This is a genomic window from Hymenobacter plasmatis (genome assembly GCF_020711255.1).
In the GTDB taxonomy this organism is placed as follows: domain Bacteria; phylum Bacteroidota; class Bacteroidia; order Cytophagales; family Hymenobacteraceae; genus Hymenobacter.
Genome location: NZ_JAJFAW010000030.1, coordinates 1 through 57671 on the forward strand (window position 1 = coordinate 1; position 57671 = coordinate 57671).

Here is a 57671-nt window from a genome sequence, read left to right on the forward strand (position 1 = left end):
AACTTGGTTGCTGATTGCCAACTCAACCATGTGCCTCAATAGGTTACACCCCAACTAATTCCCCAACACGCTCTAAGAGAGTAATTTGCAATTTAATAAGTAAGTATGAGCAAGAAGCCGCATCGTACCGTCAGCTCGGGCAAAAATCAAACAGTCCTCCGCAGTAGGCGTTAGCGCATGCGGCCAGCTTATAAGTCAGTTTTTTGTGCTGGCTTGGCAGCTAACGGGTTTCCAAGGTATACACAGCGGAACGTTGGTCTGTCCTTATCTTTACGGCCCAATCTCGCTTGTTTCCTATGGCTGATATTTCAGTGACACCTTTAAGAGCAAAAGCCATGCTGCCACCTGGTGGAAGCTTTATTCCGCTTTTCACCACTTTTGTACACCCCTCGGCCCAGCAACGGGTGGCGGCAGTGCTGCAAAGTACTTTTTTGAGCGAGGGCAAACTGGTGAAAGAGTTTGAAACCCGTCTGGCAGCCGAACTGGGAATGGTGAATCCCGCAGCTCTAAACAGCGGTACCAGTGCTCTGCACCTGGCCCTAGAAGTTGCTGGCGTGGGTGTCGGCAACGAAGTTATTCTGGCCCCGCAGACGTTCATAGCCTCGGCCCTGACGGTAGTACAGGTAGGAGCCAAGCCGGTTTTTGCCGACATCCAGTATAACACCGGCAACATCGACCCGACCGACATTGAGCACCGCATCACCCCGCGTACCAAGGCCATTATGGCCGTGCATTGGGGCGGTTACCCCTGCGACATGGTCGAAATCAAGGCCATTGCCAAAAAGCACAACCTGTTGGTAATTGAAGACGCGGCTCACTCACCCGGTGCCACCTACCAGGGCCAGCACATTGGCTCAATCTCCGACTTTACCTGCTTCTCCTTCCAAGCCATCAAGCACTTGACTACCGGCGACGGCGGCGCTCTCTGCGCCCTCGATCCGGAGAAAGCCCGCGAGGTGTTTCGTCGCCGCTGGTTCGGCATCGACCGCGCCAATTCACCGACGAATGAGGTAGGGGAGCGTGAGTATGACCTGTTCGACGTGGGCTACAAATACCACCTCAACGACTACTCCGCCGCCTTGGGCCTTGCCAATCTCGACGGCTTCCAGGAGCGGATGACGCGCCGCCGTACTTTGGTGGAGCAATATAAAGAGGGCCTGCAAAAAGTGCCTGGCATCACGCACTTCGAGCGTAAAACCGACCGTGAAAGCGCCCACTGGCTGTTCGGCTTCCATGTGGAGAACCGGCTTCAGTTTATCCGCGCCCTCAAAGGCAACGGTATTGCTGCCTCTGTGGTACACGATGGCATTGACAACAACACGCTTTTCGGTGGCAAGCGCTCGGAGCTGAGTAACCAGCGCCGATTCGACGAGACCCAGATTCACATTCCCTTGCACGATGACCTGACTTCTGAGCAGGTAGCATACATCATCGACGTCATAAAGCAGGGTTGGTAAGTTATCCTATGAAAATTGTATTGTTTGGAGCCTCCGGCTTCGCTGGCCGCAACGTGGCCGACATGTTACGCTCGCACGAGGTGGAGTTTGTGGGCGCCTCGCTCACCACCGGCCTCGACCTGCGCGACACGGTGGCCACCGCCGCTTTTTTGCGCGAGCACCAACCCACGCACATCATCAACTGTGCCGCCCACGTAGGCAGCCTCAACTACGTGACCGAGAAGGCCGCCACCGTGGTATCCGATAACTCGCGCATGGTGCTAGGGATGTACGAAGCTGTTGCTCAGGAGTGCCCCAAGGCACTGGTTGTCAACCCTATCGCTAACTGCGCTTATCCTGCCACTGCCGATATTTTCAAGGAAGACGAGTGGTGGAACGGCCATCTACATCGCTCGGTGCTAAGCTATGGCACTAGCCGCCGCCTGCTGTGGGCTGTAGCCGAGTGCTTTCAGCTGCAGTACGGCATTCGGAGCATTCACCTACTCACGCCCAACATGTATGGGCCCTACGACTCGACCGACCCCAACAAGGCCCACGCCCTGAATGCGCTGATTTCGAAGTTTGTGAAAGCGGGCAAAACCAATCAGCCCGAACTGCCTATCTGGGGTACCGGCGTGGCCATCCGCGAGTGGCTTTATGCCCCCGATTTTGCTCGTCTCATGTGGGATGTGCTACAGAACCCTGACCGCGAAGGGTTGGGACAGCCCACCAACCTGGCCCAGAACGACGGCCTGAGCGTGAAAGAGCTGGTCGACATTATCCAGCATAAGTTTAACTACCCAGGCAAGCTGAAATGGGATGCGACTAAGCCCGACGGCGCGCCCAAGAAGGTGATGGATGACAAGAAGTTTCGTGAGATATTCCCGGAATTCAAGTTCACCGGTTTTGAGAATGGCATTGCCGAGACGGTGAAATACTACGAATCGGTTTACCCTTATTAATTCTTTTATGGCCGGTAATACCCAACTGCTACAAAGCGACCAATACGACACCTCCCTGCTTCAAAGCTGTGGGGAAGATGTCTTCATTAGTGCTAAGGTCGAGATTCGTCGGCCACATCTGGTACGCGTAGGCAGCCACGTCGCCATCGACTCAGGTGTGTACTTGACCACAGCGGCCGAAATCGGCGACTATATTCATCTCTCGCCCTATATCACCATAATTGGGGGGGCACAAAGTAAATTTATTGTAGAAGATTTTGTGACTATTGCTGCTGGCAGTCGCATCATTTGCGGCTCTGACCAGTTTATGGGCGATGGCTTTACAAGCGTAACAGTTCCCGAAGAATTTCGTGATACTGTGGTTTTTGGTACTGTTCGTTGCTCGCGTTTTGCCGGAATCGGCACCAACGTCGTAATAATGCCAAACGTGACAATAGGGGAAGGTAGCGTAATTGGAGCCTGCTCATTAGTAACGAAGGATACTGAGCCATGGACTGTGTACGTAGGTGTGCCCGCACGGCCAATAAGAGTGCGGCCACGTGAGAAAATGCTAGCGTATGCCAGACGTATGGGTTACTAATGGACCAATAGCGCGGCAAGCGAAAAGAATCTCACCATCATGTTTATATGATTGATTATAAAATATCGTATGTGGTCACCACCTACAATAAACTGCCTTACTTAAAGCAGGTGATGGAACGTTTGGTGGCTGCCCGGCAGCCCGACGAGGAAATTGTCGTGGCCGATGGGGGAAGCAAGGATGGGACTCCAGCGTATTTAAGAGGGCTGTTCGACGCGGGCTTGATTCAGCAATACGTTTCGGAGCGTGACAAAGGCGAAGCGCACGGTTTCAACAAGTGCATGCTAATGGCCAGGGGGGAATTGATTAAGATCATCACAGACGATGACGCCTTTTGTTACCCGGCCATCCGCGAAGCAGCCGACTTCATGCTTTCTCGTCCCGAAGTAGACGTGTTATGCGCAAATTCAGGACAGTTGTATATAAATGATTTAAGTATTATAAATTTATATGCGTACAGCCGGAATAACTATTTAAAATGGTACAAAGATTCTACAGTTACAATTATGCTTGGACTGCCACTTATTATTCGCCGTTCATCTTTATCGTTGACTGGATTATTTAATACGAATGCAGTACTGGTAGACACAGAGTTTACTGCTCGTATTACTGCCTTAGATGTAAATATCGGATGGAGTTCGGCAATGCTTAGCGTAAGGATAGACAACCCTGATAGCAATTTCAATAAATACGATGCAGCACTACGTGACGAAGAAGCGGCTCGTGTAATGTATTATTATGACAAAAGTTTTCGTAATGATCCTGCAAGCATTCTGTGGCAACGGATTCCCCTCAAAGAATGGCTTAATAAACCGGTTGAATGGCTCAAAAAACCCATAAGGCCAGCAAAAGATGCGATTTTTCGGTTACTAGATATTCCGCTCTGGAAGCCTGAAGTTATTCCGGCCTTCCCAACTGATTACAATAAGGACACGGTAGACGACCCAATAATTACTGCATTCCAATTGGCAGATAACTGCATGGCTAATTTTAACGCTGCACATGCAACCGAATTTGTATTCAAAACCAGTACCTCTGACATCGTCAAAGTTTTGCCAATTAGTCAATAGTCCGTAAAGAACATAAGCGTATGCCAGACGTATGGGTTACTAATGGACCAATAGCGCGGCAAGCGAAAAGAATCTCACCATCATGTTTATATGATTGATTATAAAATATCGTATGTGGTCACCACCTACAATAAACTGCCTTACTTAAAGCAGGTGATGGAACGTTTGGTGGCTGCCCGGCAGCCCGACGAGGAAATTGTCGTGGCCGATGGGGGAAGCAAGGATGGGACTCCAGCGTATTTAAGAGGGCTGTTCGACGCGGGCTTGATTCAGCAATACGTTTCGGAGCGTGACAAAGGCGAAGCGCACGGTTTCAACAAGTGCATGCTAATGGCCAGGGGGGAATTGATTAAGATCATCACAGACGATGACGCCTTTTGTTACCCGGCCATCCGCGAAGCAGCCGACTTCATGCTTTCTCGTCCCGAAGTAGACGTGTTATGCGCAAATTCAGGATTTATAGTATTAGAGGATTTGTCAAACATCTTCTTCTATGAATATAATAGAATAAATTTTCTACGTTGGTATAATGAAGGTGCAGTTACCCACTTAATCGGTCTTTCCCTCATCATCCGCCGTTCATCACTTGCACTGACCGGTTTGTTTCATACAGGGTCAGTACTTGTTGATTCTGAATTTACTTTCCGCATTACCGCTTTAAATGTTAACATTGCTTGGAGTTCGGCTTGGCTGAGCATGCGCTTAGATAATCCGCAGAGCAATTTTCGCAATTTCAATGCACCATTACGTGATGACGAAGTCATACGTATGATGTATTACTATGATAAGCAGTTTCGAAATGATACTGCAAGTATTCTCAAGCAGCGCATCCCTTACAAAGAATGGCTTAAAAAGCCAATTCGCCCAGCTAAAAATGCGGTTTTCCGGATGCTTAATATTCCTGTATGGGAAGCGCCTACTATTCCTTCTTTTCCTACTCATTACCAACACAAAGCTGGTGATGACGTGCTTGACGCTGCTTTTAGAATAGCAGATGAGTATATGAAGGAGTATAATGGACAGCACTCTACTGAGTTTGTTTTCCGAGCGAATGAATCATCAATTGCCAAAACATTGCCATCTATCAACCAGAGTTAGGTTAATCTTATTTTCACCGTGTGATCTACGAGAGCCGTGCTATTTCCAAATAAATAGCTTCTCAAGCACGACAGAGAGAGTGCAAACCTAATTACTATTCTCGACTGTTTAATTTAATAATGCAGCAGTAATAATAGTGGGTACAAATAAATACATTTCTTTAAGTTTTTAATATGAAAGTTGCTCTGATTACTGGCATTACTGGCCAGGATGGCGCTTACCTTACCGAGTTTCTGCTCGAAAAGGGATACGATGTCCATGGAATTAAGCGCCGTTCGTCGCTATTCAATACCGACCGCATCGACCACCTGATGGCCGACAGCCATGGCCGTAAAAATCCGCGCTTGACCAACCATTATGGCGACTTAACGGATTCCACAAACCTGATTCGTATCATTCAGGAAGTACAGCCCGATGAAATTTATAACCTGGGTGCCATGTCGCACGTGAAGGTATCATTCGATGCACCTGAGTACGTCGCTGATGTTGACGGGGTGGGAACACTACGTATTTTAGAAGCTGTACGCTTACTTGGGCTTACTAAAAAAACTAAAATATACCAAGCTAGTACGTCCGAACTATACGGTCTGGTGCAGCAAGTTCCCCAAAGTGAGACTACGCCATTTTATCCGCGTTCTCCCTATGCCGTTGCCAAGCTTTATGGCTATTGGATTACGGTAAATTACCGTGAAGCCTACGGCATGTTTGCCTGCAATGGTATTTTGTTTAATCACGAAAGTCCGCTGCGTGGCGAAACGTTCGTAACCCGCAAAATTACCCGTGGGGTGGCGCAGATTGTATTAGGTATGCGCGATGACATTGCGCTGGGTAATTTGGATGCAAAGCGCGACTGGGGGCATGCCAAAGACTATGTAGAAGCCATGTGGCGCATCTTGCAGCAAGACGAACCAGAAGACTTTGTCATCGCTACGGGCGTAACCACAACGGTACGTGATTTTGTCGCCCTTGCGTTTGGGGAAGTAGGGTTAAAAATTGACTTCGAAGGAACCGGTAAAGATGAGATTGGACGCGTAGCGGCTTGCCTCAATCCGGAGTACCAAGTACCAATCGGCACCGTGGTGTGCCGCGTAGACCCTGCCTACTTCCGCCCCACTGAAGTGGAACTGCTTATTGGCGACCCGTCCAAGTGCAAGGCCAAATTGGGTTGGGAACCCAAGTACGATCTGCCGGCCCTAGTCAAGGATATGATGAATAGTGATATTGATTTATTTAAACGAGATGCCTACTTGTTGGAAGGGGGACACAAAGTATCGTGGCAACATGAACAGCATCAATAGCAAGTATTTGATCGATTATACCATGGTCCTAATAAAAGAGGATTCGTGTAATAGAATAAAGGGAGAAGGGCAGGAACGGGTAATATTTATACTCGGTAATAAAATACATTCCGAAAGCTTACTCCACCACGGTTGTTATGTGTTCATATGAAAGTTTATGTCGTAAGCCTGCGTCGCGATACTGAGCGGCGTCGCTATATAGAAGGCCACCTTAAATCCCGAGGCTTAGAATATGAAATCGTGGATGCAATTGATTATCAGGAAATGACATCTGATGATTTTGCTGCCTCAACGGATGAAGCAGCCGTGCTTTCAAATCCTTTTTTCACAAAGGGAGTACAGGCGTGTGCGTTATCGCACGCAAAAATATACAGCCTCATAGCTGCTTCTAGCGATAAGGCGGCTCTTTTGATTGAGGATGACATCGTTCTAGCACCAAACATTAAGTCTTTACTGGCTATAATTGAGAAAGAAATTGCAACTGAGGAAATTATTTCACTTTCCTATTATAGCCATGGTCAAAATCCCATTAAATTTAGCTTATTAGACCCGAGAATAATAACCGAACAAAGCACACTATTTTATCCAACTAATCTCGATGATATAGCTGCGGCGATGGCTTATGTCATGACCCCCGCTGTTGCAACGAAAATGTTGGCTGCCACATTACCCGTGCGCGTTCCGGCTGATGCCTGGGGTTCACACTATCGTAATGGGGCCTTCACATCTTTCCGCTGCTTATATCCTAAACCTGTTGAACCAGCCATTTTCCCTAGCACTCTTGATTACGCTGCGACGATACAATCGCCTGCCCGGCAGCAATTGACATTATTAGTTAATAAGGTTTCCGCAATTGTGCGAAGAAAGAGGATTCCTTTTTTACTACAGTATTTAGATAAGAGGAATAAAAAGAGGATGGATAACAAGTCGGCTATTCGGTTCGTTACTACTAGTCCCTTCAATACTTTTTAACTTTGTGGTGGTCTAATTCAGGATGAGGTTGTAACTGATGTTACGCGGTGAATTGGGCTAATTCCTGGTACATGGCTTTGATTCCGGTCAAATAGAGTTGCGCTTTCAAACGGAAATGCCCCATTTCGCATTTGAGTACCTTTAACTTGGTGTAAGCCAGAATAGCGGCAAAGAAATGGTTGGCCTGGGTGTTGGGCGTTTTCGTGGGTGATTTGCCCATCGACGTGTTATGTTTGAGTTACTTGTGGTATTCTTCGACTTTCCACCGTCTTTGGTAAATCGGCGGTGGTCTAAAGCAGGGTGATACCTTGAGGTCTGGTCAATTAATTAACGTTCTCAAAATGCAGCCAGCGTATCGAAAACAAAGCTTTTCTGCTTGATAGAATTAGCCCAAATAGCCGCACCACCTCATTTTAGACCACCGCCGGTAAATCATCGTCAAGTGGGCGTGGTCCAGGCTCGTATCGCTGCTGACCAGGTATAGCATGCCCTGCGAGCCGTCCTTGTTTGTAAAGACTTGCCTGGTTACAAGCACCGCCGGCTGGACGGACCGCAAGATGGTGTGGTCCAGTAAAAACGGACAGTGAGCTAAGTGGGGTAGTCCAGCAAAAACAGACAGTGAGCTAAGGTAGGTTGGATTTCAGGTCGTGTTCGAATTGGTGGTGCGAGCGGTAGTCCAGGGCGGAGTGTCGGCGGTCTAGGTTGAAGTACGTGTCGAGGTAGTGGGTCACTTCCAGCTGGGCTTCTTCCAGTGAGGCAAAGGGGCTGCCACCGGGCAGTAATTTGGTTTTGAGCGTGCTCCAGCCGGCTTCGGCCTACGCGTTGTCGTAGGGGTTGCCGGGCCGGCTAAAGCTGGGCACGGCGGCGGCGGCGATGCGGGCGCGGCAGGCCTTACTCGTGTACTGGCTGCCCCGGCCGGCGTGGACGATGAGTCCCGGCTCGGGTTGGCGCAGCCGTCAGGGCTTGCTGCAAGGCGTGGAGCACGAGTTCGGTGGGCATCTGCGCGGCCAGGTGCCACCCCACGACCCGGCGGGAGCAGGCATCGCGCCAGGTGGACAGGTAGCACCAGCGCCCGCCCACTAAAGGCAAATATGTGATGTAGCCGACCCACACCTGGTTCGGGGCGGTGGGGGCCGGCTGGCCGCGCAGGCAGTTTTCGGCCACCACCGCGGCCGGGTCGGCGACGGTCGTGCGGGGGCGTTGCGGGCGGGTACTTAGCGCCCGCAGGTCGTGGCGGTGCAGCCACGAGCGCAGGGCGTAGCGCCCCACGGCATGGCCTTCCGCGCGTAATTCGACCCGCAGCCGACGGGTGCCGTAGCGACGGGCATGGCGCGTAAACGCCGCCTGCGCGGCTTCCTGCCACTGCGCGGTGGAGCGTGCGGGCCGTTGCTGCCACTGGTAGTAGCCGGCCGGGCTCACGGCCAGCGCCCAGCACAGCAGCTGCACGGGCCAGCGCTCGGTGCAGGCGCGAATGAACTGGTAGCGGCTCATGACTAAGGGGGCTGGAAGAAGATGGTCACGACTTTTTTTAAATGTCGTGCTCCATTTCCACGCGCTTAAGCTCGGCACGCAGGCGTTTGATTTCGTCGCGCTCGGCGCTGCTGGGCACGGCTTGCTCCAGCGCCTGGCGCTGCCAGCGGCCCAGCAAGGCCGGCGAAATGCCCTGGGCGCGAGCCACGGCGGTTTGCCGGGCCCCGGCCACCACTTGGCGCACGCACTCGGCTTTGAAGGCGGGCGTATATTGCTTGCGGGTGGCGGGCAGGCCGCCAGGATTCAATTTCTCGGTCATGGGCAGTGGAAGTTAAGACTTCTCACTATCCGTTTTAGCCGGACCACCTCAATTCAGGTTTTCAGTCATGAGCAGCGGAAGTTAAGACTTCTCGCTGTCCGTTTTAGCTAGACCACCCCAGGCGCACCGCCCGCCTAACTGAGCCGTGACTATCATAACACTACTATACTAATCACACCCAGTTAGACCACCATCCAGAATATAACGCCCGATGAAGTAGCAGCTGCCGCGTCTATGGTCGAGCTTCAGAACGCCTGATGCTCTACTTCCAAACGGACTAGTAAATGGGAGAAGGTCAACGTCTGGTTGCAATCTGAGGTTACCTCAGCTTGTCGTACTTATCTTTGCTGATGAAAGCAAGCAAAAGGGCGTGGCATTTATTATCTGAGTCCTTCCAAATAGCCCCTAATGCTGGGCTTATCGAAGAATCCTAACGATAGGAGGCTTCAATGCAAAAAGGCTTCAGCACTAAAAAACAAATATTTTTTTTAAGATACGCATGAGTAAAGGAATTATAAGGCACTCGCTTGAAAGCGTAAATTTCTACCTTTCGGGTTCACAGAAGAGAAAAGCCGCTTGGATGTTCATTTTATTGTTGTTCACTTCCTTTCTTGATGTGATAGGTCTTGCGTCGCTTGTGCCTATAATGATGGTAGCTGCTGAACCGAACGGAGTACAAAAAAATAGATTTTTCGCAGCAATTTATCAAGGTTTGCACTTTCAATCCGAGCAAAAATTTCTCTTAGCCTTAATTATATCAGTATTTTTTTTCTTTCTATTTAAAAATGCATTTGCTACTTGGGTGACCTATTTGCAGGCAAGGTTTACTGCCGACATAGGCTTAGGTATCATTAAGTCACAGATTGATAAATATCTGCACTTTCCATATTGGAACTTTAATAACTTAGGCTCCTCTAATTTAATTAACAGTGCTTTGTCGGTTCCACAAAGTTACGTTAGCATGGTAATCCAGCAACTTTTCAGTCTGTTCTCAGAAATGGCTGTAATGCTAGTTATCGTGATTAGTATTATTCTTTATAAGCCGTTGCTGCTGATGTTGCTGGCAACTGTACTAGTTCCTTCAGCTGTGTTGACTTATCGCTTTTTGAGGTCTCGTTCACAACGTATCGGACTTCAGGTAAACAAACTGCGGCCCAAATCCTATGGTCTTATTAGTGATTTATTTTCTGGCTTTATTGAATTAAAGCTTGCCCATAAGCAATACCGCTTTCGTGACAGGCTTTTGGAAAATGAGCGAGAATTACAACTTTTAGGTGCTGAAGGCTTTCTATATTCGTTGTTGCCTCTGAAAGTTATAGAAATGGTTGCCATTTTAGGAGTACTGACCATTTTTTTTTATGCAATATTTGTCCCTGGTACATCCACCAATTTAATTACGCTAATAGGTTTATTTGCTGCTGCTGCATACAGAATGATGCCATCAGTAAACCGAATGCTTACATCGCTGATGTACATTAAGCAGAGCCAGTCCAGCATCGAAAATCTGGAAGAATACCGGGAGCCACATTATAATGAGATGCCCCCTCCGCACCAACTACCACTGCGCTTTAACCATACTTTGGCATTCGACCACTTGTGCTTCAGTTTCCCAGGTGAAGAGAGTCACCCAACATTAAAGAATATAAGCTTAACCATCAAAAAGGGTGAGAAGATTGGCTTTATTGGTAGTTCAGGCTCCGGTAAAACCACTCTTATGAATGTGCTATTGCGTTTCTACATCGAGCAAACCGGCAGCATTTTAATAGACGGACAGCCTTTAACGGCTCAGCACCTCGTGGATTGGCACCGCATCGTTGGATATGTGAAGCAGGATACCTTTCTAATGGAAGCGTCCATTCAAGATAATATAACACTAGGAGATTCGAAGATAGACAGAGCGCGACTGGACTATGCAATAGAACAAGCATCGTTGCAAACCTTTGTCAATGGGTTGCCTCAAGGAGTCCACACTTATATTGGGGAGCGCGGCTCTAAATTATCGGGGGGGCAACGTCAGCGCATCGGCATCGCTCGAGCCTTGTATAAACGTACAGAAGTATTGGTGTTGGATGAGGCGACAAGTGCTTTGGATAACGAAACTGAACGCGAGGTGAACGAAGCTATTAATAAATTGTCGGGCACAGAAATAACTATTCTTATTATTGCCCACCGAATCACTACACTGCGTGGGTGCGATAGAATCTACGAGCTGGGTCTTGGCGAAGTAATTGCTGAACATCAATATGATAGTTTGATACAGAGTATCATTTAGTTTATTATATATAAGGAGTTTTGTATAAAATTTCTTGTCAAGTGCTTACTGACTACTCATTGACACGAACTAATAACGCGATTTTTTTATCAAATTATCTTGTAATTAGCTCATATTATCACTGCTCAATTTCGAGTTAATGTCTATCTCCATTGTAATCCCATCAACTGGTACTCGTACCACAATTTTGCTTGAGTCAATTCAAGCAGCTTTAACTGCTTTAGATAATATACCAGGTGAGGTTATAGTTATAAAGCAAAAAATCAAAAGGGTCAATATTCAACATTCAAAATTACGTATTATAGATGTTGAATTTAATAATGTCTCATCAAGCCGTAATTTGGGCGCAAGAGTAGCTAAATACGATGTATTGTTTTTTATTGATGATGATATAGTCCTAGATACTGATAATGTTGCAAGGCTCGTTGAGGTTTCGCGAATTCTGTCAGGTCCATATTTGGTTTCTGCAATTTGGGTGCATTCAAAACAAGTAATTGATTTGAAAAAGCATACATTCCTTGGCCAAATGTTGGGTATGTATTTTCCACAAGATTCTTATGAAACGAGGTATAAAAAATTAAATAAGGCAAATGACTGGCAGGATGGTACATTGTTCAAAAGTGCGATGAAGAATGTATTTTGGGAGTTATGCTTTTCGATGAGACGGGATGATTATTTGCGCGTTGGTGGGATGAATGAAGCATTCGACTTTGGTTATGAAGGAGTTGATTTCTTAAAGCGAGTTCTTGACAAAGGCATTTGCTATTATGTTGATGCTGCAAATGTTGTGGTACACAACGAGTGGGATAAATTCGATGATTGGAGTATTCCAGAAAGACGATGGAAGACTGAGGCCCAGTTGTTTAATGATGGTAAAGGCATGATGGGGTATTCAAGGCGCAATTATGTCTATAAACTGATTTATGGAGTCATTATTCATGCTTTTGCGATGCCTTTGCGAGCCTTTTTACATGCGGCTTCTGTGAAAACAAGGTTCCTGTCTAGTTATTTTAAATTATTTGATATTTATCTTACTTCTATCTTCTGGCACCAAATTAAGTGGAGCACTATTCGTAGTATCCCCCAGCCCTGATGCCGTTCTGAATTTCATTAAAAACTGTGTTTGGTCTTCTCAATTAAGATTTGCGACTAAAAGTTGCGAGGTATGCGCGTATGAAAATTCTTATTGCTCTTGAAGACTTACGCATTGGTGGCGCGCAGACGTTTGCACTTCGGCTAGCGCAGGCCTTGCGGATTGCCGGACATGAAGTTCATCTCTACAGTCATTATGCACACTTGTTGAACAAGGAATTGGTGCGCCAACTTGCACCTGATGTACCAGTTATATCGCATGGCGACTATTCGGCTAGATGGGAATGGGTTCTACGCAAGGCCGATGGGTTATGTCGGCGATTAGGAATTAATAGTTCCTTGCATGAAAGAAGCGTTGTTAACCATTTGCAAGAACTAATCAGGCGCTTGCGTCCGGATGTAGTCAACAGCCATACAATAAAGGCAGACTATGCTGCTGCGCTGGCATTAAAAGGGACAACTATTCCGCTAGTGATTACTATGCACGGCTGCTACGAGTTGTTTCTACATAAAGCTAATGCGAGGATTGTTGTAGATAAAGGAGTATATGCTCTTAAGCATGCAAAGGCTATCGTATATCTCACAAGTAAAAACCTGGAAATATTCCAGCAGGTGGGAATTCGGCCGCTTGAGACCATTTTAAATCGTAAGATTTATAACGGATTTGATGGCCAAGTAACAAAGGGGCTTCAACACACACGCTCTGCCCTGGGTATTCCTTTCGATGCTAAGGTATTTGGAATGGTAGCTCGTGGAATTCCCGAAAAAGGGTGGGCACATGCGGTGAATTCATTTCTGGGCTTGGAAAGTGCATATCCAGAATTACACTTAGTGCTTGTCGGAGAAAGTGATTTCCTTATGAAACTAAAAGCAATGCATCCGCATCCGCGATTGCACTTTACAGGCTTTGCTTCAAATCCAATTGATTGGATCGATACCTTTGACGTAGGACTACTGCCTAGCTATTTCCATGGTGAGAGCTTACCTAATTCTATTGCGGAGTACCTCTCATGTGGAAAGCCTGTAATAGCCAGTCGTATTGGGGAAGTGCCAGCAATGCTCACATCTACTGAAGGTTTAGCTGGAGTATTGCTTGAACAAGCCAATTGGCGACTTACGGATCCTAATCAGCTTACCGAGGCAATGCATGCTTATATTATCCAGCCTGAATTGTTAGCTGAACATAAGCACCGGGCCTCATTAGCTTTCGAAAAATTTCGCATGAAATATTGCTTGATAGCTTATGAAGAATTGTTTCAGTCTGCTATTCAATCCAGAATAGCATGACAGCATCTGATGCTAGTATAGGAAGCCGCCGTATCATCTTGCTCATTCCCAACCTTGGCCTTGGTGGTGCGCAACGTGTATTTCACGACCACAGCATAGAGTTGGCCAAGTCATACACCGTGACAGAAGCTGTGTTCAATCTTAAAGGCGGCGATTTATACCCGAGCGGCAATTCTGTGGTCAGCCTGGAAGTGGACGGGGGAGGCGGGGCTTTGGCTAAGCTTTTTAATTTCCGGCGACGCATCAACGGGCTGCGCCGGATGCGGGAGCAGTTGCGTCCAGTGGCATGTATCAGCCACCTAGAAGGGGCTGACTATGTAAACCTGCTTAGCGGCGGCCCGGGGAAAATCATTCTATGCGTGCATGGTTCTAAGCTGCACGATGCCAATATACAAGGCCCTGTTGGCTGGCTACGAAAAAAAGTGCTAATACCGGCGCTTTATAATCGAGCTGACCGTATTGTGACGGTTAGCCGCGACATCATTCCTGAACTCGTTGCCGGTTTCGGCGTGAAGCCTGAGAAGCTTCAAACCATCAATAATTTTTTTGAGGTTGCGCAAATCCAGGCCAAAAGTAAAGAGTTGTTATCAGTAGCTGAGGCAGCAGTATATGCCGCTGCGCCAGTGCTGGTAACATCGGGACGGCTAACTCGGCAAAAGAATCAAGCCCCGTTGCTGGATATCTTTGCGGATCTGCTAAAGCGACATGCGTCCAAATTGGTATTTGTGGGCGATGGCGAATTGCGGGCAGACCTCACTGCTCACGCCCGAGCGTTGGGCTTGCGCGTATTTGCTGCGTGGGAAGAGCAGGGAAGTATTACGCCGGACTATGACGTGTATTTTTTAGGGCTTCAGCAAAATCCATTCAAGTACTTGCGTCCAGCGGCAGCTTTTGTGTTCCCTTCGGCCTGGGAAGGCTTTCCCATGGCTTTGGGAGAAGCTATGGCGTGCGGCCTGCCCGTACTGAGCACGGATTGTCCCACGGGCCCACGCGAGATGTTGGCTCCCGATTCTGCCGCTCCCACTATTGCATTGCGGCAGGTGGAGCGCGGCGCCTTTGGAGTGCTATTGCCCATGCTTAACCAGCCTCTCACATTGGCCGCCGACCAAATGGCTTGGACCGGTGCAATAGACAGCTTGCTGGCCGATTCAGTAGAGCGTAAACGGCTGGGCCAATTAGCACGTGAGCGAATGCAGGACTTCACTCGGGAGCGCATTTTTGGCCAATGGATACAGATGCTGAAGGAGGTGTGCGGTGATTAACCGGCCCCTTACGGTATTGGTGGTGGATAATTCGCGTGCCATTACGGGGGCACTAAATGCTATGCGGCATGCATCCGGACCATTGCACGCGAGTATTACTTTTGAGTACGTGCTGCCTACCGGTAGCACTGGACGCGCCGTGCTGGAAGCAGACGGATATGCCGTGCACGAATTGCCCTTTGTTGAAATCAGCCGACGAAAGGTGGACTTGGTGATGTACGTGCCTATGCTATTACTCAATGGTTGGAGACTGTACCGATTAGCAAAGCAACGGGGAGCGACCCTCATTCACCTCAATGATTTTTATAATCTAACGGGTTATGCGGCCCGTTTTTTTAGTCTGGGCCGGTTGCAGCTATTCGTTCACGTGCGCTTTTTGCCTCAGGTGTTGCCTCAGGTATTTGCACGGCCGTGGCGGTGGTTAGCCGAGCACGCTGCCCAGCAAGTGATTTGTGTTTCGGAAGCCGTGCGAAGCTATTTCACTACCAATCTTAATCGGGTCAAGACTGTGTATGACCCCTTGCCGACGCTTGGGGAGGTGTTGCCTCAATACTCCGTTTACGAACGGGCTGGGGGGCTGGTTCACTTGTTGTACCTCAGTAATTACATTCGGGGCAAAGGACAAGACTTTGCGCTAGAAGCGTTTCGCGCTGCTTACGCCCACAACTCCAACCTGCGTCTGCATTTTGTGGGTGGTGATATGGGCATGACCAAGAACCAAGAGTTCCGGTGCGAGTTGGAAGCCGCTGCCAGTGCCGCAGAACTAAACGAAGTAGTACGTTTTGATGGATTCGCCGCCGATACCGAAGCGGTGATGAAAGCACACGACATCGTTCTTAACTTCTCCGAGTCTGAATCATTTTCGCTGACCTGCCTAGATGCTTTGTATTATGGCGTGCCGCTGATTGCCTCCGATTGTGGCGGCCCCGCTGAGCTATTCGAGGTTGGTCGGTCGGGGCTGCTCGTGCCCAACCGCGACGTGCCGGCCATGGCCAATGCCATTAATGAACTAGCTGCTAATGTGGCTTTGCGGCAACAATTCTCGGCGGCTAGTCGCGTTTTTGTACGCCGGAAGTTTGCGCCGGCCCATACGTATCTCCTGTTGGCCGATTGCTACAACCGTGCCTTAGCCCGTGAGTAGAATTACGGGTAGCTTAGACTAAACGTGCCCGTTGCTAGGGATAAAGCTGCAAAAGGTCACCCCGCTGAATCTACAAACAAGCCGCCCCGCCCGTATTTTTAGCAATACCAGCTTCCCGGACTACATGCCGATTTCGATGCACCCAACTACCTCCGTTTTACTTTCCGTGGTTAGCCCGGTTTACTGGGCTGATGCAACGGTGGGCGAACTAGTTAAGCGTCTCATAGCCGCGCTGGAGCCCATCTCACCTCAATTTGAAATCGTTTTGGTTGACGACCGCAGCCCTGATGACTCTTGGGTCCGCATTCAGGAGCAAACTACCCGTGACCCGCGCGTACGAGGCCTGCGCCTAAGCCGCAATTTCGGCCAGCACTGTGCCATCACGGCTGGACTCGACCACTGCCGGGGCGAGTGGGTGGTGGTGATGGATTGCGACTTACAGGACCGGCCGGAGGAAATTCCGGCACTGTTTGCAGCTGCGCAAAGAGGCTATGACCTGGTGCTGGCCCGGCGTACCAATCGGCAGGATTCATGGGGGCAAAAGTTGTTGTCAAAACTCTTTTACCGGGTACTGTCATACCTCACCGATACTCCGCAAGACTCAGCAGTGGCTAATTTCGGCATATATCACCGCAAGGTGATTGCATCTGTGCTGACCATGCGAGAGAGCTTCCGGTACTTTCCCACGATGGTGCGTTGGGTGGGGTTTCGTGCTGGCTACCTCGACGTGATGCACGTCGGGCGAGCTGTGGGGTCCAGCAGCTACGGCCTCAGTCAGCGGCTGCATTTGGGATTCGATATTTTACTGGCCAACTCCGACAAGCCTCTGCGTTTGACCGTAAAATTGGGCCTTGCGCTATCGGGCGGGGCTTTCCTGTTTGTGCCTGTTACTCTGATGCGCTATTGGGTCGGCCAGATTTCTCAGCCTGGCTATACCAGCCTCATTATTTCCATTTGGTTTTTCTCGGGCTTATTGTTGTCGGTGCTTGGCATGGTGGGATTATACATTGGCAAAACATTTGAGCAGGTGAAACAACGACCTATTTATATTGTGGATGAATCGGTTGCTGTCACATCCAACCGATCACCCAGCCGGTAGTACAACCCCTGGTGTTGCTGGCCGTGAAAAGGTAGTATGCAGGCACGCTGTGCGCGATGCTTTGGCGGAAACAGCCGGGCGGATTGCGGCCCCACCTGATAACCCACTGACCTGCCGTTTCCTGCTATGTCCGGGGGAGCATCGAGCTGATGAAAGCCCAACACATCTACCACCTGTGGCTTTGAAATACACGCAGGGTAGTGATGCAGCTGCATAATTTGTGTACGTGTCGTATTCCGGCCTAGCAAGTCGGTTCCTTGATGGCGGAGAAGTTAGATGTGAGCACAGCTCTTAATACTGCATCCGTACCTTTGCCGGCCCTGCTGTTGCCCATGTATCCCGCCATTCCCTTTAATAAACCATATTTCTCAGGTAACGAAACTCGTTACATCGAGCAAGCGGTGCGTTCGGGTAAAATCTCGGGCGATGGACTGTTTACGCATAGGGTGCATCGGTTCTTTGAGCAGCAGCTTGGCTTCCAGAAAGTGATGCTTACCACTTCTTGCACCGATGCACTGGAAATGGCGGCCTTGCTGCTTAATATTCAACCTGGCGATGAGGTGCTAGTGCCGTCCTTCACCTTCGTTAGCACGGCTAATGCCTTCGTGCTGCGGGGCGCCAAGATAGTATTTGCCGACAGCACCTCCCTTAACCCCAATATTGATGCAGCTGCGCTTGAGAGTCTCATTACGCCGCGCACGCGTGTCGTTGTGCCAGTGCATTATGCTGGTATTGCCTGCGATATGGATGCGATTCAGGCCGTGGCTGAGCGGCAGGGGTTGGTAGTGGTCGAGGACGCAGCGCATGCCATCGATAGCTACCATCGGGGACGGGCATTGGGCAGCCTGGGGACTCTCGCCGCTTTCTCTTTTCACGAAACCAAGAACATTATCTCGGGTGAGGGCGGCATGCTGGCCATTAACGATGTGGACTATGGCCCTCGGGCTGAGGTCATCCGGGAGAAAGGCACGACCCGTGCTGCCTTTTTTCGGGGCGAAGTAGATAAATACGGATGGGTAGACGTGGGCTCGTCGTTTTTGCCATCGGATATTATTGCGGCCTACCTATGGGCCCAACTCGAGAACTTGGCTGATATTCAGCGGCAGCGAAAGACCATCTGGCAACGGTATTATACGGCCTTAACACCATTACGTGCGCAAGGCATTGGGTTGCCTGTCCTGCCTGACTACGCTACCAACAACGGCCACCTATTTTACCTCGTATGCCGCAGCTTGACAGAGCGAACGGCCCTTATCACTTATCTCAAGCAACGGGGTGTCTGGATAGTATTTCATTATCTCTCGTTGCATAAAAGCGCTTATTACAAGGCCCAGCATGATTCTCGTGCGCTGCCTTGGGCCGACCTTTACTCCGAGCGCCTGGTGCGACTGCCGCTTTTCTATGAACTTTCAGAAACCGACCAGGACCGTATTATCAACGAAGTGCTAGGTTTCTATCAGACGTATTAATATTTTCGAATGCGCATCTTATTTCTTGTGCCCTATCCGCCCGGTCGGGCCCCGTCGCAGCGCTTCCGTTTTGAGCAGTATCTGGCTGAATTAACGGCGGTGGGCCATACCTACCACCTGGCCCCATTCATTTCGGTGGCTACCTGGAATATCCTCTACCAGCCGGGCCAGGCAGTCGCCAAGGCCCTGGGTATTTTGGGCGGTTTTGCACGGCGGGCGGCGCTACTGTTCCGCGTGCCTGGCTACAACTTTGTGTTCATTCACCGTGAGGCTGCACCGGTAGGGCCTCCGGTATTCGAGTGGATTATCAGCAAAGTGCTGGGCAAAAAGATTATCTACGATTTCGACGACGCTATTTGGCTGGCCAATACGTCCGAAGCCAACAAGATTGCCGCAGGCGTAAAGTGGCACCATAAAGTGGCTGACATTTGCCGGTGGGCCTACAAGAACAGCTGCGGTAATACCTACTTGGCCGATTATGCCCGGCGGTTCAACCAGCGTGCCGTGGTGAACCCGACAACCATTGATACCGTGCACTTGCACAACCAAGTCCGCGACCAAGCCGCGCCGGGCCGCTTGGTCATTGGCTGGACTGGTACGCATTCCACCCTCAAGTACCTCGACCAAGTGGTGCCCGTACTGTCGAAACTAGAAGCCGAGGGGCTAGATTTTGAATTTCGGGTTATCTCGAATCAGCCACCGATGCTACCACTGCGTTCCCTCGTGTATTTACCCTGGCGCAAAGAAACTGAGATTGCCGACCTGCTGGGTTTCCATGTGGGTTTGATGCCATTGGAAGACGACCTGTGGGCAAAAGGCAAGTGTGCCTTCAAAGCGTTGCAGTATATGGCACTGGGCATCCCGGCGCTGGTGTCGCCGGTTGGCATGAACTCTGAAGTGGTAGAGCACGGCTACAACGGCTTTGTGTGCGCTACGCCTGCAGATTGGGAATTTAGCCTTCGGAAGCTATTGTCCGACGCGGGCCTGCGGCAACAACTAGGCCACGCAGCGCGCGCTACCATTGAGCAACGTTATTCTGTGCGCACCAATACCGCTAATTTTCTACGTCTGTTTTCCTAAGCCCGTGCCAGTTGCGGGGCCGCGCCTACGTTGCGGCGTTGCCTCAAACGTGGATTAGCCGTGGTTACGGTAATGCTTTGGAGGATATACAAGCCGCTGAGATAGAACGGCATAAGCGGTATTTTGTATCGTACGAGTGTGCCAAAGTTTCCGCTTGAAATTCCCACTGAAATGGCGAAAATCAGGCTGAATACAAAGCAAAGGGTTAATATAGGAGTGACGCTAATAGCAGTAAACGTTTTTACCAATCCTACTCGCCACAAAATGCGAAGTGTAAGCACCAGGAAATAAGTGGCTTCCAATGCAGACAGAAGCATGGTTGGGTTGCGAGCCTCCCATAGGAACGGGCGAAATAAAGCTACAACCAGCGCCTGTGGAGCCAATTTAGCCATACCTCCAATGGTGCCGTCCTGCGCGCCGATATTGTATCCCGAACCTTGTTCAGTCTTGCTGACTCCTTGCAAGTAATCGGCGGTTAGCTTGCTTTGAGCACCAATGTTCTCAATGTCAAATCGGGCATCTGCCGCTGAAATCTTGACAAATGCATAGCCGGCCACGAGGAGGCCTACTCCAAGAAATAAGGGCTTCGCTACCCAGCGCACAGCCGTGCTGCGAATATTGCGTGTGCTTTCGTTGAATACCCATAGTAGCGCCGGGGGCATGAATGCTAGAAGGATATAAACTTTCATTGAGAGGATTACCCCAATAGCTACTGCTCCAACTATTGAGCAGCGCAAGATATTGCGACGTTGAATGGCTCCTCGGTAAAACGCATAGAATAACCAACCTAAGGCACCTATGCAAAGAGAGTCCTTAAGTAAGCCTGAACCCCAGAAAAATACCGAAGGCAAGAAAAAAACGGCCGTTGCCAGTTCCTTATATACCTGCGGCCTAATCTTCGCGAAGGTCATGTACATGACCCACATGCCACTAAAAGTTATAACAGCAAATAGTACCGCAATAACAGTATAGGTATTGAAGGACAGGATAGCAAATATCGCTGCCACGCGTATGACGAAGTACTCGTTGCTGCCATGGCCGAACCACGTTAACTGGTCGGTATACTTGCTGATGGCTGGGGTGATGTCACCAGATGTGGTTACCAACTCCCAGCCCGCGGCAAAAGAGTCACCAAAGGCATGATATACAATTCCAGCTTGCCTATAATAATTATTGGTGTCGCCGCCGTAAAGCGTATGGTACAGAATGCCCAGAGCAATGGCACCAACTATCTTAACTGTTAGGGCTGGAATAAAATATTTTTTAGTATAAGCATTGGTTACAGAGGAGCGCAAATTATAAGCAATTATGTAAACAATCGCTAAATAAATAGGGGTTATATATAAATCTTTTAATTCCATCCTGTCTAACTCTGCTTGTTCTTTTTCAACCAAGCCTTTGCTTCCTTATACTGTTCAGACTTTCGTTCGGCCTTGTCAACCACTACAGCATAGTAGCGTTTTGCCGCCGCTGCATCTTTCTCTTTAACTGCCAAGCGCGCTAGGTTCATGTTGGAGAATAAGTAGAAGCCTCCAGAAGTGTCGCCGGTACTTTCAGAAAAGACGATGCATCGCTGGTAATAGTCTTTTGCTTTAGCAATATCGCGGTAGCGATTTTGCATTAGGTATCCTAGGAAGTAGCTGGCGTAACGGCCGCTGATGCCCTCGTAGCCTGGCATGCCTTTGTTTATCTTATCAAGGATTTCTCGGCTCACACGCTCGCAGTCGGAAAATTCGCCCTGGTCGTAAGCAAGCAGGGCGTAAAAGCGCTGGAAGTAGCCGTTGTCGGGGAAGGTAGTGGCGAGGCTACGTGCTACTGGTAGGGCCTCTTCAGCATTGTTCTCCTCGTTTTTGAGGATACGCATTAAGTATACACGAGCCTCAGTGCCAGTATAAAAGCCATTGGCGGCTACGCTGCGCAATTGCTGCATACCCAGTCTCTTGTCACCTTTAGGGAAGAACAGGAGCACTGGTTTCAGCAGTGGGTAGTTTTCGCCAATCCACACCGCGTAGTAATTGAATAGGGCCTGGCCGAACTGAAATTCTGGGCTCAGGCCGTTGGCTTCCTGGCTCTTTTTGAGATAGTTTAGTGAGCGCCGGGAATTTACTGTAGCCTTACGCCAGTCGTGCCGTTCACCGTGCAAACGGGCACTAAAACCGTAGGAAGCGGAAAGAAAGAAGCTGGCTTCGTAATTATTGTTATCGGCATCAAAGAGCTTCTGGGCCTTGGTAGCGGCAGTGTCCATATAGGCAAAGAAAGCCTTGTCGTACTGCGTCGACTGGAAGGTGGTGGGCATAATTTTCCACCACGTGTTCAGCCCCAGTAGGAAATACGGCATGGGGTGGTTAGGGTAGCGCCGTCGCAACGAACGGAATTGCTTCTCCGCCCGGTCGTACTTGAAATTGTAGATATTGTTAACGGCACCATCCAACTCAAGCTGGATGTCCTTATCCAAAAGCAGCCAGCCTTTGGTATCGATGGCCGATGGCAGTACCCCTACGGTGTCGAGCGCCACCGTTTTCATGGCAGCAGGGGTACGCATTGTATCGGGCTTCTGGGCATGGCCTAGCAGCGGCATCAGTAGCAGCCCCAAGCAGATACAAAACAGCGAACGCAGCATAGGTAGAAATTCGATAGCGGACCCGAACCATATGCCAGCCAAAATTTGGGCAGGGTAAACGGGCCTGCTAAAGTACGGACTTTGACCTAGCTTTGGGCGTAATCCTCTTTGCTTATGCAACTCTTGCACTCCCTTTGTCGTGTTCTGGCACCTGCCGGCAACGAGGCAGCTATGACGCGTTTCGTACTCGACTACGTGCGACAAACACAGGCTACCTGGCAACACCAGCCCACTATCATTGCTGACGACCGGTTTCAAGACTGCATTCTGCTGGTATTTGGCCAGCCGCGCACGGCCGTATTTGCCCACCTTGATAGCATTGGTTTCACGGTACGCTACGGGCGGCAATTGGTGCGCATTGGTGGCCCTCAGGCCGAAGCCGGCTACCGTTTGGTGGGGCACGACTCGCAAGGGGAGATAGATTGCACACTGACCATAGACGACCAAACGGGTGAATTGGGCTACGCGTTCCACCGCGATATTGACCGTGGCACGGAACTCACCTTCTACTGCGATTTTCGCGAAACCGAAACCACCATTCAAAGCTGCTATCTTGATAACCGCTTGGGTGTCTGGAATGCCCTGCGCCTATGTGAGACTTTAGAACATGGCATTGTGGCGTTTTCTTGCTGGGAAGAACATGGCGGAGGTTCGGTGGCCTACTTAGCCAAATTTATCAACGAAACATATGGCGTGCGCCAGGCGCTCATCTCTGATATTACTTGGGTGACGGAGGGAGTGTACGCCGGCCAAGGCTGCGCCATCTCGTTGCGCGACTCGCTGATTCCCCGCCGCGCTTATGTTGACCGCATCCGTGCCATTGCCGCCCAGTCGGGCATACCGCACCAATTGGAGGTGGAAGGCAGCGGCGGCTCCGATGCCAAGGAACTACAGCACGCCGCCGCGCCCTGGGATTGGTGCTTCGTGGGCGCCCCTGAGGACCACGTGCACTCGCCCGATGAGCTGGTCGACAAGCGCGACATTGCCAGTATGCTAGCGCTTTACCAAGTTTTGATGCGGGAATTGTAGCCATAGGCAATAGGTGCTTAGAGCCTGTTAAAATTTACAAGTAACTGTTAGACAAAAAGAAACCAGCCAGGTTACCGTATTTTTTCATCCGACCAAAGATGTACGAAACGGACCTGACTGATTTCCAGTGGCAAGTTATTCAAGAAATAGTGCCCGATACGCGCCGCCGCAAGTATTCGCTGCGCCTGATAGTCAATGCCTTGCTTTACCTCACCAAGAGTGGTTGCCAGTGGCGGCTGCTGCCGCACGAGTTCCCGCCGTTTCCGTTGGTCTACTACTATTTCCGCCGCTGGCAGGCCGACGGGCGCTGGGCGGCGCTCAACCAGGCCCTGGTGCGCCGCCAGCGCCAGCGGGCCGCCCCCTTCCGGCAACCGAGCCCGAGTGTGGCCATCCTCGATGCCCAATCCCTCAAATGCAGCGAGCGGGGCATACTGGACAAGGGCTTTGACGGCCACAAAAAAATCTAGGGCCGCAAGCGCCAGCTGGCCGTCGATACCGGCGGACTCCTGTTGGCGGCCCACGTCGGTCCTGCTCACGAAAACGACCGGGTCGGGGGACAAGCCGTGTTGGAAAAGCTGCGCCAACAGGCCTTTGAGCGCCTGCAGCTCGTGCTGGCGGATGCGGGTTACGGCGGTCAGCCCCTGGCGAAGTGGACCCAAGCCCACTGCGGCTGGCAACTGGAAACGGCACCTGGGCTAACCGGAAGCGGGGGCTTTACCCCCGTGCCTACCCGCTGGGTCGTCGAGCGCTCCATCAGCTGGTTGCAGTGGGACCGCCGGCTAAGCCGCGACTACGAATGCGAAACCAGCAGCGCCGAAGCAACGCTCTACTTATCCAGCATTCGACACCTCATCCGTAAATTTTAACAGGCTCTTAGATTTAAATTCCTAACAGTTGCTGTTGTACTACGGCAACGGGTGAACGCTCAGGTGTGAAAGAGTACGCACTTGAATTTATGAGCATACGCTTGCGCCTGTAGTCGAGTAGTTGTTTGAACGGGAATATCCTGTACTTCTTGACGAAAGAAAAGACTTTGCCAACTAAGCTCTGGCTGGATACATAGTCAATGTTACTATCGAACCCAGCAGGCTTTACCACGAATGGCGTGATGCACCGAATGTTTCCTATTGCTTTTTCCCGATAAAACGCAATCCATGCATCGGCAGGCTCCCGCACAGGGAATACGTACTGCATCAAGCCTCTAGCAGCTTCATTCGTGACAATGTAACCAGCTGCCGAGCCTAGCGCCCAGGGTTCCATTGGGTATACAATCCTACGGTCGTTGGGCAGTCGCTCGGTGTCCTGGTCGGAAAAAACGATAGGCATGAAGTTGTTCTGCGCAAAAAGCAGAACAACTTCATTTGCTACTAACTTAGATGCAACAGTATCAATAACGCTTTTAAAACCCTTCTCTATAACGACATCATCTTCTAAAACAAGAGCGTAGGGTATGTTTTCAGCTACCATCTTCAAATAAATAGAGTAATGGCTTAAGGCACATCCATAAGCGCCTCTCCGCTTTAAATAGGGGCGTTTTTCTACCTCCTCATGGTTGAGGGCGATTTGGATGTATTCATCTGTCAGAGTCGCTCCATCAACAGCCTTGATGATTTCATAATCAACATCTTGCGCAACAAGCTGCCGTTTAATAGACTCTCTACGTTCACTTGAACGCTCTAAATTGATAACAAATACCCTCATGGAGCGATGCGTATATTGTAAGTGTAGAAAAAATCAAAAAATTACTCTTCTGTCAAAGTTATAACCCAGCAATGGAAGTTCAAGGCGAAGTATAACTATTGGCAGGTTGCGGCTTGGTATTGTCGCGTTAGATACAGCATAGCTTAATATCAACCATATGAACTACTTTGCGTGCCGAAAATTCACACATGTCTTCCCACCCTTTTGTGCCCTTTATGACCCCATACCTTTACGCTGTGCCCGTCCTGGGCATTTTTGCGCTGCTGTACACCTGGCTCCGTGCGGGTTGGGTGGCCAAGCAAGATGCTGGCGATGCGCGCATGACTACCATCGCTGGCTACATTGCCGATGGGGCCATTGCCTTTTTGAAAGCGGAGTACAAAGTGTTGGCCCTGTTTGGGTTGATTGCTGGGGCCTTCCTTTTTTACTTGGGTACAACCAGCGGCAACTCCAGTCCCGTTATCGTCATCGCCTTCCTTATTGGGGGCGTATTCTCGGCCTTGGCAGGCTTCATAGGGATGAAAATTGCCACCAAGGCCAATGTGCGAACCGCTCAGGCAGCTAAGACTAGCCTAAGCACCGCGCTGAACGTGTCGTTTTCCGGCGGCTCTGTGATGGGCATGGGCGTGGCCGGCTTGGCCGTATTGGGATTGGGCTCCTTGTTTATTGTGTTCTACAAGATGTTTGTGCCCAGCGGCCTAGCCAACGGCCAGGAGATGGAAAAGGCGCTGGAGGTGCTCACGGGCTTCTCGCTGGGAGCCGAAAGCATTGCCCTGTTTGCCCGCGTAGGCGGCGGCATCTACACCAAAGCGGCCGACGTGGGTGCTGACCTCGTGGGCAAGGTAGAAGCCGGCATTCCGGAGGATGACCCGCGCAACCCGGCCACTATCGCCGATAACGTGGGCGACAACGTGGGCGACGTGGCTGGTATGGGCGCCGACTTGTTTGGCTCCTATGTAGCTACCATTCTGGCTACCATGGTACTGGGCCGTGAGGTAACCGTAACCGGTGACCAGTTCGGGGGGCTTTCCCCGATTTTCCTACCGATGGCTATTGCGGGCATGGGCATTATTGCCTCGCTCATCGGTATCCTTTGTGTACGAGTGAAGGAGGGCGGCAACGTACAAAGCGCCCTCAATACCGGTAACTATATTTCTGTTATCGTTTCGGCAGTTGCTTCTTACTTCTTGATTATGTGGATTCTGCCCCAGGGAAGCTTCACCATTCGCAATGTGTCGTTTGATGCCAAGGGCGTGTTCTACGCGGTGGTAGTTGGCTTGGTGGTAGGTACTCTGATGAGCATCATTACGGAGTACTACACTGCCATGGGAAAGCGCCCCGTAAACAGCATTGTGCAGCAAAGCAGCACTGGCCACGCGACTACCGTTATCGGCGGTTTGGCCGTGGGTATGGAGAGCACGGTGCTTCCCATTTTGGTACTGGCTGCGGGCATCGTGTTGAGCTACGAAGCGGCTGGCCTCTACGGGGTAGCTATTGCTGCGGCTGGCATGATGGCAACCACGGCCATGCAGCTGGCGATTGATGCCTTTGGCCCTATTGCTGACAACGCCGGTGGTATTGCCGAAATGTGCGAGCTGCCCAAGGAAGTACGCGAGCGCACTGACATTCTCGATGCGGTAGGCAACACGACGGCTGCCACGGGCAAGGGCTTTGCCATTGCTTCGGCAGCACTCACCTCGCTGGCGTTGTTCGCGGCCTTTATGGGCACGGCCAATATCACGTCCATTGATATCAGCAAGGCTCCCATTTTGGCCGGAGTGTTCATTGGGGCTATGATTCCGTTCATTTTCTCTTCGCTGGCCATTGCGGCGGTGGGGCGTGCGGCCATGGCCATGGTGCAGGAAGTGCGCCGCCAGTTCCGCGAGATTCCGGGCATCATGGAAGGCACGGGCCGTCCGGAGTACGAGAAGTGCGTCGCCATCAGCACGCAGGCGGCCATTCGGGAGATGATTTTGCCGGGTGCCATTGCGCTGCTCACTCCTATAATCGTGGGCTTCGGATGCCGGGGCCTGTTTTCGAATGCTTCTTCGGCCGAGGTGCTGGGTGGGCTGCTGGCCGGCGTGACGGTGAGCGGGGTGCTGATGGCCATGTTCCAGAGCAACGCCGGTGGAGCCTGGGATAACGCCAAGAAGTCTTTCGAAAAAGGGGTGTTGGTGAACGGCGTGATGCAGTACAAAGGTTCGGACGCGCACAAAGCTTCCGTGACCGGTGATACCGTGGGCGACCCGTTTAAGGATACTTCCGGCCCGAGCATGAACATCCTCATCAAGCTGATGAGCATCGTGTCGCTGGTTATTGCCCCTCACATTGCTGAGAAAGGCGGAGAGCGGGGCATGGCCCCCATTAAACTCGAAGGGGAGCGTATCGAAACAGCCGTGCACCCGCATGTGCGCTATGCTGAAACTTTGGCCCCGGCTGCGGTTCGGATGATTTATACAGCCCTGCGCGAGGTACGATAAACAGAACAGTGCCAGCTCAATTTTTAAGTTGAGCCGGTTCTGATGGCCCAATAAAAAGGCTGCTCCCCGGAGTGGCCTTTTTATTGGGCCATTTCGTGCTCAGGCGCGTTGGCTAGCACTCTTTGCATGGATGAGTTACGGTTCGTCGGCTTTGTAAAAACGAAGGTAAAGAAGCTGATTTCGGCTTTCTACAGGCCAACAGCGCACTTCATCCAATCCGTGAAAATTGGGCTGGCTAAGCGAATCCGTGGTTCAGACAGTAGCTTTGTGGCTCATTCTCTTCGCGCCGCATGGGTCACTCCCACATCACCATCCACAACAAAGCTTTTCGGCCGTACCTGTCGGCCTCCCGTTTGGATGAGGCCGTCGCCGGCCTGGCCGCTCGCCTCAGTGCCGATTATGCCGGGCGCCAGCCCTTGTTTGTGGTGGTGCTCACGGGGGCCTTTATGTTCGCCTCCGACCTGCTCAAGCGCATTACCGAGCCCTGCGAAATCGTCTTTATCCGGGTGGCCTCGTACGAGGGCACGGGCAGCAGCGGTGTGGTGCAGGAAATCCTCGGCTTGCGCGAAGACGTACAAGGACGCCACCTCATCCTGGTTGAGGATATCGTGGACACGGGTACTACCATCCACCACTTGCTGCCCAGTTTGTTGAGCAAAGGCCCGGCTTCGGTCGAGGTAGCCACCTTGTTTTTCAAGCCGGCCAGCCTGCGCCACCCGCTCGACCTGCGCTACGTGGCCCTGGAAATCCCCAACGACTTCGTGGTGGGCTATGGCCTTGACTACGATGGCCTCGGGCGCAATCTGCCCGATGTGTATGTGGCTGTGTAACGGTCGCTTTGTTACCGATTGATTAACTTGCCTGAGTCTTCCCACCTCCCTCACTGCCTTCTTTCCTCCTTCTTTCATGTTGAATATCGTGCTGTTCGGCCCGCCCGGTGCCGGTAAAGGAACCCAGAGTCAAAAGCTCATTGCCCAATACAACCTCGTGCACCTGAGCACCGGCGACCTGCTGCGGGCCCAGATAGCCCAGGGCACCGAACTTGGGCTAACCGCCAAAAAACTGATGGACGAAGGCCTGCTGGTGCCCGATGAAGTGGTAATCGGCATGATAGGCTACGCTCTGCAGGCAAATAAGGAAACCGCCGGCGGTTTCATCTTCGACGGCTTCCCGCGCACCGTGCCCCAGGCCGAGCGGCTCGACCAACTGATGGCCCAGCACAACAGCAGCATCAACTGCATGATTGCCCTTGAGGTAGCCGAGGAGGAACTGGTGACGCGCCTGCTGGAGCGCGGCAAAACCAGCGGCCGCCCCGATGACCAGGACGAAAGCAAAATCCGCCGCCGCGTAACGGTGTACAACACCGAAACCGCCCAGGTAGCCGGCTACTATGCCGCCCAAAACAAATTCCACGCCCTCAACGGCATCGGTCCCATTGATTCCATCTTCAGCCAGATTTGCGCGATAATCGACCAACACAAAGCGCCTACCGCCGAGAGTCCCGCTCAGGCCACGCGCGAAGTGAAGGCGTAAGCACGTTTGTTACCAATTTCTAGTTGTCATCCTGAGCGGAGCGAAGGACCTTGCCTCGGCGGTACGATTTGGCATTCAGCGCAAATCGTTCGGCTGGCAAAAGGTCCCTGCCTCTGCTCAGGATGACTGTTTTTTTACTTTAATACCTCCCGCTTCGTGGCTTCCAATAACTTTATCGATTACGTTAAACTCATCTGCCGTTCGGGCAAAGGCGGGGCGGGCTCGCACCACTTTTTCCGGGCCAAGGGCCTGCCCAACGGCGGCCCCGACGGGGGCGACGGCGGCCGCGGCGGCCATATCATCCTCGAGGGCAACTCGCAACTGTGGACGCTGCTGCACCTGCAGTACCAAAAGCACGTCTTTGCCAAAGACGGCGAAGGCGGCGGCGAGAACCTGCGCAGCGGCGCGCAGGGCGAAGACATCGTGCTGCAAGTGCCCCTGGGCACCGTAGCGCGCGACCCTGATGGCACCCACCTGCTGGAAATTACGGAGCATGGCCAGCGGCTTGTTCTCGTGCCCGGCGGGCGCGGCGGCTGGGGTAATGACCATTTCAAGAATTCCATCAACCAGGCGCCGACTTATGCCCAGCCCGGGGAGCCGGCCATCGAGGCCATCATCATTCTTGAACTGAAGCTGCTGGCCGATGTGGGCCTAGTAGGTTTCCCAAACGCAGGCAAAAGCACGCTGCTCTCAGTGGTATCGGCGGCCAAGCCCAAGATTGCCGACTACGCCTTCACTACGCTGGTGCCCAACCTGGGCGTGGTGGCCTACCGCGACTACAAATCCTTTGTGATGGCCGACATTCCCGGCATCATCGAGGGGGCGGCGGAAGGAAAGGGGCTGGGCACGCGCTTCCTGCGCCACATCGAGCGCAACTCCATGCTGCTCTTTATGATAAGCTGCGACAGCCCCGACATTGCGGCGGAGTACCAGGTGTTGGTAAACGAGCTGGAGCAGTTCAATCCCGAACTGCTGGACAAGAAGCGCCTGCTGGCCGTCACGAAATCCGACATGATTGACGAGGAGCTGGAAGCGGAAATCCGCCAGACCCTCCCGACCGATATTCCTTCCATCTTCATCTCCAGCCTCACGAACAAGAACATTGTGCAGCTGAAGGACCTGATTTGGGAAGCCCTGCAGCAGACCCGTCGCGATGCGGCACCCGTGCGCCAGAGCTACCTCGAGGAAGACAGCCAAGCATGAGCTCCTGCATAGTGCCCATGTAGCTATGCTATTTGCTTGAGCATCGCGTAGCTGGTGAGTATGGGGTTGCCGCCCGTGAAGGAGGTGCCCTGTGCCACATTGGCAGCCAAGCACCCTTTGGCAAGTTCCTTGTGCCCGCAAGGTGACTAACCGGCTAACCCCGTGAAAAACCCTTTCCGACGAATATTCCCCAAAATGGCTGACGAAAATAACCTGCCCCAGGACGACAACCTGACCGTAGACCCCACTCATGCAGCTGGCGAAATGGCCGATGCCGATGGCGAAACCACGGGCGATGCCACGGCAACGGCCGCGCCACACGCCGAAGAGACGCGCACGGATGCTGAGCTGGCGGACCTGAAAGACAAGTACCTGCGCTTGGCCGCCGAGTTTGAGAACTACAAGCGCCGCACCACCAAGGAGCGGATTGAGCTGTTCAAAACCGCTAACCAGGAGCTGATGACGGCCTTGCTGCCGGTGCTTGATGATTTCGAGCGGGCCCGCAATGCTACCCAGGATACCACCGACGCCAACGCCGTTCGCGAAAGCCTCGACATTATTCAGAACAAACTGAACAAAACCCTGCAGCAAAAGGGTTTGACCGCCATGGACGCGAAAGGCGGCGACTTTGATGCCGAATTGCACGAGGCCATCACTCAGATTCCGGCGCCCAGCGAAGCGTTGCGCGGCAAAATCGTGGACGTGGTGGAGCCGGGCTATTATTTGGGCGACAAGGTTATCCGTCACGCCAAGGTTGTGTTGGGGCAGTAAGTATCTTTGTAGAGATAGGCTCCCGATAATTTTTAGAAGAAGATGGCTACCAAGCGCGATTATTACGAAATACTAGGCATTGCCAAAAACGCGGCGGGCGACGAAATCAAGTCGGCTTACCGCAAGATGGCCATCAAGTACCACCCCGATAAAAACCCGGACGACCCGACGGCCGAAGACAAGTTTAAGGAGGCTGCCGAGGCTTACGAAGTTCTCAGCGACGGCGACAAGCGTGCCCGCTACGACCGGTTTGGCCATCAGGGCATGGGCGGCAACAGCCACGCGCCGAACATGGAAGACATCTTCTCGCAGTTCGGCGATATTTTCGGAGGCGGCGGGGGCTTCGAGGGCTTCTTTGGCGGGCGCCAGGGCGGCGGGCGGCGCCAGCGCAAGGGCTCGAACCTGCGCATCAAGCTGAAGCTCGACCTGGAAGAAATTGCCAATGGCGTCGAGAAGAAAATCAAGGTGAAGCGCTACGTGGCCTGCCAGCCCTGCAGCGGCACCGGCGCCAAAAACGGCACGGAGCTGAAAACCTGCCAGACCTGCCAGGGCTCGGGCCAGACCAAGCGCGTGGTGAACACCATGCTCGGGCAGATGGTGAGCAGCAGCACCTGCCCCACCTGCAACGGCGAAGGCAAAACCGTGACCGCCACCTGCGACGTGTGCAAAGGCGAAGGCCGGCAGCTACACGAGGAAGTAATTCCCATCAACATCCCGGCGGGCGTGGCCAACGACATGCAGCTGAGCATGAGCGGCAAAGGCAACTTCCCCGAGCGCGGCGGCGTGCCCGGCGACCTGCTCATTCAGATTGAAGAGGAGCCGCACGAATTCCTGAAGCGCGACGGCAACAACATCATGTTCGAGCAGTACATCTCCTTCGTGGATGCTGCTCTGGGGGCTAACCTCGAGGTGCCGACCATTGAAGGGAAAGTGAAAATCAAGGTTGAGCCGGGCACCCAGCCGGGCAAAATCCTGCGCCTGCGCGGCAAAGGCATCAAAGACCTGAACGGCTACGGCCGCGGCGACCAACTCATTCACCTGAATGTGTGGACGCCGAAGCACGTGAGCAGCCAGGAGCGCGAGATTCTGGAGAAGCTGCGCGATTCGGATAACTTCGTGCCGCATCCCGGTAAGAACGAGAAAGGCTTCTTTGAGAAAGTAAAGGAGTATTTTGCCTAAGCACCGTTTTAGGCAGCTTGCCTAAATGGACTGTTTGTTTGATAAAAGCCCCGTCTGGCCCTTGGCCGGACGGGGCTTTTGCGTTTATCTGGGGTGTTTTGGGGCACAGTGATGGTCAGATGAGTAGGCCGTTACTTTGCCAGATAAGTTGGGCTGAAAATAAATTATTGAGCCGGTGTAATGCGTCGCTTGTTGGTGGCGATTAACTTTCTGAAACCATTGCTTCACATGCCTCCCACCGCGCCATCTGCCGATTTTGTTGCTGTGCTGCAGGAATACCAGCCGTTGGTGCGGCGCGTGGCCCGGCTCTACTGCCAGGATGCCGACGACCGGCAGGACTTGTTTCAGGAGATTGTGCTACAGCTCTGGCGGGCGTGGCCGCGCTACGTGCCGCACCCGGGCACCAAACTCAGCACCTGGCTCTACCGCATTGCCCTGAACGTGGCCATCTCCAACCTGCGCCAGCGTACCCGCCGGCCGGCGCCGGGCGAACTGGACGACGAGGCCCTGGCCGTAGCCCAAGCCCCCGACAATGGGCCCGATGCCGACGACCAGGCGGCCCTTTACCAAGCCATCAACCGCTTGTCGGAGGTCGACAAGGCCTTCATTCTGCTTTACCTCGAAGACCGGCCCTACGATGAAATGGCCGACATTCTGGGCATCACCCAAAACAATGTGCGCGTGAAAATGCACCGCGTGCAGGAAAAGCTCCGCTCATTTTTACTCCACGCCGCCTAATGGAACTCGACGACCTCCGCCGCAAGTGGCAGCAGCCCGACCCGGCCCATAGCCCAACTGTGAGCCCCGCCCAATGGGACGGCCTGCTGGCCCAGGAATCGGACAACCTGGTGGAAAAAATGCGTCGCAGCGCCCGCCGTGAGCTTTTCTTCACCAGCTGCTTTACCGTGCTGGCCGCCGTGGTGTTCTACCGCTACCGGCAGCCCATAGTGCATTTGCAGGTCTATCTGTTTGGGCCATTGCTGGCCGTGCTGTACTACTACTTTTACCGCAAGCTGAAGATATTGAAGGCGATGGGCGGAGCGGAGGGGCACGTGCGGGGCCATTTGCAGCGCTTGTGCTCGGGCTTGCGCAATTTGCTACGCTTCTACTACCGCCTCACCATGGGCACCATCCCGGTAGCGGCCCTGCTGTGTTTGGTCATTATCATCAACATGGAAATTGCCCGGCCCGGCCCGTTTCGGGTGAAGGCCATGCTGGCGATTGGGGGCTTCATCCTGTACTGCCTCGGGGTGGGGTGGGTGATGGCCAAGGCCACGCCCAAGTACCTGCAAAAGCTTTATGGCCGGCATCTAGACCATCTCGAAGCAAACTTGCGCGAGTTAGGCGACGAACACACCGGTTGATATTCGGCTCATTCTCCTACTTTTAACCCACCAACTAACTCTTTTTTCTGTGAAACCTATTCTTGAAGCCATCGACGTGCGAAAGGCTTACGCCAACCACGTTGCCCTCGACGGGGTGAGCCTCTCCATTCCGGAGGGCAGCATCTTCGGCCTGCTCGGGCCCAACGGCGCCGGCAAAACCTCGCTCATCCGCATCATCACCCAGATTACGGGGGCCGACGAGGGTGAAATCCGCTTCCGCGGCGAGCGGCTCAACCCCAGCCACATTGCCCAGATTGGCTACCTGCCCGAGGAGCGCGGCCTGTACAAAAAAATGAAAGTAGGGGAGCAACTGCTCTACCTGGCGCAGCTGCGCGGCCTGAGCCGGGCCGATGCCACCCAGCGCATCAAGCAGTGGCTCACCCGCTTCGAGATAAAAGAATGGGCCTCGAAAAACGTGGAAGACCTGAGCAAGGGCATGCAGCAGAAGGTGCAGTTCATTGCCACGGTGTTGCACCAGCCCAGCCTGATTATCCTCGACGAGCCGTTTTCGGGTTTCGACCCCATCAACGCCAACCTGATTAAGGACGAGATTCTGGAGCTGCGCAACCAGGGCGCCACCATCATTTTCTCGACTCACCGGATGGAATCGGTGGAGGAAATGTGCGACAACATTGCTCTCATTAACCGCTCGCGCAAGGTGCTGGACGGTCCCATTGGCGTGATTCGCGACCAGTTCAAGACCAATACCTACGAGGTGGAAGGCAAGGGCAAACTGATAGTGGTGCACCCCGATTTTGAAGTGGTGGAACAGAAGGAGCGCGAAAACGGCCATTTCTATGCCCGGGTGCAACTGCACGCTGGCGTGCGCCCCAACGACTTACTGCGCTACCTCATCGGGGCAGTGGAGGTAGAAGCCTTCCGGGAAAAAATTCCGAGCATCAACGAGATTTTTATTCGGCGCGTGCGCGAAACCATGCCCGAGACGCTGCTCGAAGAGGCCGTCTAAAAACGCTTGTCATGCTGACGAAGGAAGCACCTTATCACGGCTGCTTTCGTCAGAAATCTGATTTACCCGAATGGCGCGAACGTGATAAGATGCTTCGCGCTGCTCAGCATGAAACAACCATTCATTATGGCTTCTAAATTTTTACTCGTTGCTCAACGCGAATACCTAACCCGGGTTCGCAAAAGAGCCTTTATCATTCTTACCCTGGCCGTGCCGCTGCTGCTGGCGGGCTTCGGGGTGTTCATTGCTAAACTCGCACAGTCGGACGACAGCACCGAAGTGGTGGAGGTGCGCGACGACAGCGGCCTCAACCTGGCCACCCGCCTCGTGAGCACGCCCCAACTGCGCTTTGTGCCCGCCACGGGCACGCTGGCCGAGGCCAAGAAGGGGTTCGTAAAAGCCAAGCACGAGGGCCTGCTGTACCTGCCTGCCGGCCTCGACGTGGAAAAGCCCACCAACGTGCAGTTTTTCGGCAAAGGCAACATCAGCCTGAAGCGGCAGCTGGCCGTGGAAAACGCCCTGAACAAGGCATTTTCGGAATTGAAGATGCAGAAGTCGGGCCTCTCGCAGGAGCAGCTCGACCGCCTGCGCTCGAAAGTGGACCTGAAAGCCACCAGCCTCGACGACACCGGCAAAGAAGCCGACAGCAACGCCCTGGCCACCTCCGGCACGGCCTACGTGCTGGCGCTGGCCATTTACCTGTTTATTTTCATCTACGGCGTGCAGATTATGCGCGGGGTAGGGGAGGAAAAATCGAGCCGGATTATGGAGGTGATGCTGTCATCGGTGAAGCCGTTTGATTTGATGATGGGCAAGATTGTGGGCATTGCGGCCGTTGGGCTCACGCAGTTTCTGCTGTGGGGCCTGCTGTCGGTGGGTGCTTCCACGGTGCTGGTGCCGCTACTCACGGGAGCCGATAAGGACAAGCCCAAAACGGAAGTAGCCGCCACTACTACCACCGCGCCGGGCACCGCATCTACGGCCTCTGCCGATGGCGAGCCGCAATCCGCCGCCGGCCGCTTCGACCGCGGCATGAGCCAGCAAAACGCGCAAATGAACCCCAGCAAGCGCTTCGACATCTTCAGCACGCTGGGCAATCTGCCCATCGGTACCATCCTTTTCGGCTTCATCGTCTACTTCCTCGGCGGCTATCTGCTGTACGGGGCGCTGTTTGGGGCCGTGGGCGCCGCCGTCGACGACCAGACCGATACCCAGCAGTTTATGTTTCCGATTACCATGCCGCTCATACTGAGCTACATCGTGGGCCTGTCGGTGATTTTGCGCAATCCCGATGGCCCGGTGGCTTTCTGGATGTCGATGATTCCCTTTACCTCGCCCATTGCCATGGTCATCCGCCTGCCGTTTGGCGTGCCGATGTGGCAGCTGGCCTTGTCCATCTTCCTGCTCATTCTGGGCTTCATCGGCACGGTGTGGGTGGCAGCGCGCATCTACCGCGTGGGCGTGCTCATGTACGGCAAGAAGGTGACCTACCGCGAACTGGGCAAGTGGATGTTCTATAAGGGGTAAGCGCCGCGCTTCGAACTTTGAACGTCGTGCGGGGCTTGTGGAAGCAGCTCAACTTCGGGAGTAATTCATTACTTGCGCGGTAGAGTCGCTTCCACAAGCCCCGCACGACGTTCTTTTTATAATGACAGCTCCCGCAAACCGCCTAATCGTTGTTCTCTGCCTGGCCCTAACCGGCTTTGCCTTCACCGGCGACCGGCCGGCCTACCGCCTCTTCACCGCCTCGGGCCAGGCTGCTGACTACGACCAGATGCTTGGTGAGCTGGCGCAGGCCGATGTCGTGCTTTTTGGCGAGCAGCACAACGATGTAATTGCCCACTGGCTGGAGCTGCAGGTAGCCAAGGACCTGCTGCGCCTGAAAAAGCCCGGCCAGGTGGTGCTGGGAATGGAGATGTTTGAGCGCGATGTGCAGCCCTTGGTGGCCCAATACGCCGCCCACTCCCTCGCCGATACCGCCTTCGAGCGCCAGGCCCGCCCGTGGCCCAACTACGCCACCGACTACCGCCCGTTGCTGCAGTTCGCCCGGGACAACAAAATCCCCGTCGTGGGCACCAATGCGCCGCGCCCTTTTGCCCAGGCCGTCGCGCGCGGCAGCCTCAAAGCCCTCGACAAACTGCCCGCCGTTGACCGCGCCCTACTGGCCCCACTGCCCCTGAAGGTGAATTATGACCTGCCCGGCTATAAAAACATGGCCGCCATGTTTGGCGGCGATAGCAAAACCCACGGGGGCGGTGCCCAAAACATCATCCAGGCCCAGGCCCTGAAAGATGCCACCATGGCCCACTTCATTCAAGCCAGCCGCCAGGAAGGCCAAACCCTGCTCCACCTCAACGGCAGCTACCACTCCGACCACCACGATGGCATTGTGGCCTACTTGAGCCAATACGCCCCCAAGCTGCGCGTCAAAACCCTCAGCGTCGTGACGCAGGAGCAACTGCAGCAGCTGGATAAGGAGCAGGTGAATGTGGCCGATTACGTGGTGGTGGTGCCGGCCGATATGAGCAAATCTTACTGAGATGCCGTAGGCTTGGCAAAACGATTCAACCCACTTCCGCTTTTTCTGGTATGAGAAGGCGAACGGTTGCCGCTAAGTACTCATTCCTTTTGCTTCGTATGATTTCTACTCAGGATTACCACGCCTTGCCTGATGCCGCCGCTTTAAAGCGTCTTTGTAAGTCGCTGGCTGTGCTCGATGCCATCAACTCCCCGGAGCTCGAGTACCGCTACTACACCTACAACCAGGAGTGGGCCGAGGGAGAAGAAGTACTGGAGATGAGCGACGGCGAAGGCGACCAGATGCTGATTTTATTCCGCGAGGAAGGTTGCGTTATCAACGGCTATTTGCAGGAATACGACCAGCCCAACAAAGCCCAATTGACCCGCGGCTTACCCGATTATTTTGAGGAGTTCATCTTTGGTGAGCCCGTCAATTCCATCGGAACCACTTTCTGCCTCTGGTATACCGCGGAGCATGGTTGGCAAACCGGCGTAGTAGAAAACGAAGAGGACGGCTCGGAAGAACTGCTTTTTATATTGGATGGCCAGCCCGAAACCTATGCGGAGTGGGCCAACGAGTACTTTACTGAAGACACCGACCGAAAGCCCATCGGTCTTGAGGCTGTAGCCAAAATCTATCGAGGCGAAGTGCTTACCAAATCCATGGTGTCGGCCATCAATGATGAGCTGGAAGACTGGTCGCTGCTCGAAGCAGATTTGCATGCTATTGGCTACCCCTATAATTTCAGTTCAGTTAACGGAGCGAGACTTTAGCTTGTTGGGCTGGCTATTTCACTCTTAGCGGGAGGCATAATCACTGTGGATGTTTATGGCTATCCTCGCTTTTTTATGGGTGCCGACTGCTTAAGCCAAGTTAATAAACCTGAGTTGCTTCACGAACGGTAGGCCAGCAGAATGGAAATAGAAGTATGCACAACTCTAAATGGCAAAGGCAAGGCCGAAAAGTGGATTCGCTGATTCAATTTGTAATTTGCGCCCTCAAACCCTAACCTCATATAATTTCAGTTATAGCCACTGCTAATTACTATATGGCCACTAGTGACATACAAAAAATAACTTTATTTCAACAAATAGGGACTCAGCTTAATCAGCAAGGCTTTACTATTGCCAAGGAAGACCCAACGCGGCCGTGGGGTGGGTTTTTTGTCATTGACGAAGAACAAGCTCAGTTGTTCGCTGATGTGTACTTTAATGGCATGCTCATAGACCAGCTGCGTATTTCGGGCAAGCTTAGCCCCAAGGTATTGCTCGTGGCTCCTCTCCAGCGACTTTCGTGGCAGTACCACCACCGCCGCGCCGAAATCTGGCAGGTGGTGCAGGGGCCTGTTGGTGTAGCTACCAGCTTAACCGACGAGCAAGGGGAGGTGAAAAGCTACCAGGTGGGCGAGCGCATCATTTTGCAGCAGGGCGAGCGGCACCGGCTGGTAGGGCTGAAGGAATGGGGCATTCTCGCCGAAATCTGGCAGCACACCGATGCCAACAACCCGTCGGACGAAGACGATATCGTGCGTGTCCAGGACGATTTTGGACGCTAAGCCCAAAGAACCCATTGCACTGCTAAAACACAGTTAATAAAAAAGCCCGGCAGGACCGGGTTTTTTGTGCGCCTATGAAAGAGGCGGCGGATGGCAACCCCATGGCACTTATTCGCTAGGTTTCGCCTTTTTCATGGCTTCGGAAAGCGACTGCTGAAGCTTAGCGTTGGAATCAGCAGGGGCTTCCTCGGTGATTTTGTATGCTTTTTGAAGGCGTTCCCACTCTTCAATCGGGATGAAAACGCCGGTAATTTTGCCTTTGTCGTCGGAGAGATACTTGATGTCCATGGCTGGCTGCTTTAGGGTTATGGGAAGAATCAACCTGACGCTTGGCAGCTAATTACTCGCCCGGGTGGTAGGTCTTTTCGGCATGTGCCTTTACGTCCTCTGGGTAAAAACGGACCTCTTTGAAGCGGCCGGTAGTATACAACTCGGCTTGGTCGGTGAAGTGGGCAGTGCCGGGGCGACTGCTCTGGCCACCCGTCACCACGGAGCGCGCCGTAATGCGCGGCCCAAACTCCACCACGGCCACAAAGCTGTTGCCCACGGTGCCGTAGCGCTTCTTGGTGCCGGAGTACGCCTGCGCCTTGAAGGAAGCCAAAGAGCCCCAGGCCGACGATGTAAACGCCACCGGCAGGCTGGGCTTCTGGTCGTCGTACGTTTCCTCGATGCGACCGGTGAGGCGCTGGAAGCGGTTCACGTCGCCCCAGGGCATTTTCCAGGTGCCAAAGGCGCGGGCTAGGTCTTCCAGGGCCTCGCTCAGGGCTGCGGTTTTTTCCTGCGGGCTCGTATTTGTTATGGCGAACTTGGTGAAGCTGATGTAGTCCTGCTGCGGTTGGGCCGAGGGAACGCGGGCGCGGGCCTTGGCCAGCAGCCGCTCGGCCCAATAGATGGCTACGGTCTGGGCCACCGAAGTTGAGCTGTAGTTGTGGTTCCAGGTGCGCAGCAGTTCAATGGCCTCCACCATGTCGGGGGTAGCGGCTTTCTCTACCGACGTGGGCTGGTATGCCGTGAGCAGGGACGGCAGCATGTCGTCGAAGGCCGTCAGGTGCGGGTCGTTGGCGGCGGCAATTAGGGTGTCGAGGGTAAATACGCCCTTGCGGCTTAGCACGCGCACGGCATTAATGCCGCGGTAGTTTTCGGCGTCGGGGGCCATGTATTTGGGGTACTTGGCTGGAGTTGGGCTGTTGGGGCCCGCTACGGTGTAGGGAGTAGAGTTGCAATTCTGGATGAAGCCACTGGCGGGGTTGTGTACTTGCACCAGTTCATTCACCCCATGGAAGCCCTTCCATTCGGTGGCCGGAGTGCTGCCATCTACGGGCTGGCTCCAGTCGAATTTGGGGTCGCGCTTGGGCATAAAGTTGCCGTGCCAGTAGGCAATGCTGCCCTTATTATCAGCAAACACGGTGTTGTTGGTGGCGTTGCCGTTCAGCTTCATTACCTCCTGGAAACCGGTGTAGCCGGTGGCCTTGGTGCGTAGGTACGACTGTTGTAGGGCAGCCAGGGGCTCGTTCATCATGCGCACGGCCACCCACTGATTGTCGGATTTTTGGCCCACGATGGGGCCGTGGTGGGTGCGGTACATGGTGTATTCCCTGCGCAGGATTTTGCTGCCATCGCGGTACGGCAACGACACTTTTTGTACTTGCACGGGCCGCAGCTTGCCGGCGTATTTGTAGTAAAACGCGCCGTTCTTTTTCTCAACGGTTTCGAGGTATTCGTCCATCGAGTCGGCGCTGCTGGAGGTGTGCATCCAGCCGCAGTTTTGGTTAAAGCCCTGGTACACGAAAAACTGGCCCCAGGTCACGGCGCCGTAGGCGTTCAGGCCCTGCTGGCTCACCATCTGCACTTCTGAGCGAAAGTAGAAGGACGTGTGCGGGTTGATGAGCAGCAGGGCGTGGCCACTGGCGCTCTTGGCCGGGGCAATGGCAAAGCCGTTGGAGCCTATTTCGTCCCGGTCTTTCTGCCCGGCGTCAATGTTGAGCCAGGAACTGGATTTCTTCTGGCTGTAAAAGGCCTTGAGCCGCTCGATACTTACTACGCTGATGTTGCCGCCAATGCTGCCTTCGCTGAACATGAGGGGCATCCAGGGCTGGAAGCGGCGCAGCAGCTTGGGCTGCACGGTGGGGTGGGTGGCCAGGTAGTAGTTGGTGCCATCGGCGAAGGCGTCGAGCAGCTTCTTCATGTCGGCCGGAGCCTTTTTATAAATGGCAATGGCCTGGGTGCTGTCCATGAACAAGCGGGCGCGCAAGTCGTGGTACAACGACGCCTCGCCCTCTACTTCGGCCAGGCGGCCAATGGCATCGAGGTAGTTCATCTCGACGCGGTCAAAGTCGTCCTCGCACTGGGTGTAGAGCAGACCAAAGACGGCGTCGGCGTCGGTTTTGCCGTAAATGTGCGGCACGCCATACGTATCGCGGGTAATGGAAACCTGCTGGGCTCGTTGCTTCCAGCGCGCCAGTTCCTGCGAACTAAATTTCTGTGCCTGGGCCGAGGAGGCCGTCAGCAGCACAAGCAGCATAAAGAATGGACGCATTGACTCAGAAGTTGGGGTGATGGACAACGCGAAAGTAAACGAAAAAGCCCCGGCCATACGGTCGGGGCTATTCTTGGTATATCGCTATAATTAGCCCAAGCGAGCTATTGCGGGTGGGTTAGGCCGAGAACGAAGAGCCGCAGCCGCAGGTGCTTTTGGCCTGGGGGTTGTTGAAGACAAAACCACGGGCGTTCAGGCCGTCCTGGAAGTCGACTTCCATGCCCAATACGTACATGGCGTGCTTCTTATCCATGATGAGCTTCAGGCCGTCGAGGTCGTACACTTCGTCGGCGTCTTTGGCTTTGTCGAAGCCGAGCAGGTAGCTCATGCCCGAGCAGCCACCGCCCTGCACACCGATGCGCAGGCCGTAATCGGCGGGTACATTTTTTTCCTGAATGATATTCTTCACCTCGACCACAGCGCGGTCGGTGAGGCTAATGGGGGCGAGGGTGGCAACGGAAGCCATAATGAAAGACAATTTAATATAGGTGGGCAACAAAGATACAGCAACAGCCGGAGTGGCTCGCGGCACAGCCGCAAGCATGAAACAGCAGTTGGGGGGCGGTGGTTCACGGCGTATGTTTGCGCTGTGCTGCCATTGGCATCCCAACAGTGGGGCCGCAGGGCTATGCACCGGCCTGGGACGTAAATCGGGCGCCCATAATTTCCCGCTCCCACTTTCGTTCAATTACCGCAACCCGCTACGCTGAAGCTTGGCGCTACTCTACTCAATGGATACGACCACCTACGTCTTCGACCTGCTCAAAATTATCCTGCCGGCCCTCATTGTGGCCGGGGCCATTTATGTGCTATTCCGCCAGTTTCTGGAGAAAGAGCAGCAACGCCGGCTGATTGAAATGCGGATGGAAAGCAACAAGACCACCTTGCCGCTCCGCCTGCAGGCCTACGAGCGGGTGGTGCTGTTTCTGGAGCGCATCTCGCCCAACAACATCCTGGTGCGCCTGAGCAGCGCCGGCCAAACGGCCCCCGACTTTCACCGCCTGTTGCAACAGGAAATCCGGGCCGAGTACGAGCACAACCTCTCCCAGCAACTCTACATTTCCGGCGATGCCTGGACGGTGGTAAAAGAAGCCAAGGAAAACGTACTGACTATGGTAAACCGCGCCTACCACGGCCTGCCGACCCCCGGCCAGGCGCGCGGCACCGAGCTCGCCAAACGCATTCTCGAAGGCCTGATGATGGACGGCGCCGAGCCCACAGCTCAAGCGCTGGCTGTGGTGAAAAGCGAAGCCGCCGGGCTGTTTTAAAGAGCCGTCTGTCATTGCGAGGGCGCAGGCCGTGGCAATCCGTCCTCTCGGTGCGACAAACCCAAATTGTGACAAGTTCTTTTAAAGCGACAAGCCCCGACACTGCGCAGTGTCGGGGCTTTTTCACAATATTGGGCTGGTCGCTGAGAACAGGACGGATTGCTTCGCTCCGCTCGCAATGACAGGCGTTTGCTTACACCGCTACGTGTAGCGACTCAATGGCGCTTCGGTAGCATTCCTCGTACTTGGGCACAATGTTCTCCACTGCAAACTCTTGTGCGCGGGCAAGAGCTGCGGCTTTGAAGCGGGGCAGGTTCTCGTCACTCAGCACATACAGGGCATTCTTGACCATATCGGCCACGTCGCCGATTTCGCTTATCATGCCGGTTACGCCGTGCACGTTCAGCTCGGGAATGCCGCCGGCGTTGGTGCTCACCACCGGCACTTCGCAGGCCATGGCTTCGAGAGCTGCCAGGCCGAAGCTCTCGTTTTCGGAAGGCATCAAAAACAGGTCGCCTACGCTCAATACTTCCTCCACGGCTTCGAGCTTGCCCAGGAAGCGCAGGTCGCGGTGTACGTCGAGGTCGCGGGCCAGTTTTTCCATGCGCGAGCGGTCGGGACCGTCGCCTACGAGTAGAAGTTTGGCGGGTATCTGCTCCCGGACGCCCACAAAAATGCGGAGCACGTCTTCCACCCGCTTCACGGTGCGGAAGTTGCTGGTGTGCACCAGCAGCTTCTCGCCCTCCGGCGCAATGGCGGCGCGGAAATGGCTCTTGTCCTGCTTCTTAAAGCGGTGCAGGTCGATGAAGTTGGGAATGACGGTGATGTCCTTTTCAACCGCAAAGTACTCGTAGGTTTCGCGCCTCAAATCGGCCGACACCGACGTGACGCCGTCGCTCTGATTGATGCTAAACGTAACCACCGGCTCAAAGCTGGGATCTTTGCCCACAAGCGTAATATCGGTGCCGTGCAAAGTGGTGACGACTGGAATCTGGATACCGCGGGCGCGCAAAATTTGCTTGGCCATAAATGCTGCCGAAGCGTGCGGGATGGCGTAGTGCACATGCAGCACGTCGAGCTTTTCGTTCTGCACAATGTCCACCATCTTGCTGGTCAGAGCCAGCTCGTAGGGCGGAAATTGGAATAGCGGGTAGGCCGGCACGTAAACCTCGTGGTAAAAGAGGTTTTCGTTGAAAAAGTCGAGCCGCACCGGCTGGCTATAAGTGATGAAGTGCACACGGTGGCCCCGTTGGGCCAGGGCTTTGCCCAATTCCGTGGCCACCACGCCGGAGCCGCCAAACGTGGGATAACAAACGATACCGATATTCATTCGAGAATTGGGGATTATGCCTGCCTAACTACGCAAAGGCGCAGATGTTGGGTGTTGCGCCATTTTTACCGGATTTTTCTTCAGCCCAAGCTCCATAGTTAAGCTGGGTTGGGGTTTGATATTGCGCTCACAAAAGAAGAGCCTATTCAAAGCATTCGCGGCGAATCTTCCCAAAACCGTCGTGAATAGCGCCTGCCAAACTAGATATTGTTAAAAATATTAGCAAAGCGTTTGCTAATATTTTGAGCTTTCATTAGCTTTGCTGAAGTAGGTCGCCAGTGTTGTAAATGATATTAGGTAGTCGAAATTAATTGCAGCAACTGCGTGACCTAATTCTTTCACCCATTTAACCTTAGTAGCATGCCCCAACTTAATGCTTACCTGAATTTTACTGGAAATTGCCGCGACGCAATGAGCTTTTATCAGCAATGCCTTGGCGGTGAGCTGAAGATGATGACTTTTGGGGAATCCCCGATGGGAGCACAGCTTCCTGCTGAAAGCCAGCAGTCCATCATGCACGCACAGCTGGTTACCAGCGATTTTACGATGATGGCCTCGGATAGCATGCAGGGCCCCGTCATCAACGGCAATTCCGTGAACTTGTCGCTCAACTGCAACAGCGAGGCCGAAATCGACGGCTTGTTTGCTGCCATAGCCGAAGGCGGCCAGGTAACCATGCCCTTAGCCGACCAGTTTTGGGGAGCCAAGTTTGGGATGCTGACCGATAAGTTCGGCATCAATTGGATGATGAACTTTGAGCGCGCCCCCCAGGCCTAAGCGCTTGATTGGGTAGGCATAAAAAGGCCGGGGCCGCTACTTGAGTAGCGGCCCCGGCCTTTTTCTTTATGAACGAACTTATTGTTTGGCCGCGGCGGCCATTGACTTATAAATCACCTCGTGGATACGCGTCCGGATGTTGTACTGGCGCAGCTTGTTGTTGCCCGCATCTGGGTACACGCGGTTCGAAAGGAAGATGTAAAGAATCTGGTTGTCAGGGTCCATCCACACGCAAGTACCCGTGAAGCCGGTGTGGCCAAAGGTGCTGGCCGGGGCCAGGTTGCTGGTAGGGCCTTCGTGCTTGGTGGGGTCGCCGTGGTCCCAGCCCAGGCCGCGGCGGCTGCCGGCCATTTGCGGCCGGGCAAACTCCGTCACCACCGGCGACTGGAAGTAGCGGCTGCCTCCGTATTTGCCGTTTTGCAGGTTCATCTGCATCAGCACGGCCAGGTCGTTGGCGGTGGCAAAGAGGCCGGCGTGGCCACCCACGCCGCCCACGAGGGCCGCCGTTTGGTCGTGCACGGTGCCCTGCAGCTGCTCACGGCGGTAGTAGGTGTCGTTCTCGGTAGGAGCGATGCAGCTCTTGGGGAAGCGCTGCAGCGGATTATACGTCATGCTGCCCAGCCCCAGCGGGCGGTAGAAGTTGTCCTGCAAAAAGTCCTCGAGCGGCTGCTTGAGAATCTTCTCACACACCCGCTTCATCACGATAAAGCTCAGGTCCGAATACTCGGTGGGGTACTTGCCCTTGATTTTGGGCAAGAGGCTGGAGCGCATGGTCCAGGCCCAGACGGAGTCGTCGGCGGCCTTGGTGCTGTATTCGCCGGGCGCCACTTCGTTGGGGAAATTATCGGAGCGGATGCTGGCGTAGAACGTCGGTTTCAGGCCGCTGCTGTTGATGGTGCGCTCCCAAGTGGGAATGCCCGGCTTGAGGCCGGCCTGGTGCAGCAGCACGTCCCGGATGGTCATGTCGCGCTTGTTGGTGCGCGCCAGCTCCGGCAGGTAGGTGGCTACTTTCTCCTCGATGTTGAGCTTGCCTTGGTCCTTGAGGTACATCACGGCCTGCAGGGTGCCCGCCACCTTCGTGACGGAAGCCAGGTCGTAGAGCGTGCTGCTCGTCACGGGTTGGCTCTGGTCGTAGGTGCAGTAGCCGTAGCTCTGGTCGAACACCACCGTGCCGTTGCGGGCCACCAGCACCTGGCAGCCGGGAGCGGCGGCGTAGGTCTGGCTTTCCAGGGCAATGTTGTCAATCTGAGCCAGCACGCGCGAGCTCAACCCCTGGCTTTCGGGCACAGCGTAGCGCAGGCGGTGCAAGTCGGCGGTGGCAATGCCGGTGGTGGTTCTGAGCGTGGGCGAAACGGTAACGGGCAGCTTGCCCCGGGCCGGCAGCGCCCCAAACAGCACCTGCGGCACCACCAGCTGCGCCGCGTAGTGGTCTTCATAGCCGCATACCAGCGTGCGGGCATTCTCCAGGAACTTCAAGCCGTAGGCGTTGCCCATGGCCACCACAACTGTCTTGAATTTGGGGTTGGCCTCGAGCTGCTTGAGGAATTTCAACGCGCCGTCGCCCAGGCCGTAGTTGTGGCTGGGCGTGTTGTTCATGCCGTGCAGACTCACCACCACCACGTTGTAGCCGTTTAGGCGGGCAGCGATGCGGGTAAAAGTGGAGTCGTCGGCGTAGCGGTTGGGCACGGCGTACACCGGGCCCGGCTGGTATTTGTTGAAAATGGTGGCGTACGGCCCCTCGGCCTGGGTGCCGATGGTGATGGCCGCAATCCGAAGCGTGTCAAGCCGCTGAAAGGGGAGGAGCTTGTCGTCGTTCTTAACGACGGTTACGGCGTGCTCAAAAATATTCTGAGCCAACACCTTGGAGGCCGGCAGGTTCAGGCTGTCGCGCATGGTCGCCAGCTTGGTGGGGTGGTACTTGGCCAGCCCAGCCCAATATTTAACCCGCAGAATCTTTTTGATGCGCAGGTCCAAATCTTCCTGCCGCAGGTGGCCCGCGTTCACCGCCTCCCGGATACGTATCAGCGCGGCCGGCACGTCCTCGGAAAACAGCAGCACGTCGTTGCCGGCGGCCAGCGCCATGGCGTCGAGCTCCCCGTCTTTATAAAGCTTGCTCACGCTCTTCATGTTGAGCGCATCGGTGAACACCAGGCCCTTGAAGCCCATTTTGTCCTTCAGCAGGTCTGTGACTAGGGCGTGCGAGAGGGTCGTGGTCTTGGCGTTGGTCGTGTCGAACAGCGGCATGTAGAGGTGGGCCACCATCACGCCCATCACCCCGGCCTCGAACGACTGCTGAAACGGCACCAAATCCACTTTGGTGAGGCGGGCCAGGTCGGTGTTGATGACCGGCAGCGACACGTGCGAGTCGGTATCGGTGTCGCCGTGGCCGGGGAAGTGCTTGGCCACGGCCATCACGCCGTTTTCCTGCAAGCCCCTGATGTACTGAATGCCCAGCTTGGCCACCCTTTCCTGGTCTTCGCCAAACGAGCGGTTGCCAATCACGGGGTTGCCGGGGTTGGAGTTCACGTCGATGACCGGCGCGAAGCTGATGTGCACGCCCAGCGCCCGCATTTTGCGGGCAATGTCGCGGCCCATTTCGTACACGTACTTGGGGTCGTCCATGGCGCCCAGCGTCATCTGCTTGGCAAAGTGAGCCGAGGAATCGAGGCGCATGTCGAGACCCCACTCGGCGTCCATGGCAATGAGCAAGGGCACCTTGGCGGCGGCCTGCAGGCGGTTAGTCATCAGGGCCTGGCGCTTGGGACCGCCCTGCAAAAACATCACCCCGCCGATGTGCTGGTTGCGCACCAGCTGCTCGATGCGGTTGGCGTGGGCCTTGTCCTTGTTGGAGTACGCGGCCACCATAAACAGCTGCCCCAGGCGCTGCTCCGGGGTGAGCGAGTTGAACACACTGTCGACCCAGGCCGCCTCGGCCGGGGAAGCTGGCAGCGGGTCCGCTGGCAGCTTTTCTACATCGGAAAACGAAAGCAGCAGGCCCGTAGCTAGCAGCAAAGCCAGTAAGCCAAGCTGAAAGGGGATGCGCATAAGCCTCGCGGAGTTGATGGGTGGATTCAAAGGCAAACGGGCCGCGAAGGCCGTACTTTTGTCAGGGTTAGCAGCGGAACCCGCCGGTTGGGTTTGGAGGTTCCAAACGTAGCTCGTTCCGGAGCGAAATGATAGCGGCAAATGCCGCGAAATTTCATGCCGAAATTGCGCCATTTAGCCGCGAAGGTACGCACGAAACCCCGTTTTGGGTTTAAAACGTGGCCAATTTCTGGTTATTGCCGGCCGCGTTTCCGCTTGTTGACGTGCTGGTTAGCTCTTTTTGTTTTCTCTAGCGCAAGCTGAAGCGTGCGCCTTCCTCCATGCCCGATATAATTCATTTGCTTCCCGAGTACCTCGCCAACCAAATTGCGGCCGGCGAGGTGGTGCAGCGCCCGGCCTCCGTGGTAAAGGAGCTGCTGGAAAACGCCGTCGATGCCGGGGCGGCCCAAGTGCAACTCATTGTGAAAGAAGCCGGCAAGCAGCTGGTGCAGGTAGTAGACAACGGCGCGGGCATGTCGCCCACCGATGCCCGCATGAGCCTGGAGCGCCACGCCACCAGCAAAATCAGCTCAACCGAGGACTTGTTTCGGATTCGCACCCTCGGCTTTCGGGGCGAGGCGCTGGCCAGCATCGCGGCCGTGGCCCAGGTCGAAATCCGTACCAAGCAGCGCGAGCACGATACCGGCACACTGCTGCTCGTGGAAGGCTCGCAGGTAACCAGCCAGCAGCCCACCGCCTGCCCCGACGGTACCAGCATCGCCGTTAAGAACCTGTTCTTCAACGTGCCCGCCCGGCGCAATTTCCTCAAGAGCAATGCCGTGGAAATGCGGCACATTCTCGACGAGTTTCAGCACGTGGCCCTGGCCAACCCGCACATTGCCTTCTCGCTGTACCAAAACGACCTGGAGGTGTTTAGCCTGCCGGCCGGCAAGTTGAGCCAGCGCATCGTGGCGCTGCTCGGCAATGGCTACAAGGAGCAGCTGGCCGCCTGCGAAGAGGTGACGCATTCCATTTCGGTGCGCGGCTTTGTGGGCAAGCCCGAGTCGTCGAAGAAGAGCCGGGGCGACCAGTTCTTTTTTGTAAACAACCGCTTCATTCGCTCGGCTTACCTCAACCACGCCGTACTGGCGGCCTACGAGGGCCTGCTGGCGCGCGACACCCACCCGTTCTACGTGCTGTTTCTGGAGCTGGACCCCAAGTCCATCGACATCAACGTGCACCCCACCAAAACGGAAATCAAGTTTGAAGACGAAAAAACCGTGTACGCCGTGGTGCGCGCGGCCGTGAAGCAGAGCCTGGGCCTGCACAACATCGCGCCCTCGCTCGACTTCGACGGCGACGTGAACTTTGCGCCCATCCGGCCGCTGCGGACTGGCAAAGGCACCGGGCAAGTGCCCACCGAGGCCGACGACCACCTGCCCGCCGCCACACCCGCCGACCGCGCCGCCAGCAGCGACGGCTACCGCCCGGATGCCCCGGCTTCAACTGCTGCCCGCCTGCCCGCCGGGCCTTCGGGCTTCGCGAATTTCAAGCCCGATACCCGCCGCGACGGCTACGAGCGGCCGCTGCCGCCGCGCCCCACCGAGCAGGCGCGGCGCGAGCTCGAAGCCTTCTACCGCGAACTAGGCCAGCCTGTGCGCGACGAGCCCACGCTGGACGTAGCCACCATGCGCAGCTTCGAGATGGGAAGCCCAGCCCCATTTGCTGGGGCCGGCAACGCAGAGCTTTCGTTGGGCCTGGCCCCGCCCGAGGCGCCCGCGGCCGGCGCCGTGCCCCCGCGGGAGCGGGAGGGAGGGGCCGGCAGCCGGGCTGTCCAGGTGCAGCAGCGCTACGTGCTGGTGCCCGTGAAGTCGGGTGTGCTGCTCATCGACCAGGAAGCGGCCCGCGAGCGGATTCTTTACGAGCAGTTCCGGCAGGAATTGAGCCGGGCCGTGGGTACTTCCCAGACCCTGCTATTTCCGCGCACCGTCACGTTCAGCCCCGCGGACTTTGCCGTGCTGCGCGAGCTCACCGAGCCGCTGCACGCGCTGGGTTTCATCTTTGTGGAGTTTGGGCCCAATACCATTGCGGTGGAAGCCATTCCAGCCGGCATGCCTGCTCAGGACGAAAAAGAGCTATTAGAAAGCCTGATTGAGCAGTTCCGCAACACGGCGGGCCCGCTCAAGCTCGACCAGGGCGAAAGCCTGGCCCGGGCGCTGGCCCGCCGCGTAGCCGCCGGCACGGCCACCACCCGCCTGCCCGAAGCCGAGCTCAATGCCCTGGCCGACCGCCTATTTGCCTGCCAAGTGCCCGGCTACACCCCCGATGGCCGCAAAACCCTGGTGCTGCTGGACGGGCAGCAGCTGGCCGATTTTTTTCGTAAATAACTTCCTGCCCTGGCGCTGGCTTAAGTTTAAGCCCGGTTCGCGCCGCCTGTCGATTACTGACCCCTGTTCACCGATTCTCCAGCGCCCCGCCGGAGCCCCACGCCTACTATGTTCAACCTGACCCCCACGGTTCGCAATCTCCTCATTGCAAACATTGTCCTGTTTCTGGCCCAAACCAACCTGCTGCCGCTACTCACTCAAGTAGGCAGCTTGTACCCCATTGGCACGCCCTACTTCTACCCGTGGCAGTTCTTCACTTACATGTTTCTGCACGGCAGCTGGGGGCATATTATTTCCAATATGTTTGGTTTGATTTCGTTTGGGCCGCTGCTGGAGCAGCGGTGGGGCCCTTCGCGGTTTCTTACTTTCTGGCTGATATGCGGCGTGGGCGCCGGCTTGCTCTACGAAGGCGTGCGGGCCTACGAAATCCACCAGATGGAGCAGGCCCGGCTGGAGTTTCACCAGGCACCCAGCGGGGCCGACTTTGCCAACTTCTACCGCGAGTACGGCTCCAACTACACGGGCTACGAAACCCTGGCAGCGGCCCTGCAGCGCAATCCCAAGGACCCGGAGCTGGTGCAGGCTACTACCGATGCTGTTGATAACCTGGCCAAAGACATTACGGGCTCGCGGGCGGCCGGCATGCTGGGCGCTTCCGGGGCCTTGTTCGGCATACTGTTCGCCTTCGCTTATTTGTTTCCAAATACTGAATTGTTCCTACTGTTTTTCCCGTTTCCTATTAAAGCCAAGTACTTCGTGTTTCTCTATGCGGCCTATGAACTTTATGCAGGCGTGCACCGCACCCCCGGCGACAACGTGGCCCACTTTGCTCATTTGGGCGGCCTGGTCATCGGGTTTGTCGTACTAAAGTTCTGGGAGAGCGGCCGGGAAAGATTTTATTAAGTCAACACTTTTAACTATCATAAAGCCCGCTTGTTACGCTTAATCCAGGTACTCCAATGAGCATCGTTCAAGACATCCGCTCTGCTTTCAGCCGCCGCGACAACGCCCTCATGCAGCTCATCCTGCTGAACGTGCTGGTGTTTGCGGGCCTCATTGTGCTGCGCACCATCCTCACGGTGAGCAGCGCGAGTGGCTATTACCCGCCGGTGTTGCGGCAGCTGGAGCTGTCGTCGTCGCTGCCGGTGCTGCTGCGCCACCCCTGGACCGTCCTGACCTATGCCTTCACCCACGAAGGCTTCTTCCACATCTTGTTCAACTTGCTCAACCTGTACTGGTTTGGGCAACTGGTGCGCGAGTACCTCGGCGACCGCCGCCTCGTGAGCATCTACGTGCTGGGCGCGCTGGCTGGGGCGGCCATTTTCCTGCTCAGCTACAACCTGATTCCCGCCTTTCAGCCGGCCGTGGGCTCGCCCATGATTGGGGCTTCGGCCGCCGTCACGGCCATCATTGTGGCCGGCGCCACGCTGCTGCCCGACTTCACCTTCATGCTGATTCTCATTGGCCCGGTCAAGATTAAATGGATTGCGGCCGTGGTTGTCCTGATTTCGTTGGCGGGCGTGAACGGCGGCAACCCCGGCGGTGAAATTGCCCACCTGGGCGGGGCGCTACTCGGCTTTGTGTTCATCAAGCAGCTGCAGGCGGGCCGCGACCTGGGCCGCCCCATTCAGGCGGTGGGCAACTGGGTGAGCAACCTGTTCAACCGCCGGCCGACCATGCACGTGAGCACCACGCGCCGCGCCGAGCCCGTGGCGGCCGCCTCCTCCGGCAGCGGCAAAAAGCCCGCCGTGGCCAACCAACCCCTGCAGGATGAGATTGATACCATCCTGGATAAAATTTCGCGTTCGGGCTACGAGAGCTTGTCCAAGGAAGAGAAGCAGAAGCTGTTCCGGGCCAGCCAGCAGTAGCCCAGCGTTCCTACGCCTCGCGCAGCCAGGCCTTGGCCAGCTCAATGTCCTTGAAAAGGCGCATCTCCAGCTGGGTGCCCACGAGGGTAACCATTTCGGCGGCCGAGGTCTGCCCAAAAATGCCGGGCGACACCACGTGGGCAAACCGCTTCAGGCCCAGGGCCAGCACTTGCGGCACCCAGTTCTCGGCAATCCATTCGTTGGCGGCTGTCCAGGAGCCGATTACCTGCCGGTTGTCGTTGAGCATCAGCGAGCAGTGGGTTTCCCGTAGAAAATCGATGGTGGCCTGGCAGCCCAGGATAACTTTCTCGGTCGGCAGCACGCCTATCCAGTTGTTATAAACCCAGTTGTTTTCCCGGTCAAATTCGATGGTCAAGTACACCTTGTCAAACGAATTTGCGAACTCTCTTTTCATAATGGACTGGGCCGCATTACCAACGGGGGTAATACAAGGTAAGAATCTTTTGCAGCAAAGATGGGGTGCTTTTAATGAATTTTAAAGTGATGTAAATGAGTTGATAATTAAGGTGTTATTACTGGTGTAAATACGTCCGGCTGCTGCTGAGCTTTTGTTTTTTAGCGGTATAATGGAACATAAAAAAGGCCCCACCGGAAAATCCGGTGGGGCCTTTTAATAATTAGCTCAATAATTAAGCTGGCTGGCCCATTTTGTCGAGGGCATCCATTACTTCTTTTACGTGGCCGCGCGAGGTTTCCAGCAGGGCTTTCTCTTCGTCGTTGAGCTGAAGTTCGATAACCCGCTCCACGCCGTTTTTGCCGAGGATAACCGGGGCACCGAGGTACACACCGTTGATGCCGTACTCGCCTTGCAGCTCCAGGCACACGGGGAACACGCGGCGCTGGTCGCGCACAATGGCCTCCACCATCTGAGCGGCCGCCGCGCCGGGCGCGTACCAGGCCGAAGTACCCATGAGCTTCACCAACTCGCCGCCGCCCTGGGCGGTGCGCTGCACAATGGCGTCCAGCTCAGCTTTGCCGATGAGCTCAGTCACGGGGATGCCGCCCACGGTGGTGTAGCGGGGCAGGGGCACCATGGTGTCGCCGTGGCCACCCATGAGCACAGCCTGAATGTCTTTGGGGCTCACGTTCAGGGCCTCGGCCAGGAAGGCGCGGTAGCGGGCTGTGTCCAGAATGCCGGCCATGCCGAACACCTTTTCGCGGGGCAGCTTGGCGGTGAGGTGGGCCTGGTAGGTCATCACGTCGAGCGGGTTGCTCACGATGATGATAATGGCATTGGGGGAGTGAGCCACCACCTGCTCGGTTACCGATTTCACGATGCCGGCGTTCACCGAAATCAGGTCGTCGCGGCTCATGCCGGGCTTGCGGGGCAGGCCCGAGGTGATAACCACCACATCAGAACCAGCGGTGCGGGCGTAGTCGTTGGTGACGCCCACGGTGCGCGAGTCGTAGCCAATAATCGGAGCCTTCTGCCAGATATCGAGGGCCTTGCCTTCGGCAATGCCTTCCTTGATGTCAACCAGAACAATTTCGTTGGCAATTTCACGGGTGGCGAGCACATCGGCGCAGGTTGCGCCCACGTTGCCGGCTCCGACTACGGTAACTTTCATTGGGATATAGTTAGAATGTAAGGGAGGAACAGGCGCAAAAGTACCGCGAAACTCTGTTCCGCGGCAGGCAATGCCAAAATTTCGATACCCTAGCCCGGGCTATGAACAATTGAGCTAGGCAGCCGCGAGTATCTTGCTGCGGCTTGTGCGCTACTACCTCATGCTGCCGCTAGTCCCTACACCGAACCTTTTGCCGTCAGCATCCCTTTAGCGGCAAATCTTACCTCCAACACAACCCAATTTATTTATTCCTACATGCCGGCATTTATTACTGTTGCTTTCAAAAATAGCCTGGCCCTCGTGCTGGCCCTGGGCCTGCTGGCCGGCTGCAAAAAAGAGACGCCTACGCCTGCGTTCGCCCCCTTCAACCCGCCCGGCACCAGCATTCCGACGCCCCCGCAATACGGCACCCCTTTCGCCGGCGTGCCCAACCGGGAAGATGCCGTTATCTACCAGGTGAACATGCGGGCCTTTAGCCAGGGCGGCAACTTTGCAGGCGTTACGGCCCGGCTCGATTCCATCAAGGCCCTGGGGACCAATGTGGTGTACCTGATGCCTATTTATCCGGTCGGGACGCTTCGGGGAGTAAACTCGCCCTACGCCGTAAAAGATTACCGGGCGGTAAACCCCGAGTTCGGCACCCTGGCCGACCTGCGCACCCTGGTTGACGCCGCCCACGCCCGGGGCCTCAGCGTGATGCTGGACTGGGTGGCCAACCACACCAGCTGGGACAATGCCTGGGTTACAGACCACCCCGACTGGTATTTGCAGAATAGTGCCGGCACCATCCTCAGCCCGCCCAACACCAATTATACCGATGTGGCTCAGCTCAACTTCAGTAATCCGGCCATGCGCCTGAACCTGATTGCAGCCCTGAAATCGTGGGTGTACACGGCTAACGTCGACGGATTTCGATTTGACTATGCCGATGCGCCGCCCGTGGATTTTTGGCAGCAGGCGGTGGATACGCTGCGCCACGTGAAAACGCACAAGCTTCTGCTGCTTTCGGAGGCCACCCGCAGCGCCAACTTCAGCGCCGGCTTCGACTACAATTTTGGCTTTAATTTCTACGGCGGCCTGCGCAGCGTATTCGGCAATGGCGGGTCAGCCACAACCTTCGACGCCCTGAATGCCAGCGAGTACACGGGAGCAACCGGCACCCAGCAAGTGGTGCGCTACACCACCAACCACGACGTGAACGGCTCCGATGGCACCCCCGTCGCCTTGTTTGGCGGCGATGCCGGCGCCATGTCGGCTTTCGTGATTGCCTCCTGCTACAAGGGCGTGCCGATGGTGTACAATGGCCAGGAAGCCGGCATGACCACCGCCATTCCCTTCCCCTTCACGTCGGTAAAAGTGAAGTGGGATGTGCGCCCCGACGTAACGCGCGCCTACAAGCAGCTCCTACGGGCCCGCGCCGGTAGCGCCGCCCTGCGCCGCGGCACGCCCACGGCCTACAGCTCGGCCGATGTCTGCGCCTTCACCAAAACCGCGGGCAGCGAGCAGGCCTTTGTGATGGCCAACGTGCGCAATAGTGCGCGGCAGTATACCGTGCCCGCCGCGCTGGTTGGTACCACCTGGACCGACGCCCTCCAAGGCACTTCCGTAACGCTGGGCAGCGTGGTTTCGCTACCGGCATATGGCTACCTGGTGCTCAAGAAATAGATAGAAACAGCGCCTAAAAGGTGCCTGTTTTACATCCGTTGCACGGTGAGCACCCGCTCGGTGGTTTCTTCCACTTTAAACCGGTCGTCGACGCGCCAGCCTACTACCCAGCAGATTTTGCCGTCAGCCGAGGTCAGCACGCGCACGTCGTCTTTCAGGTTTAGCGGCACTTTCTGGTCGATGAGGAAATCGCTGAGCAGCTTCTTGCCTTTCAGGCCCAGGGGCATAAACCAGTCGCCTTCCTGCCACTTGCGCAGCGTGAGCGGGAATTTCAGCTTGTCGGCATCGAGCGCGGCCGTGCTTTTGGAGCGCGGAATGATGAAGTGCTTGGCGTCCTCATGTAGCTCTGCTTTCAGGCGCATGCCATCGGCCAGCAGGTCGGTTTGGCCCGCGGCCAGTTGGAAGGTGCCGTACTGCGTGAGCCGCCGCGGCGTGATGACCAAGTTCTCCCGGTCCTTCACAAGGCGGTGGGTGGGCGAGTCGAAGCGCCGGCCCGACTCGCCGGGAAAGGCTGCCACAATGTCTTTCACCATCGGCCAGGAAAAGCCGAAGGGGCGGAGCATTTCGTGCAGTACGACGGTAGTGGCGGCCGTTTTCTGGAGGGTGGCAATGCTGAGGTACGTTACTTCGGCCTCGTCGCGGCGGGCTTGGGCGGTGGTGTCGTCCACGTAGCGCCGCACTATTTCCTCGGCGCCGCCCACGCGTTCGGCCGTGCTGTGCAGGGTCTGGTCGAGGTTGGGGTTGATTTCGCGCAGCACCGGCAGCACCTCGTGGCGTAGCAGGTTGCGCTGGTACACGGTGCTGTCGTTGCTGTCGTCTTCGCGCCAGCGCAGGCCGCGCTCTACTAGGTATTCGTGCAGGTCGTCGCGGCCCACGCCCAGCAGCGGGCGCACCACGTGGCCGTTTTTCACCTGAATGCCGTGCAGCCCGGCCAGGCCGGTGCCGTGCGTGAGGTTGAGAATCATGGTTTCGGCTTGGTCGCGCTGGTGGTGGCCGGTGGCGATGTAGGCCAGGTCCTGTGCCTCGCGCACCTGCTCAAACCAGCGGTAGCGCAGGAAACGGGCCGCCATCTGGGTCGAAATGCCTTCCTGCTCGGCAAATTCCTTGGTCTGGAAAAACTCGGCGAAGTAGGGGAGGCCGTACTGCTTGGCCAGCTTGCGCACAAACTGCTCGTCGGCGTCGGCGTCTTCGCCGCGCAGGCCGAAGTGGCAGTGCGCCACGGCTACTTGAACCCCCAGGCGGTGCAGAATGTCTAATAACACCACCGAATCGAGGCCGCCGCTGACGGCCACCAGCACCGGGTCTTTCTCAATGGAAAAAAGGGCGTGCTCCTCAATGAAGCGGCGAATAATATCAAGCATAACAAAACGGAAATAGGTCGTGGAAGCCTGTCCGGGCCTCTTCCTTACGGATAGGAGCCGGGCTGCGCGTCCCACTGGGTACTACAGCGCAAAGATGGCCGTTAGCGCGGGCCCCGTTCCTACCTTTGACCACCCAATGGCTTTTCCTCGCTACTTTTTTCTTCTCCTGACGCTGCTGCCGTTGCTGGGGCAGGCCCAACGCCCGACCCTGCCGCGCGATACGCCTGTGCCCGCCATCCGGCCGAAGGCCATCCTGTCGGCCGCGCCCGGCCAGCGCCCACCCGGTAAGAAAGTGGCTGGCAAAGGCGCCCCAATCAAGCTGCTCACGGCTGGCGCCCTGGTGGGGGGCGACTTCAATGGCATAAAAATCCGCAAGCTGCTCGGCAACGTCAGCTTCCAGCAGGAAGACACCTTTCTGTACTGCGACTCGGCCTACCAGTATCTCGACCGCAACCAGGTCGAAGCCTTCAGCAACGTGCGGGTGCTGCAGAGCGACACCATGACCATCACCGGCGACAAGGGCTTTTTTGACGGCGACAAGCGCACCGCCCGTATGACCGGTAACGTGGTGATGCGTGACCCGCGCATGACCCTGACCACGCCCAGCCTGGACTACGACCTGAACCGCAAAACGGCCTCGTACACCGAAACCGGCCACCTCACCGACCCGCAAAACACCCTCGACAGCCAGCAGGGCTTCTACGACACCAACTCGAAAGTCTTCGTCTTCAAGCGCGGCGTGCACCTCGTCACGCCCGATTCTGAGCTGAACAACGACACGCTGCGCTACAACACCGTTTCCAAAATTGCCTACTTCGAAGGCCCCACGCGCATCAAGGGCAAAAGCGGCAACCTATATGCCGAGGGCGGCAACTACAATACCCTTACGCGGGTGTCGAACTTCAAGCGGAACGCCAAAATCGACACGCCTAACTACCTGCTCGGGGGTGACCAGCTGATATATGACGAAGCCCGGCTCTACGGCATGGCCCGCGGCCACGTGACCCTGATTTCG

General features: G+C 55.0%; 50 protein-coding genes and 4 pseudogenes (1 of these 54 running past the window's edge). 38 read left to right on the plus strand and 16 right to left on the minus strand.

Features of this window, described 5'->3' with window-relative positions:
• The first annotated feature begins 335 nt into the window (after window positions 1–335).
• The 7 genes from LJ738_RS18400 (at window position 336) to LJ738_RS18430 (ending at window position 7416) form a co-directional block, all read left to right on the plus strand.
• Window positions 336–1457, plus strand: coding sequence for a DegT/DnrJ/EryC1/StrS family aminotransferase (locus tag LJ738_RS18400; RefSeq protein ID WP_227787820.1), 1122 nt, complete (start codon window positions 336–338; stop codon window positions 1455–1457).
• A gap of 8 nt (window positions 1458–1465) precedes the next feature.
• Complete coding sequence (locus tag LJ738_RS18405; protein ID WP_227787821.1) at window positions 1466–2398, plus strand: NAD-dependent epimerase/dehydratase family protein; 933 nt, start codon at window positions 1466–1468, stop codon at window positions 2396–2398.
• Between the two features lie 7 nt (window positions 2399–2405).
• Window positions 2406–2978, plus strand: coding sequence for an acyltransferase (locus LJ738_RS18410; protein ID WP_227787822.1), 573 nt, complete (start codon window positions 2406–2408; stop codon window positions 2976–2978).
• A gap of 47 nt (window positions 2979–3025) precedes the next feature.
• Complete coding sequence (locus LJ738_RS18415; RefSeq protein ID WP_227787823.1) at window positions 3026–4048, plus strand: glycosyltransferase family A protein; 1023 nt, start codon at window positions 3026–3028, stop codon at window positions 4046–4048.
• A 90-nt stretch (window positions 4049–4138) separates the two neighbouring features.
• Window positions 4139–5146 carry a glycosyltransferase family A protein gene (locus LJ738_RS18420; RefSeq protein WP_227787824.1) on the plus strand — a complete coding sequence of 336 codons (1008 nt, stop codon included), beginning with the start codon at window positions 4139–4141 and terminating at the stop codon, window positions 5144–5146.
• Between the two features lie 173 nt (window positions 5147–5319).
• Entirely contained in the window at window positions 5320–6444 is a 1125-nt protein-coding gene (gene gmd / locus LJ738_RS18425; RefSeq protein ID WP_227787825.1) for a GDP-mannose 4,6-dehydratase, read from the plus strand.
• 147 nt (window positions 6445–6591) lie between these two features.
• Window positions 6592–7416, plus strand: a complete 825-nt coding sequence (locus LJ738_RS18430; protein ID WP_227787826.1) for a glycosyltransferase family 25 protein — start codon at window positions 6592–6594, stop codon at window positions 7414–7416.
• A gap of 40 nt (window positions 7417–7456) precedes the next feature.
• Here LJ738_RS18430 and LJ738_RS21670 read toward each other — a convergent pair.
• The 5 genes and pseudogenes from LJ738_RS21670 to LJ738_RS18445 all read right to left on the minus strand — a co-directional run.
• Window positions 7457–7699: pseudogene (locus LJ738_RS21670) on the minus strand (transposase); the annotation flags it as partial.
• 153 nt (window positions 7700–7852) lie between these two features.
• Window positions 7853–7972: pseudogene (locus LJ738_RS21675) on the minus strand (IS701 family transposase); the annotation flags it as partial.
• A gap of 67 nt (window positions 7973–8039) precedes the next feature.
• A pseudogene (locus LJ738_RS18435) lies at window positions 8040–8207 on the minus strand (hypothetical protein); the annotation flags it as partial.
• A 100-nt stretch (window positions 8208–8307) separates the two neighbouring features.
• Window positions 8308–8907 (minus strand): DDE-type integrase/transposase/recombinase, encoded by a 600-nt coding sequence (locus LJ738_RS18440; protein WP_227787827.1) that lies wholly within the window; start codon window positions 8905–8907, stop codon window positions 8308–8310.
• 37 nt (window positions 8908–8944) lie between these two features.
• Window positions 8945–9205 carry a transposase gene (locus tag LJ738_RS18445; protein ID WP_227787828.1) on the minus strand — a complete coding sequence of 87 codons (261 nt, stop codon included), beginning with the start codon at window positions 9203–9205 and terminating at the stop codon, window positions 8945–8947.
• 499 nt (window positions 9206–9704) lie between these two features.
• On the opposite strand from LJ738_RS18445, the gene LJ738_RS18450 reads away from it, so the two are divergent.
• From LJ738_RS18450 to LJ738_RS18485, 8 genes are all read left to right on the plus strand, one after another.
• The gene (locus LJ738_RS18450) at window positions 9705–11477 is read left to right on the plus strand and encodes an ABC transporter ATP-binding protein (protein WP_227787829.1); all 1773 of its coding nucleotides are present in this window, start codon (window positions 9705–9707) and stop codon (window positions 11475–11477) included.
• Window positions 11478–11616: 139 nt separating this feature from the next.
• Window positions 11617–12570: a glycosyltransferase family 2 protein gene (locus LJ738_RS18455; RefSeq protein ID WP_227787830.1), complete on the plus strand. Its 954-nt coding sequence runs from the start codon at window positions 11617–11619 to the stop codon at window positions 12568–12570.
• 80 nt (window positions 12571–12650) lie between these two features.
• Window positions 12651–13856, plus strand: coding sequence for a glycosyltransferase family 4 protein (locus LJ738_RS18460; RefSeq protein ID WP_227787831.1), 1206 nt, complete (start codon window positions 12651–12653; stop codon window positions 13854–13856).
• The gene (locus LJ738_RS18465) at window positions 13853–15118 is read left to right on the plus strand and encodes a glycosyltransferase (protein WP_227787832.1); all 1266 of its coding nucleotides are present in this window, start codon (window positions 13853–13855) and stop codon (window positions 15116–15118) included. Before LJ738_RS18460 ends, LJ738_RS18465 begins: the two co-directional genes overlap by 4 nt.
• A 109-nt stretch (window positions 15119–15227) precedes the next feature.
• Window positions 15228–16259 carry a glycosyltransferase family 4 protein gene (locus LJ738_RS18470; protein ID WP_227787833.1) on the plus strand — a complete coding sequence of 344 codons (1032 nt, stop codon included), beginning with the start codon at window positions 15228–15230 and terminating at the stop codon, window positions 16257–16259.
• Window positions 16260–16383: 124 nt separating this feature from the next.
• On the plus strand, window positions 16384–17358 hold the full coding sequence (locus tag LJ738_RS18475; protein WP_227787834.1) for a glycosyltransferase family 2 protein: 975 nt from the start codon (window positions 16384–16386) through the stop codon (window positions 17356–17358).
• A 332-nt stretch (window positions 17359–17690) separates the two neighbouring features.
• On the plus strand, window positions 17691–18827 hold the full coding sequence (rffA, locus tag LJ738_RS18480) for a dTDP-4-amino-4,6-dideoxygalactose transaminase (protein ID WP_227787835.1): 1137 nt from the start codon (window positions 17691–17693) through the stop codon (window positions 18825–18827).
• A gap of 9 nt (window positions 18828–18836) precedes the next feature.
• Window positions 18837–19907 (plus strand): glycosyltransferase family 4 protein, encoded by a 1071-nt coding sequence (locus tag LJ738_RS18485; protein WP_227787836.1) that lies wholly within the window; start codon window positions 18837–18839, stop codon window positions 19905–19907.
• On the opposite strand, the gene LJ738_RS18490 is transcribed toward LJ738_RS18485, so the two are convergent.
• Window positions 19904–21301: a hypothetical protein gene (locus tag LJ738_RS18490; protein ID WP_227787837.1), complete on the minus strand. Its 1398-nt coding sequence runs from the start codon at window positions 21299–21301 to the stop codon at window positions 19904–19906. The two genes, LJ738_RS18485 and LJ738_RS18490, sit on opposite strands and share 4 nt — an antisense overlap.
• Window positions 21274–22527 carry a tetratricopeptide repeat protein gene (locus LJ738_RS18495; protein WP_227787838.1) on the minus strand — a complete coding sequence of 418 codons (1254 nt, stop codon included), beginning with the start codon at window positions 22525–22527 and terminating at the stop codon, window positions 21274–21276. Before LJ738_RS18495 ends, LJ738_RS18490 begins: the two co-directional genes overlap by 28 nt.
• Before the next feature lie 114 nt (window positions 22528–22641).
• On the opposite strand from LJ738_RS18495, the gene LJ738_RS18500 reads away from it, so the two are divergent.
• The 3 genes and pseudogenes from LJ738_RS18500 to LJ738_RS18510 form a co-directional block, all read left to right on the plus strand.
• A complete protein-coding gene (locus LJ738_RS18500; RefSeq protein ID WP_227787839.1) occupies window positions 22642–23556 on the plus strand; it encodes a M20/M25/M40 family metallo-hydrolase in 915 nt (304 codons plus the stop codon).
• Between the two features lie 98 nt (window positions 23557–23654).
• Entirely contained in the window at window positions 23655–24023 is a 369-nt protein-coding gene (locus LJ738_RS18505; RefSeq protein ID WP_227787840.1) for a transposase, read from the plus strand.
• 12 nt (window positions 24024–24035) lie between these two features.
• Window positions 24036–24422: pseudogene (locus tag LJ738_RS18510) on the plus strand (transposase); the annotation flags it as partial.
• 13 nt (window positions 24423–24435) lie between these two features.
• Here the strand turns inward: LJ738_RS18510 and LJ738_RS18515 are convergent.
• Entirely contained in the window at window positions 24436–25257 is an 822-nt protein-coding gene (locus LJ738_RS18515; protein WP_227787841.1) for a glycosyltransferase family 25 protein, read from the minus strand.
• Window positions 25258–25472: 215 nt separating this feature from the next.
• On the opposite strand from LJ738_RS18515, the gene LJ738_RS18520 reads away from it, so the two are divergent.
• From LJ738_RS18520 to LJ738_RS18580, 13 genes are all read left to right on the plus strand, one after another.
• Window positions 25473–27737: a sodium-translocating pyrophosphatase gene (locus tag LJ738_RS18520; RefSeq protein WP_227787842.1), complete on the plus strand. Its 2265-nt coding sequence runs from the start codon at window positions 25473–25475 to the stop codon at window positions 27735–27737.
• Between the two features lie 290 nt (window positions 27738–28027).
• The gene (locus LJ738_RS18525; RefSeq protein ID WP_227787843.1) at window positions 28028–28567 is read left to right on the plus strand and encodes a phosphoribosyltransferase; all 540 of its coding nucleotides are present in this window, start codon (window positions 28028–28030) and stop codon (window positions 28565–28567) included.
• A gap of 76 nt (window positions 28568–28643) precedes the next feature.
• Window positions 28644–29270, plus strand: a complete 627-nt coding sequence (locus LJ738_RS18530; RefSeq protein WP_227787844.1) for an adenylate kinase — start codon at window positions 28644–28646, stop codon at window positions 29268–29270.
• 156 nt (window positions 29271–29426) lie between these two features.
• Window positions 29427–30473, plus strand: coding sequence for a GTPase ObgE (obgE, locus tag LJ738_RS18535; RefSeq protein WP_227787845.1), 1047 nt, complete (start codon window positions 29427–29429; stop codon window positions 30471–30473).
• 195 nt (window positions 30474–30668) lie between these two features.
• Window positions 30669–31244, plus strand: a complete 576-nt coding sequence (locus tag LJ738_RS18540) for a nucleotide exchange factor GrpE (protein ID WP_227787846.1) — start codon at window positions 30669–30671, stop codon at window positions 31242–31244.
• Between the two features lie 42 nt (window positions 31245–31286).
• Window positions 31287–32423, plus strand: a complete 1137-nt coding sequence (gene dnaJ / locus LJ738_RS18545) for a molecular chaperone DnaJ (RefSeq protein ID WP_227787847.1) — start codon at window positions 31287–31289, stop codon at window positions 32421–32423.
• A 228-nt stretch (window positions 32424–32651) separates the two neighbouring features.
• On the plus strand, window positions 32652–33161 hold the full coding sequence (locus LJ738_RS18550; RefSeq protein ID WP_227787848.1) for an RNA polymerase sigma factor: 510 nt from the start codon (window positions 32652–32654) through the stop codon (window positions 33159–33161).
• Window positions 33161–33787 carry a hypothetical protein gene (locus LJ738_RS18555; RefSeq protein WP_227787849.1) on the plus strand — a complete coding sequence of 209 codons (627 nt, stop codon included), beginning with the start codon at window positions 33161–33163 and terminating at the stop codon, window positions 33785–33787. Before LJ738_RS18550 ends, LJ738_RS18555 begins: the two co-directional genes overlap by 1 nt.
• A gap of 49 nt (window positions 33788–33836) precedes the next feature.
• The gene (locus LJ738_RS18560; RefSeq protein ID WP_227787850.1) at window positions 33837–34775 is read left to right on the plus strand and encodes an ABC transporter ATP-binding protein; all 939 of its coding nucleotides are present in this window, start codon (window positions 33837–33839) and stop codon (window positions 34773–34775) included.
• Between the two features lie 126 nt (window positions 34776–34901).
• The gene (locus LJ738_RS18565) at window positions 34902–36302 is read left to right on the plus strand and encodes an ABC transporter permease (protein ID WP_227787851.1); all 1401 of its coding nucleotides are present in this window, start codon (window positions 34902–34904) and stop codon (window positions 36300–36302) included.
• A 121-nt stretch (window positions 36303–36423) separates the two neighbouring features.
• Window positions 36424–37314: a ChaN family lipoprotein gene (locus LJ738_RS18570; protein ID WP_227787852.1), complete on the plus strand. Its 891-nt coding sequence runs from the start codon at window positions 36424–36426 to the stop codon at window positions 37312–37314.
• A gap of 98 nt (window positions 37315–37412) precedes the next feature.
• Window positions 37413–38069, plus strand: coding sequence for a hypothetical protein (locus tag LJ738_RS18575; RefSeq protein ID WP_227787853.1), 657 nt, complete (start codon window positions 37413–37415; stop codon window positions 38067–38069).
• Between the two features lie 275 nt (window positions 38070–38344).
• Window positions 38345–38851, plus strand: a complete 507-nt coding sequence (locus tag LJ738_RS18580; RefSeq protein WP_227787854.1) for a cupin domain-containing protein — start codon at window positions 38345–38347, stop codon at window positions 38849–38851.
• A gap of 108 nt (window positions 38852–38959) precedes the next feature.
• Here LJ738_RS18580 and LJ738_RS18585 read toward each other — a convergent pair whose 3' ends face one another.
• From LJ738_RS18585 to LJ738_RS18595, 3 genes are all read right to left on the minus strand, one after another.
• The gene (locus LJ738_RS18585) at window positions 38960–39139 is read right to left on the minus strand and encodes a hypothetical protein (protein ID WP_227787855.1); all 180 of its coding nucleotides are present in this window, start codon (window positions 39137–39139) and stop codon (window positions 38960–38962) included.
• 52 nt (window positions 39140–39191) lie between these two features.
• Window positions 39192–41387: a penicillin acylase family protein gene (locus LJ738_RS18590; protein WP_227787856.1), complete on the minus strand. Its 2196-nt coding sequence runs from the start codon at window positions 41385–41387 to the stop codon at window positions 39192–39194.
• Between the two features lie 118 nt (window positions 41388–41505).
• Complete coding sequence (locus LJ738_RS18595) at window positions 41506–41853, minus strand: HesB/IscA family protein (RefSeq protein ID WP_068197757.1); 348 nt, start codon at window positions 41851–41853, stop codon at window positions 41506–41508.
• Window positions 41854–42118: 265 nt separating this feature from the next.
• Here LJ738_RS18595 and LJ738_RS18600 point away from each other — a divergent pair, with 265 nt between their 5' ends.
• Entirely contained in the window at window positions 42119–42655 is a 537-nt protein-coding gene (locus LJ738_RS18600) for a DUF7935 family protein (protein ID WP_068197754.1), read from the plus strand.
• A 193-nt stretch (window positions 42656–42848) separates the two neighbouring features.
• On the opposite strand, the gene bshA is transcribed toward LJ738_RS18600, so the two are convergent.
• Window positions 42849–43985, minus strand: a complete 1137-nt coding sequence (gene bshA / locus LJ738_RS18605) for an N-acetyl-alpha-D-glucosaminyl L-malate synthase BshA (protein ID WP_227787857.1) — start codon at window positions 43983–43985, stop codon at window positions 42849–42851.
• Window positions 43986–44345: 360 nt separating this feature from the next.
• Between bshA and LJ738_RS18610 the strand changes: the two genes are divergently transcribed.
• A complete protein-coding gene (locus LJ738_RS18610) occupies window positions 44346–44762 on the plus strand; it encodes a VOC family protein (RefSeq protein WP_227787858.1) in 417 nt (138 codons plus the stop codon).
• Between the two features lie 78 nt (window positions 44763–44840).
• Here the strand turns inward: LJ738_RS18610 and LJ738_RS18615 are convergent, their stop codons facing one another.
• The gene (locus tag LJ738_RS18615; RefSeq protein ID WP_227787859.1) at window positions 44841–47807 is read right to left on the minus strand and encodes a serine hydrolase domain-containing protein; all 2967 of its coding nucleotides are present in this window, start codon (window positions 47805–47807) and stop codon (window positions 44841–44843) included.
• 320 nt (window positions 47808–48127) lie between these two features.
• Between LJ738_RS18615 and mutL the strand changes: the two genes are divergently transcribed.
• The 3 genes from mutL to LJ738_RS18630 all read left to right on the plus strand — a co-directional run bounded on the left by mutL (window position 48128) and on the right by LJ738_RS18630 (window position 52041).
• Window positions 48128–50173, plus strand: a complete 2046-nt coding sequence (gene mutL / locus LJ738_RS18620; protein ID WP_227787860.1) for a DNA mismatch repair endonuclease MutL — start codon at window positions 48128–48130, stop codon at window positions 50171–50173.
• A 108-nt stretch (window positions 50174–50281) separates the two neighbouring features.
• Window positions 50282–51076 carry a rhomboid family intramembrane serine protease gene (locus LJ738_RS18625; protein WP_068197746.1) on the plus strand — a complete coding sequence of 265 codons (795 nt, stop codon included), beginning with the start codon at window positions 50282–50284 and terminating at the stop codon, window positions 51074–51076.
• Between the two features lie 56 nt (window positions 51077–51132).
• Entirely contained in the window at window positions 51133–52041 is a 909-nt protein-coding gene (locus tag LJ738_RS18630) for a rhomboid family protein (protein WP_227787861.1), read from the plus strand.
• Between the two features lie 10 nt (window positions 52042–52051).
• On the opposite strand, the gene LJ738_RS18635 is transcribed toward LJ738_RS18630, so the two are convergent.
• Together LJ738_RS18635 and mdh are read right to left on the minus strand one after the other, a co-directional pair.
• Window positions 52052–52456, minus strand: coding sequence for a hypothetical protein (locus LJ738_RS18635; RefSeq protein WP_227787862.1), 405 nt, complete (start codon window positions 52454–52456; stop codon window positions 52052–52054).
• Between the two features lie 235 nt (window positions 52457–52691).
• Window positions 52692–53630: a malate dehydrogenase gene (gene mdh, locus LJ738_RS18640; RefSeq protein WP_068197743.1), complete on the minus strand. Its 939-nt coding sequence runs from the start codon at window positions 53628–53630 to the stop codon at window positions 52692–52694.
• Between the two features lie 255 nt (window positions 53631–53885).
• Here mdh and LJ738_RS18645 point away from each other — a divergent pair, with 255 nt between their 5' ends.
• Window positions 53886–55295 (plus strand): alpha-amylase family glycosyl hydrolase, encoded by a 1410-nt coding sequence (locus tag LJ738_RS18645; protein WP_227787863.1) that lies wholly within the window; start codon window positions 53886–53888, stop codon window positions 55293–55295.
• Window positions 55296–55324: 29 nt separating this feature from the next.
• Here the strand turns inward: LJ738_RS18645 and tilS are convergent, their stop codons facing one another.
• Entirely contained in the window at window positions 55325–56656 is a 1332-nt protein-coding gene (gene tilS, locus LJ738_RS18650; protein ID WP_227787864.1) for a tRNA lysidine(34) synthetase TilS, read from the minus strand.
• A 136-nt stretch (window positions 56657–56792) separates the two neighbouring features.
• Between tilS and LJ738_RS18655 the strand changes: the two genes are divergently transcribed.
• Window positions 56793–57671, plus strand: the 5' end (the start) of a protein-coding gene (locus LJ738_RS18655) for an OstA-like protein (protein ID WP_227787865.1). 954 nt of this gene lie beyond the right edge of the window; the window shows 879 of its 1833 coding nt (coding positions 1–879); it begins with the start codon at window positions 56793–56795; the stop codon falls past the right edge of the window.

Bases quoted from the DNA above. Each gene is read 5' to 3' on its own strand.
- LJ738_RS18540 (WP_227787846.1), top strand. From the start codon at position 30,669: ATGGCTGACGAAAATAACCTGCCCCAGGACGACAACCTGACCGTAGAC.
- LJ738_RS18455 (WP_227787830.1), top strand. From the start codon at position 11,617: ATGTCTATCTCCATTGTAATCCCATCAACTGGTACTCGTACCACAATT.
- LJ738_RS18525 (WP_227787843.1), top strand. From the start codon at position 28,028: ATGGGTCACTCCCACATCACCATCCACAACAAAGCTTTTCGGCCGTAC.
- LJ738_RS18495 (WP_227787838.1), bottom strand. From the start codon at position 22,527: ATGCTGCGTTCGCTGTTTTGTATCTGCTTGGGGCTGCTACTGATGCCG.
- LJ738_RS18610 (WP_227787858.1), top strand. From the start codon at position 44,346: ATGCCCCAACTTAATGCTTACCTGAATTTTACTGGAAATTGCCGCGAC.
- LJ738_RS18600 (WP_068197754.1), top strand. From the start codon at position 42,119: ATGGATACGACCACCTACGTCTTCGACCTGCTCAAAATTATCCTGCCG.
- LJ738_RS18485 (WP_227787836.1), top strand. From the start codon at position 18,837: ATGCGCATCTTATTTCTTGTGCCCTATCCGCCCGGTCGGGCCCCGTCG.
- LJ738_RS18405 (WP_227787821.1), top strand. From the start codon at position 1,466: ATGAAAATTGTATTGTTTGGAGCCTCCGGCTTCGCTGGCCGCAACGTG.
- LJ738_RS18430 (WP_227787826.1), top strand. From the start codon at position 6,592: ATGAAAGTTTATGTCGTAAGCCTGCGTCGCGATACTGAGCGGCGTCGC.
- LJ738_RS18575 (WP_227787853.1), top strand. From the start codon at position 37,413: ATGATTTCTACTCAGGATTACCACGCCTTGCCTGATGCCGCCGCTTTA.
- LJ738_RS18615 (WP_227787859.1), bottom strand. From the start codon at position 47,807: ATGCGCATCCCCTTTCAGCTTGGCTTACTGGCTTTGCTGCTAGCTACG.
- tilS (WP_227787864.1), bottom strand. From the start codon at position 56,656: ATGCTTGATATTATTCGCCGCTTCATTGAGGAGCACGCCCTTTTTTCC.
- LJ738_RS18500 (WP_227787839.1), top strand. From the start codon at position 22,642: ATGCAACTCTTGCACTCCCTTTGTCGTGTTCTGGCACCTGCCGGCAAC.
- LJ738_RS18445 (WP_227787828.1), bottom strand. From the start codon at position 9,205: ATGACCGAGAAATTGAATCCTGGCGGCCTGCCCGCCACCCGCAAGCAA.
- LJ738_RS18460 (WP_227787831.1), top strand. From the start codon at position 12,651: ATGAAAATTCTTATTGCTCTTGAAGACTTACGCATTGGTGGCGCGCAG.
- LJ738_RS18580 (WP_227787854.1), top strand. From the start codon at position 38,345: ATGGCCACTAGTGACATACAAAAAATAACTTTATTTCAACAAATAGGG.
- LJ738_RS18410 (WP_227787822.1), top strand. From the start codon at position 2,406: ATGGCCGGTAATACCCAACTGCTACAAAGCGACCAATACGACACCTCC.
- LJ738_RS18570 (WP_227787852.1), top strand. From the start codon at position 36,424: ATGACAGCTCCCGCAAACCGCCTAATCGTTGTTCTCTGCCTGGCCCTA.
- LJ738_RS18555 (WP_227787849.1), top strand. From the start codon at position 33,161: ATGGAACTCGACGACCTCCGCCGCAAGTGGCAGCAGCCCGACCCGGCC.
- LJ738_RS18645 (WP_227787863.1), top strand. From the start codon at position 53,886: ATGCCGGCATTTATTACTGTTGCTTTCAAAAATAGCCTGGCCCTCGTG.
- LJ738_RS18625 (WP_068197746.1), top strand. From the start codon at position 50,282: ATGTTCAACCTGACCCCCACGGTTCGCAATCTCCTCATTGCAAACATT.
- LJ738_RS18450 (WP_227787829.1), top strand. From the start codon at position 9,705: ATGAGTAAAGGAATTATAAGGCACTCGCTTGAAAGCGTAAATTTCTAC.
- LJ738_RS18440 (WP_227787827.1), bottom strand. From the start codon at position 8,907: ATGAGCCGCTACCAGTTCATTCGCGCCTGCACCGAGCGCTGGCCCGTG.
- LJ738_RS18505 (WP_227787840.1), top strand. From the start codon at position 23,655: ATGTACGAAACGGACCTGACTGATTTCCAGTGGCAAGTTATTCAAGAA.
- LJ738_RS18420 (WP_227787824.1), top strand. From the start codon at position 4,139: ATGATTGATTATAAAATATCGTATGTGGTCACCACCTACAATAAACTG.
- mdh (WP_068197743.1), bottom strand. From the start codon at position 53,630: ATGAAAGTTACCGTAGTCGGAGCCGGCAACGTGGGCGCAACCTGCGCC.
- mutL (WP_227787860.1), top strand. From the start codon at position 48,128: ATGCCCGATATAATTCATTTGCTTCCCGAGTACCTCGCCAACCAAATT.
- gmd (WP_227787825.1), top strand. From the start codon at position 5,320: ATGAAAGTTGCTCTGATTACTGGCATTACTGGCCAGGATGGCGCTTAC.
- LJ738_RS18590 (WP_227787856.1), bottom strand. From the start codon at position 41,387: ATGCGTCCATTCTTTATGCTGCTTGTGCTGCTGACGGCCTCCTCGGCC.
- LJ738_RS18585 (WP_227787855.1), bottom strand. From the start codon at position 39,139: ATGGACATCAAGTATCTCTCCGACGACAAAGGCAAAATTACCGGCGTT.
- LJ738_RS18635 (WP_227787862.1), bottom strand. From the start codon at position 52,456: ATGAAAAGAGAGTTCGCAAATTCGTTTGACAAGGTGTACTTGACCATC.
- LJ738_RS18630 (WP_227787861.1), top strand. From the start codon at position 51,133: ATGAGCATCGTTCAAGACATCCGCTCTGCTTTCAGCCGCCGCGACAAC.
- LJ738_RS18550 (WP_227787848.1), top strand. From the start codon at position 32,652: ATGCCTCCCACCGCGCCATCTGCCGATTTTGTTGCTGTGCTGCAGGAA.
- LJ738_RS18415 (WP_227787823.1), top strand. From the start codon at position 3,026: ATGATTGATTATAAAATATCGTATGTGGTCACCACCTACAATAAACTG.
- LJ738_RS18520 (WP_227787842.1), top strand. From the start codon at position 25,473: ATGACCCCATACCTTTACGCTGTGCCCGTCCTGGGCATTTTTGCGCTG.
- dnaJ (WP_227787847.1), top strand. From the start codon at position 31,287: ATGGCTACCAAGCGCGATTATTACGAAATACTAGGCATTGCCAAAAAC.
- LJ738_RS18400 (WP_227787820.1), top strand. From the start codon at position 336: ATGCTGCCACCTGGTGGAAGCTTTATTCCGCTTTTCACCACTTTTGTA.
- LJ738_RS18465 (WP_227787832.1), top strand. From the start codon at position 13,853: ATGACAGCATCTGATGCTAGTATAGGAAGCCGCCGTATCATCTTGCTC.
- LJ738_RS18565 (WP_227787851.1), top strand. From the start codon at position 34,902: ATGGCTTCTAAATTTTTACTCGTTGCTCAACGCGAATACCTAACCCGG.
- rffA (WP_227787835.1), top strand. From the start codon at position 17,691: ATGTATCCCGCCATTCCCTTTAATAAACCATATTTCTCAGGTAACGAA.
- LJ738_RS18475 (WP_227787834.1), top strand. From the start codon at position 16,384: ATGCCGATTTCGATGCACCCAACTACCTCCGTTTTACTTTCCGTGGTT.
- LJ738_RS18515 (WP_227787841.1), bottom strand. From the start codon at position 25,257: ATGAGGGTATTTGTTATCAATTTAGAGCGTTCAAGTGAACGTAGAGAG.
- LJ738_RS18595 (WP_068197757.1), bottom strand. From the start codon at position 41,853: ATGGCTTCCGTTGCCACCCTCGCCCCCATTAGCCTCACCGACCGCGCT.
- LJ738_RS18530 (WP_227787844.1), top strand. From the start codon at position 28,644: ATGTTGAATATCGTGCTGTTCGGCCCGCCCGGTGCCGGTAAAGGAACC.
- bshA (WP_227787857.1), bottom strand. From the start codon at position 43,985: ATGAATATCGGTATCGTTTGTTATCCCACGTTTGGCGGCTCCGGCGTG.